Origin of the sequence: Kitasatospora sp. NBC_01246 (assembly GCF_036226505.1) — a bacterium.
GTDB lineage: Bacteria > Actinomycetota > Actinomycetes > Streptomycetales > Streptomycetaceae > Kitasatospora.
On the sequence record NZ_CP108484.1, the window covers coordinates 8,612,145 to 8,669,815 of the forward strand.

Annotated in this window: 42 protein-coding genes, 3 pseudogenes and 4 riboswitches; of the genes and pseudogenes, 17 read left to right on the forward strand and 28 right to left on the reverse strand. The window is 71.4% G+C overall.

Annotated features, from left to right (window positions below):
* Positions 1–471: 471 nt before the first annotated feature.
* Positions 472–1,582, forward strand: a pseudogene (locus OG618_RS38130) (IS630 family transposase).
* Here the strand turns inward: OG618_RS38130 and OG618_RS36225 are convergent.
* From OG618_RS36225 to OG618_RS36245, 6 genes and pseudogenes are all read right to left on the reverse strand, one after another.
* Positions 1,574–1,885, reverse strand: coding sequence for a hypothetical protein (locus OG618_RS36225; RefSeq protein WP_329491868.1), 312 nt, complete (start codon positions 1,883–1,885; stop codon positions 1,574–1,576). The pseudogene OG618_RS38130 and the gene OG618_RS36225 sit on opposite strands and share 9 nt — an antisense overlap.
* Before the next feature lie 374 nt (positions 1,886–2,259).
* A complete protein-coding gene (locus tag OG618_RS36230; RefSeq protein ID WP_442906975.1) occupies positions 2,260–2,604 on the reverse strand; it encodes a PRC-barrel domain-containing protein in 345 nt (114 codons plus the stop codon).
* A gap of 191 nt (positions 2,605–2,795) precedes the next feature.
* Positions 2,796–4,529 (reverse strand): thiamine pyrophosphate-dependent enzyme, encoded by a 1,734-nt coding sequence (locus tag OG618_RS36235; protein WP_329491870.1) that lies wholly within the window; start codon positions 4,527–4,529, stop codon positions 2,796–2,798.
* An 83-nt stretch (positions 4,530–4,612) separates the two neighbouring features.
* Positions 4,613–6,169 carry an FMN-binding glutamate synthase family protein gene (locus OG618_RS36240; protein ID WP_442906976.1) on the reverse strand — a complete coding sequence of 519 codons (1,557 nt, stop codon included), beginning with the start codon at positions 6,167–6,169 and terminating at the stop codon, positions 4,613–4,615.
* Positions 6,170–6,461: 292 nt separating this feature from the next.
* Positions 6,462–6,632 (reverse strand): annotated as a pseudogene (locus tag OG618_RS38135) (IS630 family transposase); the annotation flags it as partial.
* A 105-nt stretch (positions 6,633–6,737) separates the two neighbouring features.
* Complete coding sequence (locus tag OG618_RS36245; RefSeq protein ID WP_329491872.1) at positions 6,738–7,676, reverse strand: hypothetical protein; 939 nt, start codon at positions 7,674–7,676, stop codon at positions 6,738–6,740.
* A 329-nt stretch (positions 7,677–8,005) separates the two neighbouring features.
* On the opposite strand from OG618_RS36245, the gene OG618_RS36250 reads away from it, so the two are divergent.
* Complete coding sequence (locus OG618_RS36250; RefSeq protein ID WP_329491873.1) at positions 8,006–8,491, forward strand: SMI1/KNR4 family protein; 486 nt, start codon at positions 8,006–8,008, stop codon at positions 8,489–8,491.
* Positions 8,492–8,964: 473 nt separating this feature from the next.
* On the opposite strand, the gene OG618_RS36255 is transcribed toward OG618_RS36250, so the two are convergent.
* Entirely contained in the window at positions 8,965–10,383 is a 1,419-nt protein-coding gene (locus tag OG618_RS36255) for a glycosyl hydrolase family 28-related protein (protein WP_329491874.1), read from the reverse strand.
* A gap of 403 nt (positions 10,384–10,786) precedes the next feature.
* On the opposite strand from OG618_RS36255, the gene OG618_RS36260 reads away from it, so the two are divergent.
* From OG618_RS36260 to OG618_RS36270, 3 genes are all read left to right on the forward strand, one after another.
* Positions 10,787–12,511 (forward strand): glycoside hydrolase family 13 protein, encoded by a 1,725-nt coding sequence (locus tag OG618_RS36260; protein WP_329491875.1) that lies wholly within the window; start codon positions 10,787–10,789, stop codon positions 12,509–12,511.
* Positions 12,512–12,852: 341 nt separating this feature from the next.
* On the forward strand, positions 12,853–13,644 hold the full coding sequence (locus OG618_RS36265) for a glycoside hydrolase family 26 protein (protein ID WP_329491876.1): 792 nt from the start codon (positions 12,853–12,855) through the stop codon (positions 13,642–13,644).
* Positions 13,645–13,847: 203 nt separating this feature from the next.
* Positions 13,848–15,302 carry a glycosyltransferase gene (locus OG618_RS36270; protein ID WP_329491877.1) on the forward strand — a complete coding sequence of 485 codons (1,455 nt, stop codon included), beginning with the start codon at positions 13,848–13,850 and terminating at the stop codon, positions 15,300–15,302.
* Positions 15,303–15,666: 364 nt separating this feature from the next.
* Here the strand turns inward: OG618_RS36270 and OG618_RS36280 are convergent, their stop codons facing one another.
* Complete coding sequence (locus OG618_RS36280; protein ID WP_329491878.1) at positions 15,667–16,362, reverse strand: tyrosine-type recombinase/integrase; 696 nt, start codon at positions 16,360–16,362, stop codon at positions 15,667–15,669.
* 186 nt (positions 16,363–16,548) lie between these two features.
* On the opposite strand from OG618_RS36280, the gene OG618_RS36285 reads away from it, so the two are divergent.
* The 3 genes from OG618_RS36285 to OG618_RS36300 all read left to right on the forward strand — a co-directional run bounded on the left by OG618_RS36285 (position 16,549) and on the right by OG618_RS36300 (position 19,661).
* Positions 16,549–17,229: an HD domain-containing protein gene (locus tag OG618_RS36285; RefSeq protein ID WP_329491879.1), complete on the forward strand. Its 681-nt coding sequence runs from the start codon at positions 16,549–16,551 to the stop codon at positions 17,227–17,229.
* A 327-nt stretch (positions 17,230–17,556) separates the two neighbouring features.
* Positions 17,557–18,792 (forward strand): PP2C family protein-serine/threonine phosphatase, encoded by a 1,236-nt coding sequence (locus OG618_RS36295; protein WP_329491880.1) that lies wholly within the window; start codon positions 17,557–17,559, stop codon positions 18,790–18,792.
* Between the two features lie 617 nt (positions 18,793–19,409).
* Entirely contained in the window at positions 19,410–19,661 is a 252-nt protein-coding gene (locus OG618_RS36300; RefSeq protein ID WP_329491881.1) for a hypothetical protein, read from the forward strand.
* 42 nt (positions 19,662–19,703) lie between these two features.
* Here OG618_RS36300 and OG618_RS36305 read toward each other — a convergent pair whose 3' ends face one another.
* From OG618_RS36305 to OG618_RS36335, 7 genes are all read right to left on the reverse strand, one after another.
* Positions 19,704–20,282 (reverse strand): DUF5994 family protein, encoded by a 579-nt coding sequence (locus OG618_RS36305; protein ID WP_329491882.1) that lies wholly within the window; start codon positions 20,280–20,282, stop codon positions 19,704–19,706.
* A 629-nt stretch (positions 20,283–20,911) separates the two neighbouring features.
* Entirely contained in the window at positions 20,912–21,130 is a 219-nt protein-coding gene (locus OG618_RS36310; RefSeq protein ID WP_329491883.1) for a hypothetical protein, read from the reverse strand.
* A 52-nt stretch (positions 21,131–21,182) separates the two neighbouring features.
* Positions 21,183–22,031 carry an ECF transporter S component gene (locus OG618_RS36315; RefSeq protein ID WP_329491884.1) on the reverse strand — a complete coding sequence of 283 codons (849 nt, stop codon included), beginning with the start codon at positions 22,029–22,031 and terminating at the stop codon, positions 21,183–21,185.
* Entirely contained in the window at positions 22,028–23,671 is a 1,644-nt protein-coding gene (locus OG618_RS36320; protein ID WP_329491885.1) for an ABC transporter ATP-binding protein, read from the reverse strand. The genes OG618_RS36315 and OG618_RS36320 overlap by 4 nt, the downstream gene beginning before the upstream one ends.
* The gene (locus OG618_RS36325; RefSeq protein ID WP_329492404.1) at positions 23,668–24,909 is read right to left on the reverse strand and encodes a CbiQ family ECF transporter T component; all 1,242 of its coding nucleotides are present in this window, start codon (positions 24,907–24,909) and stop codon (positions 23,668–23,670) included. Before OG618_RS36325 ends, OG618_RS36320 begins: the two co-directional genes overlap by 4 nt.
* Positions 24,910–24,919: 10 nt before the next feature.
* Complete coding sequence (locus tag OG618_RS38140) at positions 24,920–26,116, reverse strand: hypothetical protein (protein WP_442906912.1); 1,197 nt, start codon at positions 26,114–26,116, stop codon at positions 24,920–24,922.
* Positions 26,113–29,013, reverse strand: a complete 2,901-nt coding sequence (locus tag OG618_RS36335; RefSeq protein WP_329491886.1) for a prenyltransferase/squalene oxidase repeat-containing protein — start codon at positions 29,011–29,013, stop codon at positions 26,113–26,115. Before OG618_RS36335 ends, OG618_RS38140 begins: the two co-directional genes overlap by 4 nt.
* Before the next feature lie 188 nt (positions 29,014–29,201).
* Positions 29,202–29,319, reverse strand: a riboswitch (cobalamin riboswitch).
* Positions 29,320–29,394: 75 nt separating this feature from the next.
* Positions 29,395–29,471: riboswitch (cobalamin riboswitch) on the forward strand.
* A 131-nt stretch (positions 29,472–29,602) separates the two neighbouring features.
* On the opposite strand from OG618_RS36335, the gene OG618_RS36340 reads away from it, so the two are divergent.
* A complete protein-coding gene (locus tag OG618_RS36340; protein ID WP_442906913.1) occupies positions 29,603–31,030 on the forward strand; it encodes a hypothetical protein in 1,428 nt (475 codons plus the stop codon).
* A gap of 237 nt (positions 31,031–31,267) precedes the next feature.
* Here the strand turns inward: OG618_RS36340 and OG618_RS36345 are convergent, their stop codons facing one another.
* The 8 genes from OG618_RS36345 to OG618_RS36380 form a co-directional block, all read right to left on the reverse strand.
* Entirely contained in the window at positions 31,268–31,747 is a 480-nt protein-coding gene (locus OG618_RS36345) for a flagellar hook-length control protein FliK (protein WP_329491887.1), read from the reverse strand.
* A 34-nt stretch (positions 31,748–31,781) separates the two neighbouring features.
* The gene (locus OG618_RS36350; protein WP_329491888.1) at positions 31,782–32,849 is read right to left on the reverse strand and encodes a peptidase; all 1,068 of its coding nucleotides are present in this window, start codon (positions 32,847–32,849) and stop codon (positions 31,782–31,784) included.
* A 100-nt stretch (positions 32,850–32,949) separates the two neighbouring features.
* Positions 32,950–33,098: riboswitch (cobalamin riboswitch) on the reverse strand.
* Between the two features lie 197 nt (positions 33,099–33,295).
* Positions 33,296–34,075: an enoyl-CoA hydratase gene (locus OG618_RS36355; protein WP_329491889.1), complete on the reverse strand. Its 780-nt coding sequence runs from the start codon at positions 34,073–34,075 to the stop codon at positions 33,296–33,298.
* Positions 34,072–34,959: a 3-hydroxyisobutyrate dehydrogenase gene (gene mmsB / locus OG618_RS36360; protein WP_329491890.1), complete on the reverse strand. Its 888-nt coding sequence runs from the start codon at positions 34,957–34,959 to the stop codon at positions 34,072–34,074. Before mmsB ends, OG618_RS36355 begins: the two co-directional genes overlap by 4 nt.
* Complete coding sequence (locus tag OG618_RS36365; protein ID WP_329491891.1) at positions 34,956–36,029, reverse strand: enoyl-CoA hydratase/isomerase family protein; 1,074 nt, start codon at positions 36,027–36,029, stop codon at positions 34,956–34,958. The genes mmsB and OG618_RS36365 overlap by 4 nt, the downstream gene beginning before the upstream one ends.
* Positions 36,029–37,174, reverse strand: a complete 1,146-nt coding sequence (locus tag OG618_RS36370; protein ID WP_442906914.1) for an acyl-CoA dehydrogenase family protein — start codon at positions 37,172–37,174, stop codon at positions 36,029–36,031. The genes OG618_RS36365 and OG618_RS36370 overlap by 1 nt, the downstream gene beginning before the upstream one ends.
* 5 nt (positions 37,175–37,179) lie before the next feature.
* Positions 37,180–38,679, reverse strand: a complete 1,500-nt coding sequence (locus OG618_RS36375; protein ID WP_329491893.1) for a CoA-acylating methylmalonate-semialdehyde dehydrogenase — start codon at positions 38,677–38,679, stop codon at positions 37,180–37,182.
* A gap of 211 nt (positions 38,680–38,890) precedes the next feature.
* Positions 38,891–39,083, reverse strand: a riboswitch (cobalamin riboswitch).
* 81 nt (positions 39,084–39,164) lie between these two features.
* The gene (locus OG618_RS36380; RefSeq protein WP_329491894.1) at positions 39,165–40,433 is read right to left on the reverse strand and encodes an ATP-binding protein; all 1,269 of its coding nucleotides are present in this window, start codon (positions 40,431–40,433) and stop codon (positions 39,165–39,167) included.
* A gap of 991 nt (positions 40,434–41,424) precedes the next feature.
* On the opposite strand from OG618_RS36380, the gene OG618_RS36385 reads away from it, so the two are divergent.
* Positions 41,425–43,674, forward strand: a complete 2,250-nt coding sequence (locus OG618_RS36385; protein ID WP_329491895.1) for an HAD-IIB family hydrolase — start codon at positions 41,425–41,427, stop codon at positions 43,672–43,674.
* Positions 43,675–44,037: 363 nt separating this feature from the next.
* On the opposite strand, the gene OG618_RS36390 is transcribed toward OG618_RS36385, so the two are convergent.
* On the reverse strand, positions 44,038–44,229 hold the full coding sequence (locus tag OG618_RS36390; protein WP_329491896.1) for a hypothetical protein: 192 nt from the start codon (positions 44,227–44,229) through the stop codon (positions 44,038–44,040).
* 1,046 nt (positions 44,230–45,275) lie between these two features.
* On the opposite strand from OG618_RS36390, the gene OG618_RS38145 reads away from it, so the two are divergent.
* The 4 genes from OG618_RS38145 to OG618_RS36410 all read left to right on the forward strand — a co-directional run bounded on the left by OG618_RS38145 (position 45,276) and on the right by OG618_RS36410 (position 48,204).
* Positions 45,276–45,599 (forward strand): hypothetical protein, encoded by a 324-nt coding sequence (locus OG618_RS38145; RefSeq protein WP_442906915.1) that lies wholly within the window; start codon positions 45,276–45,278, stop codon positions 45,597–45,599.
* Positions 45,600–45,858: 259 nt separating this feature from the next.
* Positions 45,859–46,077 carry a hypothetical protein gene (locus tag OG618_RS36400; protein ID WP_329491897.1) on the forward strand — a complete coding sequence of 73 codons (219 nt, stop codon included), beginning with the start codon at positions 45,859–45,861 and terminating at the stop codon, positions 46,075–46,077.
* 308 nt (positions 46,078–46,385) lie between these two features.
* Positions 46,386–47,006 carry a SigE family RNA polymerase sigma factor gene (locus OG618_RS36405; protein WP_329491898.1) on the forward strand — a complete coding sequence of 207 codons (621 nt, stop codon included), beginning with the start codon at positions 46,386–46,388 and terminating at the stop codon, positions 47,004–47,006.
* Complete coding sequence (locus tag OG618_RS36410) at positions 46,996–48,204, forward strand: hypothetical protein (protein ID WP_329491899.1); 1,209 nt, start codon at positions 46,996–46,998, stop codon at positions 48,202–48,204. The genes OG618_RS36405 and OG618_RS36410 overlap by 11 nt, the downstream gene beginning before the upstream one ends.
* Before the next feature lie 146 nt (positions 48,205–48,350).
* Here OG618_RS36410 and OG618_RS36415 read toward each other — a convergent pair whose 3' ends face one another.
* Both OG618_RS36415 and OG618_RS36420 read right to left on the reverse strand, forming a co-directional pair.
* Complete coding sequence (locus OG618_RS36415; RefSeq protein WP_329491900.1) at positions 48,351–49,190, reverse strand: hypothetical protein; 840 nt, start codon at positions 49,188–49,190, stop codon at positions 48,351–48,353.
* Positions 49,191–50,489: 1,299 nt separating this feature from the next.
* A pseudogene (locus tag OG618_RS36420) lies at positions 50,490–51,190 on the reverse strand (alpha/beta fold hydrolase); the annotation flags it as partial.
* A 693-nt stretch (positions 51,191–51,883) separates the two neighbouring features.
* On the opposite strand from OG618_RS36420, the gene OG618_RS36425 reads away from it, so the two are divergent.
* The gene (locus tag OG618_RS36425) at positions 51,884–53,326 is read left to right on the forward strand and encodes an acyl-CoA dehydrogenase family protein (protein WP_329491901.1); all 1,443 of its coding nucleotides are present in this window, start codon (positions 51,884–51,886) and stop codon (positions 53,324–53,326) included.
* A gap of 267 nt (positions 53,327–53,593) precedes the next feature.
* Here the strand turns inward: OG618_RS36425 and OG618_RS36430 are convergent, their stop codons facing one another.
* Positions 53,594–54,451, reverse strand: coding sequence for an LURP-one-related/scramblase family protein (locus OG618_RS36430; protein ID WP_442906977.1), 858 nt, complete (start codon positions 54,449–54,451; stop codon positions 53,594–53,596).
* A 542-nt stretch (positions 54,452–54,993) separates the two neighbouring features.
* Entirely contained in the window at positions 54,994–55,491 is a 498-nt protein-coding gene (locus OG618_RS36435) for a hypothetical protein (RefSeq protein WP_329491903.1), read from the reverse strand.
* Between the two features lie 256 nt (positions 55,492–55,747).
* On the opposite strand from OG618_RS36435, the gene OG618_RS36440 reads away from it, so the two are divergent.
* A complete protein-coding gene (locus OG618_RS36440; RefSeq protein ID WP_329491904.1) occupies positions 55,748–56,095 on the forward strand; it encodes a VOC family protein in 348 nt (115 codons plus the stop codon).
* A gap of 168 nt (positions 56,096–56,263) precedes the next feature.
* Complete coding sequence (locus OG618_RS36445) at positions 56,264–57,376, forward strand: hypothetical protein (protein ID WP_329491905.1); 1,113 nt, start codon at positions 56,264–56,266, stop codon at positions 57,374–57,376.
* The last annotated feature ends 295 nt before the right edge of the window (positions 57,377–57,671 follow it).

Here is a 57,671-nt window from a genome sequence, read left to right on the forward strand (position 1 = left end):
CTCTCGTACACCTTTCCAACTTGCGCGCCCGAGCATGCCTCTATCTGGCAGTGCTAGATTCACCTCGGCTCTGTCAGGGCTGCTCCCGCCCTCCTCGACGTTTCCCGAGTTGGGCTGCCCTCAGCTTCAGAGTCCTGCCACGACAGAACTCAGGTGGTGGTCTTTGCGGCTCGGTGAACCACGAGGGGTGGACGGCGGCGCTCGTGCGAGAGTTCGAGCTCGGCTCGCGTCTTGTCATCAAGGGACACCCGGTGGTGAGGGCGCGCGAAGGCCCAGCAGGTGTCCTCACCACGGCCGAGAACAACCTGAGGCCCTTGCACCCGGCACAGCGTCACAAAGCCAGCACCACGTGAAAGGTCACCGGCGTGCCATGCCGGGAGAGTCCGAAACCTCGGCCTCGACCGACCGGGCGGCCATGGACCGCGGCCCGGCGTCGGTGATCTTCTAGCACTCCGACGGCAAGGAGGCTCGCTGCCCACCGACACCCGATCCGTTCCAGGACACCAGCATGATGCGGATGGCGGCGGGCTGACCGCTGCGGGACGGTTGCGCCGGGAGACGTTGCGGATGCAGGCAGCCGAGCTGCTCGAGCAGAGGATCAAGCCACCGGAAGTGGCACGGCGTCTGCGGGTGAGCCCAAAGTCGGCCTACCGGTGGCACCAGTTGTGGCGTGATGGCGTGTGCGGGCTCTGTCCTCTCGCGGCCCGGGTGGGTCACAGTGCCGTCTGTCGCCGCACTGCCTGGAGAAACTCGCCGCGTACCTGGACCAGGGCCCGGCCGCACACGGCTGGGTGGAGGACCAGGTGTGGACCGCGGCGCGGGTGGCCACGCTGATCGGGCGAAGGTTCCACGTTTCCTACAGCGTGTCCGGGGCGACGAGGCTGATGCACCGGCTCGGCTTCAGTCCGCAGGTACCCGCGCGTCGGGTGGCCGAGCGGGACGAGCGGGCCGTCACCACGTGGAAGGAGGCGACCTGGACGGAGGTAAAAGCGCCCGCGCGGCCTGCGGGGGCTACATCTGCTTCGAGGACGAGGCAGGCTTCACCCGCCGTCCGCCCAGAGGACGCACCTGGGGTCGGCGAGGCCGCACCCCTTTCGTAACGGTCAGCGGCCATCGGTCGGGACGGCTGTCGGTGGCCGGGATGATCGCCATGCGCCCCGGCTCACGCACCCGGCTGTGCCACCGCCTGCGCACCCACCCCGCGGGCAAGGGGAAGCGCCGCAGCATGGGCGAACGTGACTTCATCGCGCTGATCGACGGTGTCCACCACCTCGTCAAGGCGCCGATCGTGCTGGTCTGGGACCGCCTGAACACCCACGTCTCCCACGCCATGCGCGACTTGATCGCCGAGCGGGCCTGGCTGACAGTGTTCCTGCTTCCCGCATACTCGCCCGACCTCAACCCGGTGGAGTGGGTCTGGGCACACGTCAAGCACAGCCTGGCGAACCTCGCCGTCATGGCCCTCGACCGACTCGAGGCCATTGTCCGCAACCGGCTCAAACGCCTGCAGTACCGCCCCGAATCCCTCGACGGCTTCATAGCCGGCACCGGCCTGACCCTCGACACCCCAACGTCACCCTGACAAGCCGAAGTCAGTAATGCCGATGAGAGCGACCAGGGTCAGCGACACGATCCGGGAGAAGTGATTCTGCCGGGTCATGCGGCGCGAGTTGACCGCGTTCAGCGGTATCAACAGCAGGAGTTCCAGGCCCGGCAGGACGAAGCGAGGGAGGAACAGCAGCTGCTCCGGCAGGAGGAGGTAGAGGAGCATGGCCACCTGGGTGGCGAGCACCGCGGGCAGCCGGGCCTCGCCGCGGCGGTCGTGGCGCGGGAAGCGCTGCAGCGCCCTCGCCCGGTTGGCGGGCGTCTTCCTGTCCGAGTCCATGAACCGCCTCCCGTGTGCGGCGCGGCTGTCACCAGCGCATTCCCCGCCGCGAGAGGTCCACTCCCGGCGCCGGCCGGTCACCGGTGCGGCGTGGTCGCCGCGTGCCGGGAGCGGCCTCCCGTCGTCTTCGGACGAGAGGCCCCCGCGCCGTTGCGCAGCGCCCTCGTGGGACGGGTCGGGCACCGGACCTGTGCCCTGCCGGCGCTGTTCGCGAGAACCGGTCCTGGTTCGACTTCTGCGGTGCGCTCGCTCCTCGGGGCTGCTCAGGGGGCGTGGCCCCCGGGCAAGGTCAGGACCGGCCGCCGAGCACGGCAGCGCGCGAGGCGGCCCGCACAGTCGTCCTGTGCGGGCCGCCTCGCGGGGTGTGGCAATGGTCAGTAGTTCGACCGGTTGCCGTTGTAGTAGTTGCCGACCTGCTGGTGGTAGTCGGTGTCGCCGGGGTGCTTGTCCTTGTCGAACTCGGGGGAGTTCTTGATCTCTTCCTTGGTGCGGCTGACGTGGATGGTCTCGTTGGCGGTGTCGATCGAGGTGACGGTGCCGGCGGGGAGCAGCACGTGCTTGCCGAAGATCCACGGGCCGGTGTCCACCACGATGTAGCGGGCGTCCACGTCCCCGGAGTGCTTGTCGACCTTGCCGATGTGGCCGTCGGTGGCCTCGACCTTGTAGCCGGTCAGGTCCGTGCCGGTCTGGTAGCCGGAGTTCTCCTGGTATTCCCACATGATGTTCTCCACGGAATCACCTTTCGTAGCAGCGGACTTGGTCTTCGTCTGACCCGGTTCGGCGGGTTCATGCACGGGGAGTGGGGCCTTTTTGCACCTGTTTGGGCATCCAGCCACCGCTGCACGGTGGCGCGCGGGTGCTCCGGGTCGCGCTTCTGTCGGGTCGGCTCCGGGGGCACCGTGCCGGGGCGTCAGCTCTCCTTGCTCTGCAAGGTCTCTTTGAGCTTGGCGATGGCGAAGCCCCAGCCCTGTTGCGCGGTGGGCTTGCCGGGAACGGCCAGCTCCTGCGGGTTGGTGAGGACGTCGAGCAGGACCGGGCCCGGGGTGCTGAGGGCGCGCCGGACGCTGTCGTGGAGGGTGGCGGGGTCGGTGACGCGGATGCCGGTCAGGCCCAGGGCGTTGGCCACGGCGGCGAAGTCGGGGTTGTCGAGCTCGGTGCCGAACTCGACCAGGCCCGCCTGCTCCTGTTCGAGCTTGACCATGCCGAGGCGCCGGTTGTCGAAGACGACCAGCTTGACCGGCAGCCGGTGCGTCTTGATCGTCATCAGGTCGCCGAGCAGCATGCTCAGGCCGCCGTCGCCGCAGAACGCGATGACTTGCCGCTCGGGCGCCCAGAGCTGGGCACCGAGGGCCTGCGGCATGGCGTTGGCCATCGAGCCGAGATTGTAGGAGCCCAGCAGGCGCCGCTCGCCGTGCATGGTGACGAAGCGGGAGAGCCAGACCGTCGCCATGCCGGTGTCGGAGGTGAAGACCGCGTCCTGGTCCGCCAGTTCGTTCACCGCGGCGGCCAGGGCCTCGGGGCGGATGTCGTGGCCCGGGTTGTCGAGGGCCCGGCGCAGCCGGCCCGTGAGGCGCTTGTCGTGGGACGGGTCGGCCAGCTTGGCCTGGCCGGCCTGCCAGTGGGTGAACTCCTTGCGCGCGGACTCCAGGTGCTCGCGGTCCCGTCCCGCTCCCTCGTTCAGGTGGGGCAGGAGCGCGCGCAGGGTCGCCCCGACGTCGCCGGCCAGACCGGCGTCGAGCGGGATGCGGCGCCCGAGGTTGCGCTCCTGGACGTCGATCTGGACGACCTTGCAGTCGGTCGGGTACCAGTCCCGGTAGGGGAAGTCGGTGCCGAGCATCACCAGCAGGTCGCAGCCGTCCAGCGCCCGGGCGGCGGCGGGGTTGCCGATCAGGCCGGTCTGGCCGACCTGGTACTCGTTGTCCGCTTCGAAGCCCTCCTTCGCCTTCAGGGTGAGGACCATGGGAGCGGCGGTCCGCTCGGCGAGGGTCAGCACCTCCTCACGGGCCTGTCGGGCACCCCTGCCGACCAGCAGGGTGACCTTGTCGGCGGCGTTGATAAGCTCGGCGGCCTCCAGGATGCCCGGCTCGTCCGGGCGGGTGACCGGGCGGGTGCGCGGGAAGCGGGCCGGACGGTCGTCGCCGATCTCCTGTTCGCCGAGGTCGCCGGGCACGGTCAGCACGGCCACGCCGCTTTCGCTGATCGCGGCGCGCACCGCGGACTCCAGCAGCCGGGGCATCTGGTCGGGCGAGGTGACCGTGGCCCGGAAGACCGCGACGTCGCGGAAGAGCAGGTCGTTGTCGACCTCCTGGAAGTAGTCGTTGCCGACCTCGGTGAGGGGCACCTGACCGGCGATGGCCAACACCGGGGTGCGGCTCTTCGCCGCGTCGTACAGGCCGTTCAGCAGGTGCACGGCGCCGGGCCCGACGGTGCCCATGCAGACGCCCAGCGTGCCGGACAGCTGCGACTGGGCACCGGCGGCGAACGCGGCTGCCTCCTCGTGGCGGCAGCCGACCCACTCCACGCCCTCGGTGCTGCGGATGGCGTCGGTCAGCGGGTTCAGCGCGTCGCCGACGACGCCGAACACGTGTCGCACACCGAGGTCCTGCAGGGCGTCGATGATCACATGGGCAACGGTGCGTGCCATGGGGGTGGTCCTCCGGAGGGTGGGAGCGGGCTGATGGGCGCAGGGTGGGAGCGGGCTGATGGGCGCAGGGTGGGAGCGGGCGGTCAGACGGTGAAGCGGTCGGGATCGGCGGCGTGCCAGTCCGCGGCCCAGGCCGCGGGCGGGTCCTGGAGCAGTTCGCCGGGGGTCAGCCAGGAGTGGATGTCGGCGTAGGAGCTCATGGTGTGGGTGTCCACCCGCAGCTGCAGCATGTGCGGGCCCAGCTCGGCCGGGTCCGTCACGCCCATCGAGGCCATGATCTGAAGGGCGCTCTTGACGGTCGCCTCCTGGAACCGCATCACGCGCTGCGACTTGTCGCCGACATCCAGTGCCCGGGCACGACGCGGGTCCTGGGTGGCCACGCCCACCGGGCAGGTGTTGGTGTGGCAGCGCTGGGCCTGGATGCAGCCGACGGCGAACATCATCGCCCGGGCGGCGTTGGTGAAGTCGGCGCCGAGCGCGAGCCGCCTCACCAGGTCGCTGCCGGTGGCGACCTTGCCGCTGGCGCCGATCCTGATCCGCTCGCGCAGGCCGGTGCCCACCAGGGCGTTCTGGACGATCATCAGGCCGTCGGTGAGCGGGAGGCCGATGTTGTCGGCGAACTCCAGTGGTGCGGCGCCGGTGCCGCCCTCCGCGCCGTCCACGATGATGAAGTCCGGGGTGGTGCCTTCCTCCAGCATCGCCTTGCAGACGGCGAGGAACTGGCGGCGCGAGCCGACGCAGAGCTTGAAGCCGGTGGGCTTGCCACCGGACAGCTCGCGCATCCGCGCGACGAAGCGCACCAGCTCGCGTGGAGTGCTGAAGACCCGGTGGTAGGGCGGCGAGTTGACGGTCCGGCCCTGCGGAACACCGCGGACCTCGGCGATCTCCGCATTGACCTTGGCGCCGGGCAGCACACCGCCGATACCGGGCTTGGCCCCCTGGCTGAGCTTCAGCGACACGCACTTGACGTGCGGGTGCGCCGCCTTCTCGACGAACTGGTCCGGGTCGAAGTCTCCGTCCCCGGTACGGCAGCCGAAGTAGCCCGTGCCGATCTCCCACACCAGGTCGCCGCCGGGGCGGAGGTGGTACTCGGAGAGGCCGCCCTCACCGGTGTCGTGCGCGAATCCGCCGAGGGCGGCACCGGTGTTGAGAGCGAGCACGGCGTTGGCCGACAGCGAACCGAAGGACATCGCGGAGACGTTGAGCAGCGCCATGTCGTAGGGCTGGGTGCAGTCCGGGCCGCCGATTCGCACCCGCGGCGCGTCCTTGGGCACGGGACACGGGGCCATCGACGGGACCAGGAACTCCCGGCCCGCCGCGTAGAGGTCGAGCTCGGTGCCGAACGGCTCCTCGGCGTCGGTGCCCTTGGCCCGCTCGTAGACGATGGAGCGGGTGTCCCGGTCGAAGGGCCGCCCGTCGAAGTTGCGCTCCACGAAGTACTGCTGGAGTTCGGGACGGATGCTCTCCATCAGGAACCGCAGGTGGCCCAGGACCGGGTAGTTGCGCAGCACCGAATGGCGGCGTTGGAGCAGGTCCCAGACGCCCAGCAGCGCGACGGCCAGCAAGGGGCCGGCCACCGCCCACCACCACGGCGACCAGAGGCCGGCGGCGAGGACGGCGAGGACGGCGACGCACATCATCAGGACCACGGACAGGATTCTCAGCACCACCGCCGTCTGCCCGGGATCACGGGAATCAAGCCCCCGCACCTGCCGGGGCAGGGCGCCGGCGCCGCAGGTCACGGCAGGCCCCAGCGGTCGGCGCGTGCAGCGCCGGTGGCCTTCCAGACGACGATGCCGACTGTGTCCACGCGGAGGCCGCTGAAGGCGGCGAGAGCGGCCGCCACGGAGTCGGCGAAGCCCTCGGTCCAGGAGCGGCTGGGGGAGCTCGCCCGGTCGGGAGAGTGGGGGATCGCAGCCGTTACTGAGGTGTTCAGGGTGGGGTCGGTGGTCTGAGAGTCAGGCCGGTGGCGGTCAGGCATCCGTCGATCAGGTGGGGTCGGAGTTGGATTCGGCGCAACTCGCGGCGGAGTGTGCGGTCGAGCTCGTAGGGCGTCGAGGAGGCGGTGTTTGCCATCGCTCTGCGCACGAGTGTCCAGGTACTCATCAAAGTGCTCGGCCGAGTACAGGCGAACGGGCTCGGCTCGCCTCATCCGGCCGACCCTTGCGGGGAAGGTCCCTGGAGGATTGGACGCGCTCCTTCTTTCGTTCAGAGGGCGTTGTCCATTGCCGCAGTCAGGACCGTGTGCAGCTGCGCATAGGTGGGGGCGAGTTGCCGCAGCTGCGCTGCTGCGGTGTGGTCGTCGCCGTGCACCAGCGGATACTGGAGGCTGCCCAGGAGCCGGGCCTGGCGCTGCGCGATGGAGGCCGCGTGCGACAGTCCCAGCTCTTCCAGGCAGGTCGCCGCGTCGCTCAGACGGCGTGCTCCCACGCGGACGCCGAACGCGGTGAGCAGTGTGCGGATACCGGGGGGCGTGCCCTGGGCGACCATGTCGGCGAGCGTCTCGACGGCGGCGGCTCCGCCCAGCGAGCCGGGCGGCATGGGCAGGTCGTCACGGACGGCCAGCCAGCGGGCGGCTCCCGGCAGCGACTGCCTGAGTGCGTCGGCAGGAGTGACCTCGTAGTGGCGCACGAAGCCGGCCCGTAGCACGAAGGGGGCGTCGATGTAGCTGATCGCTTTCGCCTCCCAGGCGGAGAGGAAAGCGTGCGTGGGCAGGGTCGCGTATGGGTGGCCGTGGGGGTCGTGGAGTTCGACGCTGTCCTGGTCGGCAGCAAGCACCACGACGTAGTGGTCGCCACCGTCGGCGTTCGGTGTGCCGGGCTGGTACAGCAGCAGGCCCATGTCCACCGGCCCGACCAGGACCGGCCCCCGCGAGCAGGCCTCCCGCAGCCGTTCCAGCGCCTCGGCCGACGTTCCGCCGTCGCTGCGCTCACAGCTCCAGCCCGACAGTGCGATTGCGGCGTCGAGGCCGACCTCGGGGTGCCAGCCGTATGGGTCGAACAACGGCAGGGAACCGGCGATGAGCTGGGCGCCGAACGGCGAACCCGTCAGCGTCTCGATGACTGCGGTCGAGGGAGACTCCCCACCCAGCATCATGGCCAGCGAGTTCGTGTAGCAGTAAGGACCGGAGCCGACGTAGCCGAGCACGAGGAACCCTTCGTGGGGACAGCGGTGATCTCCGCCGGCGGATCACCGGGCAGGTGGGAGCAGTCAACCCCCTCACACCGTGTCATGGTCAACTGCCGGCTCAGCCCTCACGCCCCGGCTGGCTCGGCCTCAGGAGAACGGGCGGCAACCAGAAAGGCCCACCGGCTTTGCTGGCCCGTTGGCGGTCGCGGCACCGCCCCGGGGCAGCTACTCGAGCCCGGGTACGTTCAACGTGCTCAGTCCGTGGACCCGGATCATGTGTCCCCTTGTGAGCAGTGTCAGCGTCATGCGGTTTACTCCTGAGCGTGGACTGCGTTGATGATCACGCCATGGAACCCGCTGAGCCGTCGTGGGCCGAGGAACTGGCCGCTCTGACCGGTTGGAGCGGGGATCGGCGGCCACTCGACTGGGAGGCCGTGGAACGGGAGCTTGGCCTTTGCCTTCCCCGGGACTACAAGCTGCTGGCCGAGACCTTTGGCGCGGGCACCTTCGACGACGATGTCGACCTCTGTGTTCCGAAGGCGCGGCATTTGGCCCTTGATCTCATCGCGGCGGACCGCGCCGATTTCGCCGGATCCGCTCCCTCCAGCGAGCCCACGATCAGGATTCTCCGGTGGGCAAGGACCTCGGCCGGACACTCATTCTGCTGGCATGTTGCTGATCCGGATCCGGAGGAATGGCCGGTCTTCGCCCGCAGCGACAAGTGGGAGCCCTGGGAGCGTTTCGACTCTTCGGCGGCGGAGTTCATCCATCGGATGCTCACGGACCCGAAGCACCCCTACTCCCTCGCGGAGTACTTCGAGGTGGTGAGGTAGTCGGCGAGGGCCTGGTTGGGGCCGGCGTCGAAGCCGCCGTGTTCGCCTCAACAGGAAACGCGTGCGACAGCAATGCGACCACTCTGACGTCCCTGAGGGCTCTGAGCTGCAGCGATCCCTTTATGAGGCGACAAGTGCCCGGGAGGCGCAGGTAGTGATCCCGCGGGTGGAGTGTTGCGCTTGCCGCGATCGTGCACCGGCAGGTCGCGGTGCCGGCTCGTCCCGCGTCCGCGCCGACACCCGGATCACCTCGCCCTCGTCCGCCACACCCTCGACGACCAGGGCTGACAGGCCCGAAAACACCACGCCCACAAGCTCGTTGACGTCTCGCACGCCATGCCGACGACGACCGTCACACTTGGTCACCACCGATTGCGGCACAGGGCCGATTGCGAGACAGAGCCGACGACGGGACGGAGCCGGTCACCGTACAGGCCCACACCGAGATCATGACCCGCTGCAAGGTCGAGCTGTCAGTAGCCTTTGACGAAGTTGATCACGTACCACTTGGCGGTGGTGGCGTTGTAGATCGCGGTGAGGAAGTCCCGCTTGTTCGGCGTTGTGGTGAGTGTGGTCGAGGAGACGGTGGTGCCCAGGGCGAACGCGGAGCTGAGGATGAGCGCGCGGCTGCCGGTTGCGTCCTGGATGAGTTCCCAGGTGATGCGTTGTCCGTCGGTGGGGTTGGTGGGAGTGCCCAGGGTTCGGTTGCCTTTGAGGGTGACGCGGAACAGGCTTCCCAGTGCGGCGTTGGTGGCGATGGTGGCGGCGTCGGTGAGGGTGACGGGGGCGGGGTCGACCTTCGCGTCGACGTAGTCCTTGCGGGTCAGGTGTTCGGCCGAGGTCGGGGAGGCGGTGGTGGAGACGTTGCCTTCGTAGTAGGCGGAGTTCGAGCCGTAGACGAAGCCGCTGGCCACCGTGCCGCCGGCGGTGTCGTTGATGACGTTGGTGTAGCCGGCCAGCGACAGGGGTTTCACGTTGCTGACATCGCCGAGGGTGGCCGAACAGCCGGCGTCGACCTTGACCGAGCTGACCGCCGAGACGGTGGGGGTGTTCTCGGCGAACCCCAGGATGCTGACGGCTCGTGCGGCACCGGTGACCCAGATGCTGATGTTGGGGCTGTCGTAGGTGAAGGAGTTGTACAGGCCCACACCGATCGCGGCGTTGATCTTCCAGCTGTAGCCGTTGTACCCGGTGCCGCGGTTGACCGCGGATTCGGCGCCGCATCCGGTGAAGCTGATGCCCTGGGTGCCGACGCCGGTCACCTCGTAGCCGATGCCGCAGTGGTCCGCCGCGCAGCCGACGAAGGAGCAGTAGGCCATGGTGTCGATGTGGAAGCCCGCGTTGGTGACGGTGTCGGCGTAGCAGGAGGTGAACGAGCAGCTGGTCCCTGCGGCGCCTCCGGAGACCCCGTGGATGTTCCAGCCGTGGTTGCCGTGGTTGGCCGAGGTCACGCCTTCGAACGTGGAGACGATCGGGTTGGAGAGGTCGATTCCGGTGTCGCCGAAGAACTTCACGGTCATCCGCGCGAACGCCAGCGAGACGGTCGCGGGGTTGGCCGACCGCGTGAGCACGATGCCCTTGCCACTGCCGCTGCCCGGCCCTTGGATGGTGAGGTCCTGGATGGTCAACCGGGTGATGTCCGAGCCGGTCAGCCCGTTGGCCGTGGTGCTGCTCTGTGCGATCACCGACGAGCCGTCACTGACGCCCTCGAGGGTCAGGTTGGAGCGGGCCACCAGCACGGAGGAGGTCTTGTAGGTGCCTGCGGGGAAGACGACCGTTCCGCCGGAGGAGGGCACCGCGTTGATCGCGGTCTGGATCGCGGTGGTGTCGTCGGTGACGCCGTTGCCGGTGGCGCCGTAGTCCAGGACGTTGAACCAGTAGCTGGTGGCCATGGTGATCTCCGTTCAAGCTCGCATCGAGTCGATAGGTCGATTCAAAATTGAGGTCCGATGAGGAGTTCGGCCGCGGCAAAGCAGCACTGTCAATCAACACGGAGCGGGTTCGAGCCGGTCAGGAACGGTGGCAGGCTCGTTCATTCAGCGTGCCTCGATGAGGAGACGACTCATATAACTCACTTAGCGTAATTGAATCGGAGCGCTGCGTAAAGGCCTCTGCTGCGTCAACCGCTTCACCCCTCGTTCATGTGCCACACCACCGTCTGCCGCGCGACGGCATCCGCCGAAGAGCGGTCGCCGACCGTCACCGCACCCAACCCTCACCGCTCTCAGCAGAGGCGGTTCGCCTCTTTGGCGCGCCAGAACTACGGTCCGTCCGTGTACGCGGCATTCTGGGCCGATGAGAGCGGAACAACGACGCCGGCGCGCCCTCGGGCGAGCTCTGGCCGCTCCGGGGAACCGGACGTCTGCCGATGTTCGCGACTGGTGGCGCGAGGCCGTCTGCTACCAGGTCTACCTGCGCAGTTTCGCCGATGGGAACGGTGACGGCGTCGGGGACCTCACCGGGCTGTACCAGCGCTTGCCCTACCTGGCGGGGCTAGGTGTGGACGCGCTGTGGATCAATCCCTGGTTCCCCTCGCCGATGGTCGACGGCGGCTACGACGTCTCCGACTACCGGGCGATCGATCCCGCCTTCGGCACCCTGTCCGACGCCCTCGCGATGATCGAGGAGATCCATGCTCTGGGCCTGCGCATCCTGATCGACATCGTGCCCAATCACACCTCCTCCCAGCACCCGTGGTTCCACGAGGCGCTGGCCGGCGGCCCGGACTGCGTCGAGCGCGACCGCTACATCTTCAGGCCGGGCACCGGCCCAAAGGGTGATGCCCCGCCCAACAACTGGCGCAGCGTCTTCGGTGGTTCCGCGTGGACCCGCATCGTCGAACCCGACGGCAGGGCCGGGTCGTGGTACCTCCATCTGTTCGCGCCCGAGCAACCCGACCTCAACTGGGACAGTTGCCTGGTCCGCCGGGAATTCGAGTCGATCCTGCGGTTCTGGTTCGATCTGGGCGTCGACGGGATCCGCATCGATGTCGCGCATGCCATGATCAAAGCCCCGGGTCTACCCGACCTGGGCCCCTCGGACATTGAACTCATCGCCTCGGCGGCTCATCCCGGACACCCCCACTGGGACCGCGAAGGGGTCCACGAGATCTTCCGCGGCTGGCGCGCGGTGGCCGACTCCTACCCCGAGCCTCGCGTGTTCGTCGCGGAGGCGTGCGTCGGCGCGTCCGAACGCCTGGCCCGCTACGTCCGGCCCGGCGAACTGCACACCGCCTTCAACTTCGACTATCTGACGGCCCCGTGGCGGGCGGATACGCTGCGTATCGCGATCGACAGCTCCCTTTCGGCGATGGCGGCCGTCGGTGCCCCGGCGATCTGGGCGCTCTCCAACCACGATGTCCTGCGCCACCTCACCCGCTACGGCAGGCCACAGTCCGACGGTCCGGTACACACCCTCGCCAACCATTCCCCCGACGGCCCGGTCGACCTGGCTCTGGGCACGCGGCGCGCTCAGACCGCAGCTCTGCTCATGCTGGCGCTTCCGGGCTGCGCCTACCTGTACCAGGGCGAGGAGCTGGGCCTGTGGGAGGTGGAGGACCTGCCCGACGAGACCCTGCAGGACCCCACCTGGGAGCGCTCGGGACACACGGACCGCGGCCGCGACGGATGCCGTCTGCCGATGCCCTGGTCCGGCGACGCCCCGCCGTTCGGCTTCAGCCCCGACCACGCCCAGAAAGTCCCGTGGCTGCCTCAGCCTCCGCAGTGGAAGCAGCTCACCGTGCAGGCGCAGACGGGCGACGAGCAGTCGATGCTCGAGCTGTACCGGAGGGCACTGCGGATCCGCCGGGTCCACCCGGCGCTGGGCGATGGGAGTTTGGCCTGGGATACCACCGCCGTACCCGACGTGTTGTCCTTCACGCGTCCCCCGGGTTTCCAATGCGTCGTCAACTTGGGCCAGGGCGCGGCTCGGCTGCCGGACCACCGGGAGGTGCTGCTGAGCAGTGTTCCCCTGGAGGACGGGTTGCTGCCCGGCGACTCGGCAGTCTGGCTGGCGCGGTGACGACGCGTGGGTTCATGGCGCCGGATCTGCGACTGCGTACTGGCGGGCTTTCACTGCGTGATCCTGGGGATCGGCCACCGAAAGGCGAGGATGGACATGTCTGAACCCGTGAGGTGTTCGCTGTCCGGGGTGTCAACGCCGGTTCTCCGGATGGGCCGCGGATGAAGGCCTGGACGTTGCTGATCCTGCTGGCACTGGTTTCCGCCGGCGCTGATCTCCACGCGGCCTCGCCCGAGGGGAGTGCCTCGGCGGTCCGCAGAATCACCACGGGGGCTTATATCCCCGACCCCTATGGGGATCCGGCGGGATGGCACGGTCAGCTGGAGCGGTATGACGCTGCCGTGGGGCGGCGCCCCAGCACGGTGCAGTGGTACGTCGAGTGGGAGGGCCGGCAGCCGTTCCCCGCCTCCGACGCCGCCTACGTCCGCTCGCGCGGGCAGACGCCGTTCATCACATGGGAGTCCTGGGACTGGACCGGCGGCGCGACCCAGCCCGCCTACGCACTGTCGAAGATCCTCGCCGGGAACTTCGACGCGTACATCGCGCAGTGGGCGACCGCCGCGAGAGCCTTCGGCACGACCGTCTACCTGCGATGGGGCGCGGAGATGAACGGAAACTGGAACCCGTGGGATCCAGGAGTCAACGGGAACACCACCGCGCAGTACGTCGCGGCGTGGAAGCACATCCGGACGGTCTTCACCGCGGTTGGCGCCACCAACGTGAAATGGCTGTGGACCCCGATCAACCAGTACACCGACTCGACGCCCCTGTCCGAGGTCTACCCGGGCGACGAGTATGTGGACCTGGTGGGCGTCGACGGCTACAACTGGGGCACCTCCCGCAGCGGTAGTACCTGGCAGAGCTTCGATGAGGTCTTCAACCCCACCATCGCCACCATCCGCACCCTCACCGTGAAGCCGCTCTGGCTCACCGAGGTCGGCTGCACGGAGCGGGGCGGCGACAAGGCCGCCTGGATCACGGCGATGTTCGCCGCCATCGCCCGCGACACGCGGATCAGCGGCCTGATGTGGTTCAACGCCGACAAGGAGACCGACTGGCGCCTCTGGTCCTCCCCCGCGGCCCTGAGCGCCTTCCGCACAGGCATCGCCTCCCCGCTCTACACCTCCGCGTAAGGCAGGGACACCTACACGACCCGAGCGGCACCGCCTGCCGAGTACTCCGACAGACCCACCGCAGCCCCGGCTGGGGGACGACCGTTGCTCTGTTCGGATCAAGTGCCACCCGGGCCGGGGCAATCCCGCGCCAGAATCCTGTACGTGGGGCTTCGAGGCTTCGGCCCGGCCGCTCGGCGCCGTGGGATGTGAAGGAGTCACTGGTGAGCCGGTTCGGACCGACACGGGGACAGACGCGCAAGCAGGCGCGCGGGCCGGCGTTCGTACGCCAGCCCAGGGACCTCACGCGGGAGGGCCGCACCAAGCCCGGGCACATCCCGGACCTGCGCCACGCCGGGCCGGGACGGATCGTCGTGCTGGTACCGGCCCACAACGAGGAAGCGCTCATCGCCGAGACCCTGGAGTCCCTGGCGGCTCAGACCAGACCCCCGGACGAGGTCATCGTGGTCGCCGACCGCTGCACCGACCAGACCGCTCGGATCAGTACCGCCCACGGAGCCAAGGCCGTCGAAACGGTCGGCAACACCCAGGACAAGGCAGGCGCGCTCAACCAGGTCCTGGACCGGCTGCTGCCGCAGCTGGGCGACGACGACGCCGTCATGGTCATGGACTCCGACACCTCGCTGTCCCCCCAGTTCATCGCCGAGGCGGCCCGGCGCCTGCGCCACCAGGAGCCCGACCAGTCGCCCATCGGCGGCGTCGGCGCCATCTTCTTCGGCTACCCCCTGCGCGGCCTGGTCTGCCACCTCCAGAACAACGAGTACGTGCGCTACGCCCGTGAACTCCACCGCCGCCACGGCCGCGCCGACGTCCTGACCGGCACCGCCACCCTCTACCCCGTCCACGCCCTGCGTCACGTCCACGAAGCCCGCGCCCATGGCTCACTGCCCCGAGGTCGCGACGTCTACGACGTGGAGTCACTGACCGAGGACAACGAGCTCACCCTCGCACTCAAACACCTCGGCTACCGCTGCGTGTCACCGTGCGCCTGCATCGTGGGCACCGAACTCATGCCCACCTGGTCGCGGCTGTACTACCAGCGGCTGCGCTGGCAACGCGGCGCCCTGGACAACCTCAAGGCCTACGGCACCACCCGGGTCACCCTGCCCTACATCTGCCGGCAACTGCTCACCTACCTCAGCGTGGCCTTCGTCCCCTTCTTCCTCACCGTCCTGCTCTACTACACCATCACCAAGGGATTCCCCGGGTGGCCGTGGTTCTGGCTCGCGATCACCTCCATCGCCGCCTTCGAACGCGTCTGGGCCACCAAACGCGGCGGATGGAAGGCCCTGCTGCTGGCCGCCATGATCGTGCCCGAGGTCCTCTTCGACCAGTTCCTCAACGTGATCTACACCAAAGCACTCATCGACCTCCTGACCGGCGCGGGCGCCACCTGGGAACGCACCCAAAGCCGCACCCGCCGCCGGCGCGCGGCGATCACGACAGCGGCGGGCTTCACCCTCCTCCTCGCCGCCGTCGTGGGCCTGGCCCTCGCCTGCATCGCCCTCGGCATCGCCTGGACCCTCATCGCGGCCTTCGTGCTGTGCGGTGTCGCCGCGGCCGTCGTCCGCCTCAGCCGCCTCCACCCCCTCGGCCTGCTCCTGTCTCTCCCCAGCGGCGAACAGCCCCGCGGCGAAATCCCGCCCTGGCGTCAGTGAGAAGGCCTCACGTCGAACACGGTGGCCGGCATTGTCGGGCCGATCTCGGCCCGCGCGGTGCCGTACCCGTGCCGTGCCGTGGCGAGCGCAGAATCCAAGCCTTGCCGATGCCCTGTGACGCAACGTGTTGAGCGCGGGGTGCATTCGGTCGCGCCGAATATTGCTCACCGCCGGCAGAAGATTCGGCTGCTCGGGCAGGCGAGGCGGCCAGGCCCGCCAGCCCGATGCCTCGACCAGGGCCAGCTCCTGCGGGCCGGTCGGACGCCAGAGCGTCAGGGTCTTCGCCCGGGACATGGCGTGCTCTCCTTGATCCTCTGGGCGGGCGCTCACCGTAACCGCGTCGGCAGCCCGGCGGCGAATGGTTTCAGTTCCCGGGATTGGACACTCGCGCGGCGCGCCGCGGCCGCACGGGCAAGCCTGCCGGGACGGCAGTGGGGCTCCACCGCACCAGCAGCATCTGCTCGGCCAGGTGGACCTCTGGCCAGTGCAGGCCCAGCAGTTCCCCGCGACGCAACCCAGTGCCCAGCAGCACCTCGAAGGCATCCGCCAGCTGGTCGCCGTAGGCGTCGTGGTTATGCCGCAGGAACGCCGCAGCCTGCGACGGAGTCCAGCAGATCCGCTCGGGCGCGAAGGGGCGGGGCATGACGGCGAAGCACGCCGGATTGTCGGCCGGTCGCCGGGTGCGGACCGCGGTGTTCAGAGCGCTGGAGAGGGTGGCACCGGCACGGTAGACGCTGGTGCGCCCCCGCCCTCGGGCCAGCTCGGCGCCGTTCCAGCCGGTGAGGTGCCGCTCGCGCGGGTCGGACGGCTTGAGTCGGCCGAAGGCCGGGATGAGGTCGTTGTGTACATGGTCGCGGTAGCGGGCGTAAGTGGTGGGCTTGAGGACGTCCTGCTTGGTGCGCAGCCACTCGGTCAGATAGCCGGCGACCGTCAGGTCGTCATCGAGGTTGAGGCCGGTGCGCTCGTAATCGAGGGCGTGTTCCAGCGCTTGGCAGGCTGCCTTGCGGGTCGGGTAGCCGCTGCGGCACTGCTGGCGGCGGCGCCCGTCAGCTGAGGCCATGTCGACGGCGTAGGCCCAAGAACCGTGCCGCGTAGCCAAATGCGACGGCAGGTGACCTGCTGTCTGAGAAGTCATCTCATTTGGCGTTGGTAGCCTGGGATGCGTGTCCATCGCGGAATGCTTGGCGCCCGACGGGTTGCGGGAGCAGAACTGTCACCGGCCGCGCCCGAACAGGCGAGCCGCCTTGTGAACGACGAATACGGCGAGCTGGCCTTCCCGGCAACCGAGCTTGCGCACGACACACTGCGACACGCCCAGGCTCTGGTCCCAGCCGCGATCTTCAATCACAGCCTGCGCACCTACCTCTACGGACGCCTTCTCGGTGAGCGGCGTGGTCTTCAGCCGGACCGCGACTACGATGACGAACTGCTCTTCCTGGGATGCGTCCTGCACGACTGTGGGCTCAGTACCGAGGGCAACGGTGACCAGCGGTTCGAGCTGGACGGTGCCGATCTGGCGGTCAGCTTTCTGACCGAGCAGGGGGTATCACCGGACCGAACGGAGGTCGTGTGGGACGCAATCGCGCTACACGTGGACCGTGAGATTGCCTTGCGGAAGCGGCCGGAGATCGCGCTGGTCGCCCTCGGTGCGGGCTTCGATCTGGGCGGTGGCCCGAGCAGACTCCCGGACGGCTACGCGGAACGCGTCCACCGGGTACTGCCCCGTCTGCACGCGGCGGCAGTCCTTCACGACAGCATTGTCGGCCAGGCGCTGGGCAAGCCGCACAAGGCACCACTCTTCACGATGCCAGGCGAGCTCGTCCGCCAGGTGACTGGCCGCATCTGGCCGACCTGGAGAGAACTTTCCCGATCGTCGGGATGGAACGACTACGACGACTACCGCCCTGATTCGCCGAGCGTGCCCTGAGACGGCTTCTCATTCGCAGAGTGTTCGCAGACGGAGCAGAGTGTTCGTAGACGGATGAGGGCTGCGGCGATGCTGGCGAAGGCGGCGAAGTGGTCGGCCTTGCGTTCGTAGCGGCGGTGGAGTCGGCGGAAGCCACCGGTACGTTCGGTGAGCAGATGGATCTTCGACCCGTGACGGGCTGCAGGGCCGACCTCTCGGTGGCGTTGAGCCAGGGAGGTGAGCGATCGGGGTGGCCAGGGGCGCAACGCGCCGCCGTCGGGCGTAATGGAAGGACAGGCATGGGCGGACGCACTGGCATGTCGAGGCGGACGAGGGCGGGGAGCGGGGATGAGCGTTGAGCGGCGGTCTGCCGCAGCGGGGCCGGACCGGACGGAGGGGTTCGGCGAACGGCTGCTGGGCGGGCTGCTCGATCAGGCCCACGAGCTTCCGCCTCGGCTGATCGCTCCGTCGGTCGCCGACGCGGTGAACGGGTTCGGCGGCCGTGACCCGGCGCTCCTGTTGCAGGACTACGGCCAACTGGTGCTGGTGCCGCTTCCCGGCCGGGGGCTGGCTCCCCGGGAGCCGGTGCCGATCGACGGTTCACCGGCGGGTGCGGCCTTCCTACGCGGTGTCCCCGTCGAGGTGCCGCAGCGCGACGGCGTGCGGCTGTACCTGCCGTTGCTGGACGGCGGCGACGAGGTCGGGGTACTGGCTCTCACGCTGGACAGTGTCGATGACGACGATCGGCGGCTCCTTCGCCGGTTCGCCGCCCTGGTCGCGGATCTGCTGATCACCAAGAGCGGCTACACCGACCGGATCTTCCAGGCCCGGCGCCTGGAACCGATGAGCGTGGCGGCGGAGATCCAGTGGTCTCTGCTGCCACCACTGTCGATGGCGGTGCCGCGGGTAGCCGTGGCGGGCATCCTCGAACCCGCCTACCAGGTGGCCGGCGACAGCTTCGACTACGCGCTCAACGACGACTTCCTGCACGTGGCCACGATCGACGCGATGGGTCATGGCCTGGACGCCGCCACCATGGCGACCGTCGCGATCGGTGCGTACCGGCACGCCCGGCGGGCCGACATCGGACTGGCCGAGATCTACGCGTTCATGGACCGGGCGATCGCCCAGCAGTTCGGACCCGACCACTTCGTCACCGCGCAGATGATGCGCCTGGACACCGTGACCGGCCGGCTCGAGTGGGTCAACGCCGGCCATCCCGCGCCGCTGCTGATCCGCGACCACGTCGTCGTCGAGCGGCTGGAGGGCGCGACCACGCTGCCGGTCGGGTTCGGCGGCGAGGAACCGGTGGTCAGCGAGCGGGTGCTGCGGCACGGTGACCGGGTCCTGTGCTTCACCGACGGTCTGGTCGAGGAGCGCGAGGCCGGCGGAGAGCAGTTCGGGGAGGAACAGCTCATCGACTGGGTCGACCGCGTCGAGCGCTCGCAGGACGGGGTGCGGGCCGTGGTGCGGGCGCTCTCCCACATCCTGAAGGAGAAGCGGGGCGGGCACACGAGTGACGACGCCACCCTGTTCCTGATCGAGTGGCGCGGAGACCACGGCACCCCGCCGCCGCGCTCCTGACCGGCCGGATCGGCCCGGTGGGAGCGGAGTAGCGTGGGGGTATGGGGCGGCCCGAGCCGCCACTCCCAGGGACCGCTTCCGTCGTCAGGCGGGCCTGGCCGGTGCCGGTGGACAGGTGGCGAGCCGTGTCGGACGGACCCTTCGCACCACGGGCGGCTGCCGGACCGGACCGGTACGAGCGGGCGGCGAAACCGGAAACGCTGCTGTTGCGCCTGGGAACCAACCGGTCATGCGCGGGCGAGCCCGAAGGCGTGCCTCCTGGGCGCGTTTCCTGGACCTGGGTGCCGAGCGCTCGGCGTGGCCGCCGCACTGGCCGAACGCAGGGTCTCCGTGGTGAGCGTCGGAGAGGACGCGAACACCCGGGACGACGTCCCGGACCGGCTGGTCGTCGGCGGCGAGCCGGTGCACATCGCCCAGCACCCGGTCGGCGACGACACGTATCGCCGTACTGATCGTCGCGCTGGTCCTGTCCGCCGTCGGTGCGCGGTCGGTGCTGGCAGCCGGTGTGCGACTCGCGCCACCGGGCCACAGCGCGGGCGGAATCCACCGGTCGCGGTTGACCCGCCCCGCCCATACTGTCGTTCCCGGGGCCCGGATCGTCGGCATGGGAGGCCAGGATGGGGTACTACCGCTGGGTTCTGGAGACCCAGGACGACGACGGCCAGTGGTCCCGGCAGGACGGCGCGCCCACGCAGAATCCGCTGGAGTACGACGGGCCGCCCCAGCGAGCGGCCAACCACCTGCGGGACGTGTTCGTGCGCACGCTCTCCCAGCCTGCTCCCGGCCCCCAGGCGATCAGAATTCGCCTCTGGGAAGGAGCCGACGCTGTCGGCGAGCCTCAGGCGGAGACCGAGTGGTCACGCGAGTGACCAGCCCGGCCCTCGGCCCTGGTCGAACGGGGCGCCTCTCGGCTACGCGGGAACCGGCCAGGAGGCGGCCCGGCTCCGGGCGAGCTCCGCTCGCCTGCCGGCCTCACCCACGCCGTCGGCGGGTGTGACGGCCGACGGCAGGAAGTCGGAACGGGCCTTCGGCTGCGCCGCACCGCCGCCCGTCCCGGCGGCGAGCAGGGCGCTCGCGGTCCTGGTGTTCCCGGGGTCGGCCGCCTCGGTCATCAGCCGGGCGGCATCGACGGCATCCGTCTGCGGCGGGACGACCAGCAGGTTCAGGCGGCGCGGGGAGTACGAGCAGACCGTGACCACGTGCTCGTCCTGTTCGAGGGTGAACCAGCCCGCGTGGACGGTGTGGCCCGCGACCGGGATCCGCCGGGGGATGACCGGCCACTGTGCGGGATTCACGGTGATCCGGGTGACCCGGCCCCACCGCTTGTCGATCTCGGCGGCCAGAGAGGGAAGTTCGAGAAGAAGGTCACGCGACCGGGGCCACCAGGCCCCGTCCAGCCGACCGGCCTGCGCGCCGCCGGGTGCCAGGGAGAGCCGCAGGGTGGATTCGGGAGTGGTCGGCGTCGGCGCACGGTCGAGGATCACAGTCATGATCAATGGGCCTGTCTCCGAACCCGAGCGGGGCCCGGGTCCGGCATAGCCGTTCGCCGGAGACGACGCCAGTGTCCGGTGCCGGCATACGAAGTGCCTTCGGTGATACCCAGGCTACTCCCCGTATCGTCCGAACCTCGCATGATCGATGGACACCGCGTCCCGTGGCACGGTCGATGGTGTCGACGTGGCAGTTGAGGGCGATGGACCGGATGACCCGGTCCGGGTCGGAGACGAATACGTCGGGCAGAGTACGAAGCGCGCTCTGGGCGAGCACCGACGCGTACAGCTCGTTTCGCTCCCTCTCGGGCCGCGGCACCGGATCGGACCCCGCGGACGAGGAAGGGCAGCGACGCGCTTCTCCTCAACGATGAGCAGGGGTCCCGCTGGTGGGCGCCTGCCCGGGCGTCCGGGGTGACGGGGCCGCCGAACGTGACGGTCGGCTCTGCGCCAATCGGCGCCAGGGAGTACCTTGCGGGTGGCCGGCTGGATCGTGCGGGTAGGCGCAGGCGGGCGACGCCGAACGGGAGTTCGGCACGGACTGCTCCGTGCCGGCCCGACGACATCCACGAGGCCTTCCTCGGCCTCGCCACCTGCCTGATCACCCACCGCCACGTCCAACGCCTCTGTTAGTACTCCAGTGCGACTTCGTGATCTATCCGGTTGAGCGGCCAGCGGGTAGTCGGCGATAGTGGCTGCGGCAGCGGCGTGCTCAGCAGCTCTCGGATCCGGCGGAGGTCCAGCTTCATCCGGGAAACCTGGGCCCGTTGTCCGCCCAGCTGGCGGCGGGCGGACTCCAGGCCCGCGTGCTGTTGCGGTGTCAGGACGACGATCTCCGCACCGTCCATCGCCATCGTCCTGGGTTTGTCGGCCTTGGGCACGGTGGTGGACCTTTCGGAATCAGGAGGGCGCCGATCCGGCCGGCCGTGCGGGATGTTCTTGAGCGGGTGGGGCGTCGGAGTGGTCCGCAGCCTCGAAACGCACCGTGGGCTCGAAGTTGGCGCGCCGGGCCGCGCGGCGGAAAACGGTCAGCACGGCCGGTCCGACGACGAGCACGGCGGTGAAGGTGGTGACGGCGCGGCCGGTGTCCCAGCCGAGCGAGGTGGCGAGGTCGAAGAGCAGGTAGCGGTGCCACTGTTCGGTGAAGGGCAGGCCGGGGAGGTAGGCGATGGAGCTGTTCGGGTCGGTCGAGAACGGCCAGAAGGAGAGGTTGAGCAGGAAGCCGAACAGGTAGCCGGACAAAGCCCCGTAGGCGGCCAGCATCGGCACCTCCCAGCGGCGCCGGGCCGGTGGGAGCAGCCCGGCGAGCATGCCGACGAAGGCGCAGCCGAACATCTGGTAGGGCATCCAGGGGCCGACGCCTCCGGTGAGCAGGGCGGAGGCGAACAGCGAGGTGCAGCCGAGGGTGAAGCCGAAGCCGGGGCCGAAGACGCGGCCGGCGAGGACGAGGATGAAGAAGACGGTCTCCACCCCGGCGGTGCCGGCGCCGAGGGGTCGGAGTCCTGCGTTGACGGCCGAGAGGACGCCGAGCATGGCGAGGGCCTTGGCGTCGATGCCGCCGGCCGAGATCTCGGCGATGACGATGGCGAGGACCAGGACGAGCAGGGCGCCGAAGATCAGGGGTGGGGCGTAGTTGGAGCCGAACGTCCCGGGGGCGACGACGAACGGCCAGGTGAAGGCGGTCAGGCCGATGAAGGCGGCCAGGGCGACGACGATGCGGGCCCGGCCGGGGATGCGGACGGCGGTCATCGGGCGGCCTCCGCCACCGCGAGGGCCTCGGTCACCTGCCGGGTGGTCAGGTAGTCCAGCGGGGCGAGGATCTTGGCGGTCTGCGGGGCGAAGGTGGGTGAGGCGACGATGACCTCGGCGGTGGGGCCGTCGGCGACGATCTCGCCCTCGGCCATCACGACCACGCGGTCGGCGGCGGAGGCGACGAACTCGACGTCGTGGGTGGAGACGACGACCGTACGGCCTTCGGCGGCGAGGGCGTCCACGATGCCGGTGAGTGCTTCCTTCGCGTGGTAGTCGAGCCCCCGGGTGGGTTCGTCCAGCAGCACGACCCTTGGTGCGGCAGCCAGTTGGATCGCCAGGACGAGCGCCAGCTTCTGCCCCTCGGAGAGGTCCCGGGGGTGGGTGTCGTCGGGGATCCCGGGGGCGAGGCGGTCGAGGATCTGCCGTGCGGTCGGCCCGGCGGCCTGGCGGGCCTCCAGGTCGCTCTGGGTGAGCTCCTGGGCGACCGTCTCCAGGTACAGGAGGTCGGTGGGGGTCTGCGGGACGAGTCCGACCAGGTGCCGGGCCTGAGCCGCGGGGAGGCGCTTGGGGTCCTTGGCCGGACCGCTCTCGACGCCGGTGACCTTCACGCTGCCGCCCTGGCGGGGTCCGGAGCCCTGGAGGGCCCACAGCAGCGAGGACTTGCCGGAGCCGTTACGGCCCATCAGCGCGGTGACCTCGCCCGCCCGCAGTTCCAGCCCGACCTCCCGGACGGCGGCCACCGGCCCGTAGCGCACCACGACCCGCTCGGCGGACAGTACGGTCTCCCCGGCCGCCGGTGCGCGACGCGGTGCCGGTGCCGGGCGTGCGGCCAGGCGTTCCCGCAGCGGTGCGGCGGCTCGGCGGGCGTCGCGGACGGACAGCGGCAGGGGCTCCCAGCCGGCCAGGCGGCCGAGGTCGACGACGGGCGGCGCGATCGCGGTGGTCCGGAAGACCTCGGCGGGCGGCCCGTGCACGACGGTGCCGTCGCCGGGCAGGTAGGCGACCCGGTCGGCGTACTGGACGACGCGTTCCAGGCGGTGTTCGGCCAGCAGGACGGTGACGCCGAGGTCGTGGACGAGCCGGGTGATCGCGGCGAGTACCTCCTCGGCGGCGGTCGGGTCGAGTGCGGAGGTCGGTTCGTCCAGGACCAGGACGCGGGGGTGCGCGGTGAGCACCGAGCCGATGGCGACGCGCTGCTGCTGGCCGCCGGAGAGCTCGTACAGGGCGCGGTGGCGCAGGTCGGCCAGGCCGAGCAGGTCGAGGGTCTCCTCGACGCGCTTGCGCATGACCTCCGGTGGGATCGCCAACTGCTCCATGACGTAGGCCAGTTCCTCCTCCACCGTGTCGGTGGTGAAGCCGGCCAGCGGGTCCTGGCCCACCACGCCGACCACGTCGGCGAGTTCGCGCGGCGGGTGGTGGGCGGTGTCGCGGCCGTCCACGGTGACCCGGCCGCGCAGGGTGCCGCCGGTGAAGTGCGGCACCAGGCCGTTGACGGCGCCGAGCAGGGTGGACTTGCCGGCGCCGGTGCGGCCGACCACCAGGCAGAGCTCGCCCTCCGGGATGTGCAGGTCGACGTCGCGCAGGACGGGCGTGGTCTCGCCGTCGTACACCACGCTGACCCGGTCGAATCGGATCACGTGCTCACCTCGGAGGTCGTGCGGTCGGTGCTGACGCCGACGCTGACGCTGACGCCGTTGCTGCTTCGGCGGGCACCTGTGGCGGTGTCGGTGGGCCGTTCGGGGGTACGGCCGGGTGGCGGGGAGACGATCCCGGCGGCGCCCGCCAGCAGCAGGGCGAGCACCGGGACGAGCGGCAGCGCCGGCCAGGTCAGCGGGTAGAGGGAGGGGTTGAGTTCGGTGGCGTCGTAGCCGACCGTGGCGAACAGCAGGACGGCGGCGGTCACCCCGCAGCCGGCGACCGCCCACTCGGCGGCCCGCCAGCGGTGCGGCCGGTAGGTGGTGCGCCGCACCCGCCGCCCGCCGAGGACGAGGCCCGCCACGCAGAGGACGGCACCCGCGAGGAAGGCGGGCAGGCCGAGCGCGGCGGGGGCCGTGCCGTCCAGCAAGCCGTACACCCCGGCGCACAGGCCGCACATGCCGAGCAGCATCAGGGTTCCGGTGAGCCGGCGGGAGCGCCGCGAGGCGGTGCCGGAACGCCCGTAGCCGCGCGAGTCCATCGCGGCGGCCAGGCTGAGCGAGCGTTCCAGCGCGTCCTCCAGGACCGGCACCACGATGCCGCGCAACGCACGTACGCCCTTGCGCTGTCCGGCGCGCAACCGCCGGGCCCGGGCCACGCGTTGGACGCTCTGCACCAGCTGCGGCGCGACGCTCAGCGACACCGTGACGGCCACGCCGAGCTCGTACAGAGCCCCGGGCAGCACCCGCAGGGCACGCTTGGGGTTGGCCAGGGTGTTCGCCGCGCCGATGCAGCAGATCAGGCACGCCAGCCGCAGCCCGTCGAAGGCCGCGGAGAGCGTGGCCTCCAGCGAGACCGGTCCGCCGATCCGGATGCCCGCGTACCAGGCCGGGGTGGGGATGTGCGGCAGGGAGAAGAGCAGGTGGTCATGCGGGGTGATGCCGGTGGCGAAGACGCACCGGAAGACCACCCGGATCGCCACCACGGTCAGGGCCACCCACAGGTAGTAGGTGAACCCGCGCGCCCACGGGGCTTCGCTGCGGCGGGCGGTGACCACGTAGCCGAGCACGGCGAGGACGAGCAGGAGCAGCAGCGGGTTGGTGGTGCGGCTGGCCGCCGTCGCCAGGGCCAATGCCCACGTCCACCAGGCCAGCGGGTGCAGGTTCCGCGGGGCGCGTCGGCCCGCCGCGCCCAGGCCGGGGACGCGCTGCGGGGAGGCCGTGTCGCGCTTGTCGAGCATGGTCACCGGATCACTCCGCCCGTCGGCGGCGCGCGGCGACCAGGGTGGCCACCCCGAGCACCACGACGAGGATGGTTCCGAGTACGGCGGGGAGCATCGAGCCGGAGTCGTGCGGTGCGTCCGCCACCGGGTCGGCGTTCACCACTGCTCCCGGTACGGCGGGGGTGGCCGTCGGCGCGGCCGCGGCCTCCGCCGTCTGTGGGGTCGGCTGATCGGTCGGGGTGTCCGTCGGCGGCGCGGTGGGCGGGTCGACCGGCACCGGTGTGGCGGGCACCGGTGTGGGCTCGGGCGCCCCCGAAGGGGTGATGCCGGCCTCGGGGGTGCCGGCGGTGCCGGCCCCCGGCGGTGTGCCGGGCGCCGGCGGCCGGGCACCGCCCGCCGGGGGTTTGGCGGGCACCGGGGCCCGGCCGGTTCCGGCGCCACCGCTCGTGCCGGCGGCACCCGTCGAGCTGCCGTTCGAGCCGCTGCCGCCGGTCGTGCCGGTGGCACCCGTCGAACTGCCGCTGGAGCCGCCAGAGCCTCCCGAGGCACCGCCGGAGCCGCCAGAGCCTCCCGAGGCACCGCCGGAGCCGCCAGCGCCTCCCGAGGCACCGCCGGAGCCGCCCGTGGTGCCCTGGCCGCCGGGGTCGGTCGACTGCCCGCCGGGGCTGGAGTTGTGCGCCCGGACGCTGTCCGGCGAGAAGGCCGGGCGTCCCTCGGTGCCCTCGATGTTCGTACCGCCGAAGATCCACAGGTCCACGCTGCCGGGCTTCGGCTGGTACAGCATCGCGCCGAGCTGGCTGTACGACCACGTGTTCTGGCCCGGATCGGCGTGCCAGTACGACCAGTAGGCCGTGGCCGGGGGTGTCAGGACGCATTTCTCCTGGTCCGGCGTCGGGTACTGCTTGCCGCCCTGGAAGCCGCTGTAGCCGATCCGGCAGATGAACGCCGGACCGTCGTGCCCGGTGCCGGTGGTCTTCCAGCCGCCCTGGTTGAGCAGGGCGTAGCCGGTGGTCGGGGTGGTCCCGCAGGAGCGCAGCAGCGGGCCGCCCCACTTCCCGAAGTCCACCGCGAGTACGACCCCGGAGGTCGTGGTGCACTGATCCGTCGGCAACGGCGCCGCAGCAGCCGGGGCCGTGCCCACGGCGATGCCGCCGAAGGCGAGCGCGAAGGCCGGCGCCGCCGCCCCGAGCAGCCGGGCGAGCCGGTCACCGAGTCCGCGGCTCACCGGTGACGCCCCGGGGCGGCCGCGTTGCGGCGACGGGCGAGGATGACGGCCGCGGCGCCGAGGGCGGTCAGCAGACCGGCACCCGTGGTCAGGGCCAGCGCCGGGGTGCCGGTGCTGGCCAGGTTGCCGGAACCGGTCCGCGCCGCCACGTCCGCGGCGGGGGCACCGCCGTCTCCGGCCGGGGCATCGATGCCGTCGGCCGGCCAGGTGGTCGGGCCGCCGCTGGTCGCGGGAGCGGAGGTGGGCGAAGTGGACCCGGTGGGGGTGGGCGTGCCGGTCGGGCTCGGCGTGCCGGTCGGCGTGCCGGTCGGCGTGCCGGTGGGCGTGCCGGTCGGAGTCCCCGTCGGCGTGCCGGTGGGGGTGCCCGTCGGAGTCCCCGTCGGCGTGCCGGTCGGAGTGGGCGTCGGAGTGGGCGTGCCTCCGAGGTTCCTGGACAGCGTGCCGAAGGAGATCCCCGTGGCACCGCCGATCGCCTGGGTGGACGCGCGGACGTCCGAGCCCCGCTGCCCGGCGGACGCGACGTTGAACCCGCCGTCGCCGTTCTGCTGGCCGGCGAGGAAGTCGAGCGCCTTCGCGATCTGCCCGCCGTAGGCGGCCTTGCGCAGCGTCATGCCCTGGACGGCGAGGGCAGCCGAGTTGGTGGAGTCGCCGGCCGCGCCGGGGAAGCCGCCGTCGGGCAGCTGCTGGGCGGCGAGCCAGGTGAGCCCCTTGTCGACGGCTTGGGCCGCCTCGTCGCCGGGGACGAGGGCGAGGGCCATGACGGCCATCGCGGTGCTGTCCACGTCGGAGTCGCCGGTGGCGGGGATCAGGCTCGGCCAGGAGCCGTCCGGGTGCTGGAGGCTCCTGAGGTAGGCGATCGCGGGAGCGGCATTGGTGGAGTCCCCGGCACGGAGCTGGGCGATGATGCCCAGCGACTGGGAGAACACCGAGGTCGCGTAGGTGTAGTTGCCGGGTGCCGCGCAACCGGTGTTCTGGTCGTCCCTGGCGCAGACGGCCTGGTCCAGGGCGGCGATCAGGTCGTGGCCGCCGAAGGCACGCGGGTCGCGGCCGACGATCTCGGCGAGCAGCGCCTCCTTGCCGATCGAGCCGCCGCCCGCGTACTCGGTGCCGACGGCGGTCCAGTCGTTGACGGTCCGCTCGTTGGGGTCCTTGCCCTGCTGGTCCAAGAAGTCGACGATCTTGCGCAGCGCGGCGTCATCGGTACCGGTCGCCGCGAGGGCGTAGGCCCCGTCGATGGTGAGGCCGAAGTCGGCGAAGGCCGGGAAGGCCTCGTAGTAGTGACCGTCGATCAGCCGGGCCGGATCGGTCAGGTAGGTGCTGCCCTTGCCCGGGTCGGGGGTGCGCCCGGCGGGCGGGGTCGGTGTCGTGGTGGCGCCGTCGGGGTCGTGTCGGACGGTGGTGAGGTCGGTCCCGGTCAGGGCCAGGATCGCCTGTTCGGTGGCGGCCGCGTCCGGGTCGGGGGTGGACGCGTCGGGCCCGAAGCCGCCGTCCTTGCCCTGCCGGGTGGCGAGCCAGGCCTTGGCGGTGGCCTGCCGGGCGCCCTGGCCGGTGGCCCGGAACGCCTGGGCGGCACTCGCGGTGCTGACCGTGTCGCCGGGGGCACCGAGGTACGGGACGAAGGAGCCGTCGGCCTGCTGGCTCGCCGCGAGCTGGTCCGCGGCCTTCTTGGCCGTCGTCTCGTACCCGGGGGCCGTACGCAGGGCGAGGACGGTGACGGCGGTGTTGAGCGGATCGGATTCGCAGGTGCCGCCGGCCACGATCATCGACCCGGCGATTCCACCGTCGGCGCACTGGAGGGCCGTGAAGCGGGCGAGGGCCGACGTGGGCGGCGCGGCACCGGCACGCTGCAGGGCGATGACACCCAGCGCCTGGACCCAGGGCGAGGCCGCGCCGAGGAAGTCCCCGGCGGCAGTGCAGTTCCCGTTCTCCCCGGCCGCCGTGCAGACGTGGTCGGTCAGCGTGGCGATCAGGTCACGGCCGCCGAAGGAGCGGGGATCGCCACCGGTGCTCTCGGCGACGAGCGCCAGCAGCGCGGCGGCCCGCGCATCGGGCTTGCCGGTCGGGCCGTCGGGCAGGAGGAAGCCGTCGGTGTGGGTGGAGAGGAAGCCGACCACCTTGCGCAGCGCCGGATCCTGGGTGCCGGCGGCGGCGAGCGCGATGGCGGTGAGGGCGGTCCGCGGGTAGTCCGGCCCCGGGGCGGCCCAGTTCTCCATGTGGTCGCCGCCGACGAGCTGCCCGACGAGCCAGGCGGCGGCAGTCGCCGGGTCACCGGTGGCGGGCGGCGGGCCGGTCGGCGACGGGGTCGGGGTCGGGGTGACTGTGGGCGAGGGCGAGGGCGAGCTGGAAGACGTGGGCGAGTTCGAAGGCGAGGGCGAGGAACTGCCGTTCTTGGCCCGGACCGAGTCCGGGGTGAAGGTCGGTGCTCCGCTCGTGCCGCCGATGTCGGTGCCGCCGTACACCCAGGCCTCGACCTCGCCGGGCTTGGGCTTCTGCGTGCCGGCGCCGAACTGGCTGTAGGACCAGCTCTCTTGACCGGGTGCGGCGATCCAGTACGACCAGTACGCGGTGGCCTGCGGGGTGTTGACGCACGGCTCCTCGGCCGGCGTCGGGTACTGGACGCCGCCGTTGAAGGTTCCGGTGCCCAGCCGACAGATGAAGGCCGGGCCGTCGTGCTCGGTTCCGGTGGTGGTGAACCCCGCGGTGTGCAGCAGGTTCATCCCCGTCGTGGGGTGGGCGTCGCAGCCCCGGACGACACCGCCGCCCCAGTGGCCGAAGTCGACCGCGACGATCGCGCCCGTCGTCGCGGTGCACTGCTCGATCGGGTCGGCGGCAGCGGTACCGGGGTGTCCGAGCAGGACCGTTCCGCAGGCGGCGGCCGCGACGGTTCCGGCGACCATCAGGGACGCGAGGTCCCGGTTTCTGTGACGTGTGCGACTGCTGCTGACCCTCACGACGACTCCCTCGTCGGTCGACGCAGGAGACCACGGCGCAGCCGACGGCCCTCCGGAGTCGTGGGGCCGTCAAGAGCTGCGTCGTAGTCCGCGACGACGCAAGTGCTGTGTGAACTGACCCCCGGTCCAGGCATTCCGGCTCACCCACCGAGGTGGGTCTACGGTTGCGGGTCAGCGCCGGAGTCGGACCGGCTTCCCCTGAATGCCGAGGGTGAAAAACCGGTTCATCAGACCACGCCGGTCAATGGGGAGTCAACGGTTCGTCAGGTAGGTCACACCACCTCGTCGACCGGTCCGCCGTGCGGTAGCGTCCGCGGTGGCCGAGTGGGGGAACCCGGTGCGAACCCGGGGCTGACGCGCAGCGGTGTGGGGTGGCGGTCGAGCCGTCCCGAGCCCGAATGCCCGCCCGACCGTGCACCACGGCGAAAGCCGGCCCACGCGATCCGGGCGGCGGCCGCTCCGGCAGGCGCGCTTCCGAACGGACGCCCGGACTCCGGGGCAGGGTCGACGCCCGCCACCCCAAGGAGCCCGTCCCGTGTCCTTCCCGGCCCCCTCGCGGACCACCGCGACCCGCACCGCCACCGCCGTCACCGTCGCGCTGACGGCCGGAGCCCTGCTGCTCTCAGCCGTTCCCGCCCACGCGACGGCCAGTCCCACCCAGATAGCCACCTCCAAGAGCACCGGCGTCACCTACCTGAGGTCCCTTCAGGCCGCCGACGGCAGCTACGTCACCGGCGGCGGACTCTCCAACGAGTGGGCCTTCAGCGCACTGGCGGCCGCCGGCACGGCCGCCGCGGACGTCACCCCCGGCGGCGACCCCACCAAGAACGCCCGCTTGGTCTACCGAAACCAGCTCGCCGCCCCCGGCTGGCCGAGCGCCTCGCCGGTCGTCACCGACTACGAGCGCGGCATCCTCAACGCCTACGCCGCCGGCATCGACCCCGCCCGGGTCGGCCCGGGCCGCAACCTCCTCGCCGACCTTGCCGCCTACTGGCAGGCCGCCGAACCCGGCTACTACGGCCCGTCCGCCAACTTCAACGGCACCGTCTTCGGTCTGCTCGCCCTGGCGGGCGCCAAGACCCAGGCGGGCACCCGGCGCGCCCCGCAGGCACTGCTGAACGCCTCCGGCGCCGTGGTGCGCGCCAACCAGCACAACGACGGCGGCTGGAACTACAGCAAGGCCGCCGGCGACCCGACCGCGCTCGCGCAGGGCAGCGACATCGACATGACCGGCGCCGCCATGGCCTCGCTGTGCACCGCCGGCGTGCCCGACACCGATCCCGCGATCGTCGCCGCCAAGAACTTCCTCAAGGGCAAGCTCGCCTCCTCCGGCGCCTTCAACGCCATGTTCGGTGTGAACACCGACTCCAACGGCTGGGCCGTGTCCGGCCTCAACGCCTGCGGCATCAACCCCCAGGGAACCGATTTCACCAGCGGCACCGGCAAGACCCCGGTCGACTTCCTCATCGCCCAGCAGTTCAAGCCCGGCGGCGGCTTCAAGTACCTGCCCACCGACACCACTCCGTCCCCGTACGCCTCCGTCGACGGTCTGCGCGCCGTCGCCGGCGCCGGGTTCACCGCCGCCCCGCCCGCCCCGACCGTCGCCGGCGAGCCGACGTGGGCCGCCGCCACCGGCTTCACCGCCGGCACCGCGGCGAAGCTCACCCTGGTCGTCGACGACGGTACCGGCGCCCTCAAGGTCTGTGCCGTCACCCTCGCTCCGACCGCGACCACCGCGACCCTCGGTGACGTCCTCGACGCGGCGGCCACCGCTGTCCCCAGCGGCTGCGTCACCGCCGTCACCCCGTCCTCCGGCGGCGGAGCCGTCACCGCGCTCAACGGCACCGCCAACAGCGGCTCCTCCACCTGGAAGGTCAGCCTGGACGGCACCACCGCCACCGCCGCGACCCGGGCCACCACCGTCCACCTCGGCGACGCCGTGTCGCTGAGCTACGGCAGCTGAGCTACGGCAGCTGACCGCACGGGCCCGGCCGACCGCCGGTCGTTCCGCTTCGGTACCGGACGAATCACTGCGGCCCGGGGCTCCGCGCCCGGGCCGCACAACAGGGGCTGCTGAACGGAATCGGTGGGCTGTTCGCCCGTCACCTCCTCCGACGACGGCAAGCGTCCCACGACGGATGAGCCCTGGGCGCCGGCGCCCGTCCTCCCTCGCGGAGGACGGGCGCCGGCCTGCTCACGTTCAGGGCGCCGTGATGCCCGGCTGGGTGCCGGCGCCGAAGGACCAGCCCTCGACGTCGCCAGGGGCCGGGTTGTAGCTGCCGGCGCCCAGGCTGCTGTAGGACCAGGGGCCGCCGTGCTGGGCGTGCCAGTACGACCAGTAGGCGCTGCCGGTCGGGTTGGTGCAGGTGGCGGGAAGTGCGTTGATCTTGCAGACGAAGCCCGGGAAGCGGGGGTGGAAGGCGTACGAGAACCCGGCGCCGGTGAGCGCGGCGAGCCCGCTGGCGGGGTCGCCGGGGGCGCAGCCGGTCTCGATGCCGCCGCCGACGGCGGTGAAGTCGACCACGACGGTGACGCCGGTGGTTCCGCTGCAGGCCGCCGCCTGGGCCTGCGGGGCCTGGCCGGCGGAGACGCCGAGCAGGCCGGCGGTGAGGGCCGCCGCGGCGGCGATCGACCCGAGCATCCGGCGGACGGGGCGGGACGGGGTGAGGGTGTCGGTCATCGGAACTCTCCTCGTGGGATCAGGGTTCGGCGTCTCAGCGGGTGGCCGGGGCCGGGCAGGCGAGGGTGGGGGCGCTGGGGCGGGACCCGGCGGCGGAGAGGGTGGCCAGCGGGGTGCCCGCCAGGCCGAGAACGGCCTGCGCGGTGGCCCGGGCGCCGTTGCCGGCGTTGAAGCCCGACGCGTCGTAGGCGACCGCGCCGCGCACCGCCGGGTCGGCGGAGCAGCCCTGCTGGAACTTCACCAGCCGGCTCCAGCCCTTGAGGCCGGCACCGAGGCGCCCACCGGAGAGCAGTGCCTGGGTGGCCAGGCCGGTGGTGTTGGCGTTGGAGGCGGTCGCGCCGGCGGCCGCGAAGCCGCCGTCGGCGTTCTGGTGCGTGGTCAGCCAGCCGAGGCCCGCGTTCGCCTCGGCGTTGCGGCCGTTGACGGCGAGCGCCTGGACGGCGAGGGCGGTGGCGTCGGCGTCACTGGTGCAGGTGGGCTGGCCGAAGGCGACCGGGTAACCGCCGTCCGCGCACTGGCTGTTCGCCAGGAAGTCGACGGCCGCGGCGGGAGCGTCGCCGGGGGTGCGGTGCAGGGCGATCAGGGCGAGGGACTGGCCGAAGGCGTTGCTGTAGTCGCCCCACTGCGAGCGGTCGGAGAACCGTCCTTCGGCGGTCTGCAGCGAGCGCAGCCGGGCTGGCAGGTCGACGCCCCCGAAGGATGCCGGGTTCCCACCGCGCACCTCGACGGCGAGCAGCAGCTTCGCGGTGGCGCCCGCGTAGGCCTCGGTGGCGCCGTCGCCGAGGTAGCCGGAGATGATCTCGGGCTTCGCCAGCCAGGCGGTGGCCTTCGCGGCGGCCTCGTCGGAGCTGTGCGAGGCGGCGAAGGCCAGCACGGCATCGACGGTCAGACCCTGGTCGGGGTAGGCGGTGCCGTTGAAGACGGACTCGAAGTGGTCGCCGTCCACGAGCTGGCGGGCCAGCCAGCCGCCAGCGGCGGCGTCGGGACGAACGGTCCGGGAGGACGTCGTTTCGGCGTGGGCGGCGGTGGCCACCGGGAGCGCGGTGGCGAGCGCCAGGGCGGGTATCGCGAGCAGACCGAGGGTGCGGCGGAGCGTGGGCATGAGTGCCTTTCCGGGCCTGGACGCAGGGGCCCGGAGGACGCCGGGCAGCACGCCGGGCAGCCCTCGGAGCTCCGGCCCGCAGACCACGACGGGAGGAGGGGACGACACATCCCCGCCGACGGGTACTCGGGCTCGCCGCCGACATGCCGTCGGCGGCCTACCGTTGCGGGTCAGCGCCGGATTCGGACCGGACTTCCCCCGTCGACGGAGTCACAACGTGACGGCTCATCATGGCGAAATGGAAAAGATCGGGTCAAGGGATCGTGCGTCACATCACGCAGGCACCACCGGGTTCCGCCGGCACACTCCGCCTGCCCGACGGGACCGCAGCGGACCGGGCCCGCGAGCGCAAAGGGCTGGATCACGGACACCTACCTGCTCCGGCGGTCCGAGAGCTGACGGGCGGTGCGCCGCCCCGGACGAGGGGCGGCGCACGGCGGGCGCCGTCAGCGGTTGCGGAACTCCGGCGGGCGCTTCTCCGAGAAAGCCGCCATGCCCTCCTTCTGATCAGCCGTCGCGAAGACGGCGTGGAAGAGGCGGCGTTCGAAGCGGACGCCCTCGGCGAGGGTCGTCTCGTACGACCGGTTGACGGCCTCCTTGAGCATGATCGCCGCCGGGGTGGACATCGCCGCGACGGTCTCGGCGGTGGCCAGGGCCTCGGCCAGCAGCTGGTCGGCGGGGACGATGCGGGAGACCAGTCCGGCCCGCTCCGCCTCCTCGGCGCCCATCGTCCGGCCGGTCAGACAGAGTTCCATGGCCTTCGCCTTGCCGACGGCCCGGGTCAGCCGCTGCGAGCCGCCGATGCCCGGGATGACGCCGAGCTTGATCTCCGGCTGCCCGAACTTCGCGGTGTCCGCCGCCAGCAGGACGTCGCACATCATCGCCAACTCGCAGCCCCCGCCCAGCGCGTAGCCGGCGACGGCCGCCACCACCGGCTTGCGCAGGGTGGCGAAGCGGTCCCAGGCGGCGAACCAGTTGCCGAGGTAGGCGTCGACGAAGTCGAGCGACTGCATCTCCTTGATGTCGGCGCCGGCCGCGAAGGCCTTCTCCGAGCCGGTGACCACCAGGCAGCCGATGTCCGGGTCCCGGTCGAACTCCGTCGCCGCGGAGACGACTTCGCTCATCAGGAGCGTGTTGAGCGCGTTGAGCGCCTTCGGCCGGTCGAGCGTGATCAGCCCCACCCGGCCCCTGCGCTCGACCAGGATCGTCTCGTGGGTCTCGGTCACTTGCCGCCCTCCCTCAAAGTGGTGATGATCGCCGAGAAGTCCAGGCCCGCACCCTCGTCCGCCGCGAAGTCCGCGTACAACTGCGCCGCTCTGCGACCGAGCTCGGTCGGCAGGCCCGCTGCGTCGGCGGCCCCGGCGGCCAGTCCGAGGTCCTTGGCCATCAGCGCGGAGGCGAACCCGGCCGCGTACTCGCGGTTCGCCGGACTGGCCGGCACCGGCCCGGGGACCGGACAGTTACTGGTGAGCGCCCAGCACTGGCCGGAGGCCGTCGAGGCGACGTCGAACAGCGCCTGGTGGCTGAGCCCCAGACTCTCCCCGAGCACGAACGCCTCGCTGACCGCGATCATCGAGATGCCGAGGATCATGTTGTTGCAGATCTTCGCCGCCTGCCCCGCACCGGGCGCGCCGCAGTGCACCACCTTGCGGCCCATCGCCTCCAGAACCGGGCGGGCGCTCTCGAAGTGCTCCTTCTCCGCGCCGACCATGAAGGTGAGGCTCGCGGCCGTCGCGCCGACCACCCCGCCGGAGACCGGCGCGTCCACCACGCGGTGCCCGGCGTCCACCGCGAGATCGTGCACCGCCCTGGCATCCGCGACGTCGATCGTCGAGCAGTCGACGAAGAGCGTTCCCGGGCGGGCGGCGGGCAGCAGCTCCGCGTAGGCGGCCAGGACGTGGCGGCCGGCCGGCAGCATGCTGATGACGACGTCGGCCTCGCGCACGGCCTCGGCCGCGGACCGCGCAGGGCGGACGCCCACCTCCTCGGCGTGCCGCAAGGCCTCCGGCACCAGGTCGTAGCCGGTCACCCGGTGCCCGGCCTTGACCAGGTTGGCGGCCATCGGGCCGCCCATGTTGCCCAGTCCGATGAATCCGATGCTGTGGGTCACCAGCGCTCCAGGGGTGTGGTGGCGGCGAGGCCGAGCTCGTGCTCGCCGAGCGGGGCGAAGTAGCGGGCCACGGCGGCGGGTTCGACGGCGCTCAGCGTGTCCGGGCTCCACTGCGGCGAACGGTCCTTGTCGATCACCTGGGCCCGGATGCCCTCCGCGAGGTCCCGCGTGGCGAGCGCCGCGCAGGAGGTGCGGTACTCCTGGTCCAGCACCGCCTCCAGCGGGCCCAGCGCCCGGGCCCGGCGCAGCGCCGCCAGCGTGGCCTTCACGGCGGTGGGCGAGTTGGCGGTGATCCGGTCCACGGCCTTCTTCGCCTCGGGTTCGCCGCTGTCCCGCAGCCGGTCGAGGATCTCCTCGACGGTCCCGGCCGCGTAGCAGCCGTCGATCCACGCACGCTGCCCCTCCAGCCGGCCCGGCGGTGCGGGTTCGACGTGCCGTTCGAGGGCGTCGTGCACGGGCAGCTCGGCCAGGTCGTCGAGCAGGGACGGGAGGCGCTCGGCCGGCACGAAGTGGTCGGCGAGCCCGCAGAGCAGCGCGTCCGCGGCGCCGACGGAACCCGCGGTCAGGGCGAGGTGGGTACCCAGCTCGCCCGGGGCGAGGGCGAGCAGGTAGGTGCCGCCCACATCGGGCACGAAGCCGATCCCCGCCTCCGGCATCGCCACCCGGGTGGTCTCGGTGACGATCCGGACACTGCCGTGAGCGGAAACCCCGACCCCGCCGCCCATCACGATGCCACTCATGACGGCGACGTAGGGCTTGGAGTACCGGGCGATCCGGGCGTTGAGGCGGTACTCGTCGCGCCAGAACTCCTCGACGGCGCCCGGGTCCCCGCCGGTGGCGGCACGGTGGATGGCGACGATGTCGCCACCGGCGCAGAAGGCCCGGTCGCCGGCGCCGGTGACGACGACGGTGTCGACCCGCTCGTCCTGCTCCCACGCGTCCAGGGCCTCCGAGATCGTCCGCACCATGCCGTGGGTGAGGGCGTTCAGGGCGGCGGGCCGGTTGAGGACGATCAGCCCGGCCCGGCCCTCCCACTGGACGAGGACCTCCTCGGTGTCGTTCCCGGTCATCAGGCGGCTCCGGTCAGGCCGCGGGCGACGATGACGCGCATGATCTCGTTGGTCCCTTCCAGGATCTGGTGCACCCGCAGGTCGCGGACGATCTTCTCGATGCCGTACTCGGCGAGGTAGCCGTAGCCACCGTGCAGTTGGAGCGCCTGGTTGGCGACGTCGAAGCCGGTGTCGGTGGCGTGCCGCTTGGCCATCGCGCACAGCTGAGGTGCCCGCCGGTCGCCCCGGTCCAGGGCGGCCGCCGCGCGCCACACGAGCGCCCTCGCCGCCTCCAACTCCGTCGCCATGTCGGCGAGTCGGAACTGCAGCGCCTGGGCGTGCAGCAGGCGGGCCCCGAACGCCTCACGGTCGGCGAGATAGGCCACCGCACGTTCCAACGCACTCTGGGCGCCGCCCAGTGAACAGGCCGCAATGCCGAGCCGCCCGCCGTTGAGGCCGCCCATGGCGATGCGGAAACCCTCGCCCTCCGCCCCGAGCAGGCGGTCGGCGGGCAGCCGGACGCCGTCCAGCAGCACCTGCCGGGTCGGCTGGGCGTTCCAGCCCATCTTGTGCTCGTTCGGACCGAAGGACAGCCCACGGTCGTCGCGGTCCAGGAGGAACGCGGAGACGCCGTCCGGCCCCGGGCCGCCGGTCCGCGCCATCACCACGTACACCTGGGATGTGCCCGCGCCGGAGATGAACTGCTTGACGCCGTCCAGTACCCACTGGTCGCCGTCGCGCACGGCCCGGGTGGTGAGCGCGGCGGCGTCGGAGCCGGCGCCGGGCTCGGTGAGGCAGTAACTGCCCAACTGTTCGGCCGTGCAGAGTGCCGGCAGCCAGCGGGCACGCTGCGCCTCGGTTCCGTAGCGGTCCACCATCCAGCCGACCATGTTGTGAATGGACAGGTAGCCGGCGATCGACGGGCAGCCGGTCGCGAGTGCTTCGAAGGCGACCACCCCGTCCAGTCGGGAGAGCTCCGATCCGCCGACGTCCTCGCGCGCGTACACACCGGCCAGGCCCACGTCCGCCGCCTTGCGCAGCACCTCGACCGGGAAGTGCTTGTCCCGGTCCCATGCCACCGCGTGCGGGGCGAGGTACTCGTCGGCGAAGGCCCGGGTCGCCTTCGCGATGGCGCGCTGGTCGTCCGTCAGGTCACCTGCGTGCACCGTACTCATCCCATCGTCGGCATGGTGAAGCTCGCGCCCTCCTTGACCCCGGAGGGCCAGCGCGAGGTGACGGTGCGGGTGCGGGTGTAGAAGCGGATCGAGTCGGGGCCGTGCTGGTTGAGGTCGCCGAAGCCGGATCGCTTCCAGCCGCCGAAGGTGTGGTAAGCGATCGGCACCGGGATCGGCACGTTGACCCCGACCATGCCGGTGTTCACCCGGCGGGCGAAGTCCCGGGCGGTGTCGCCGTCCCGGGTGTAGATGGCCACGCCGTTGCCGAACTCGTGCTCACTCGGCAGCCGCAGCGCCTCCTCGTAGTCAGCGGCGCGGACCACGGCCAGGACCGGGCCGAAGATCTCCTCCCGGTAGATCCGCATGCCGGGAGTGACCCGGTCGAACAGCGAGGCACCGAGGAAGTAGCCGTCCTCGTGGCCGGACAGGCGGAAGTCCCTTCCGTCCAAGACGAGTTCGGCTCCCTCCTGGACCCCGAGGTCCAGGTAGTCGCGGACGCGCTCCAGGGCGTCGCGGCCGACCAGCGGACCGAAGTCGGCCGCCGGGTCGTCCGAGCGGCCGACCTTCAACGCGGCGATCCGCTCGACCAGCTTCGCCACCAGGGCGTCCGCCGTCTCGTCCCCGACCGGGACGGCGACCGAGATCGCCATGCAGCGTTCACCGGCCGAGCCGTAGCCGGCGCCGACGAGGGCGTCGGCGGCCTGGTCGAGATCGGCATCCGGCATCACGATCATGTGGTTCTTCGCTCCGCCGAAGCACTGGGCGCGCTTGCCGTGCGCTGCCGCGGTGGCGTAGACGTACTGGGCGATCGGGGTCGAGCCGACGAAGCCGAGCGCCTCGACCCGGGGGTCCTCCAGCAGCGTGTCCACGGCCTCCTTGTCGCCGTTGACGACGTTGAGCACGCCCGGGGGAAGCCCCGCTTCGAGGAAGAGCTCGGCCAGGCGCAGCGGCACCGAGGGGTCGCGCTCGGAGGGCTTGAGGACGAAGGCGTTGCCGCAGGCCAGCGCGGGCGCGGCCTTCCAGAGCGGGATCATCGCCGGAAAGTTGAACGGCGTGATGCCCGCGACCACGCCGAGCGGCTGGCGCATCGAGTAGACGTCGATTCCGGTGCCGGCGTTGTCGCTGAACTCGCCTTTCAGCAGGTGCGGGATCCCGGCGGCGAACTCCACGACCTCCAGGCCGCGCTGGATGTCGCCGTGGGCGTCGGCCACGGTCTTGCCGTGCTCGGCGGACAGCAGCCGGGCCAGCTCCTCCTTCTCCTGCTCGACCAGCTGCAGGAAGCGCAGCAGCACCCGCGCCCGCCGCTGCGGGTTCCAGGCGGCCCACTCGGGCTGGGCCTGCGCGGCGTCGGCGATCACCGCCTCGACCTCGGCCCGGTCGGCCAGCGGCACCCGGGCCTGTACCCGGCCGGTGTTGGGGTCGTACACGTCGGCGAAGCGCCCGGACGTCCCGGCGATGCGCTTGCCGCCGACGAAATGGGTCAGTTCACGAACCATCGGTTCCTTCTCTCATCGTGGATGGGGAGAGGAGGAATGGAGAGACCACCGCCGCCGTCCGGGCACACGGTCGTGCGCGCCTACGGCGGTCCGGCGGTTGACGTCACCGTCGGGGGCGGAGTTGTACCCCGACGGTCAGCACGGCAGGGCAAGGGGCAGCGAAACGGGAAAGGCGGCCCGGAGTCATGCGTGTCGTCTCCATCCTCGTGGAAAGCACGGACCACCCGCGGCCGGTATCCTGACTCCCGGATCCACGCCCGCCCCCAGGCCTTCCCGGCTGGCTGCCAGTGGCCGTCATCCACGAGGACGAACTCCCCGGTCACAGTGGCGGGACCGTGCCGGACTCACACCGGCTTCCCTGACACCGCGGACCTGGCATCGACCATATAGTTGGACGTCCTAGTAAGTCCAGAGGCCCGGGCGCCGCGGCGCGCCCTGGGAATCCCCGCCACTGCGACCGAGGGCGACCGCCGACCCGGGCCGCCTCAGGTGCGCCCGTAGCGGACCGCCTGGTCGGCGAACTCCCGGGCCATCTCCTCGGTCACGGTCGGCCGGGTGCGCCGGATGGCGTCCAGGTAGTCCTCGGTGCCGGGTTCGGTGCGTTCCCCCGTGTCGAGGGTGTGCTCGAAGACGGCCTGGGCGACCGCCATGGCGACCTGCCGGATGTCGGCGGGGGTGAAGCCGCTGCTGGCGCCGGCCAGCACAGCCGTGTCGGCCGCCGTGCCCGTCCTGGCGGTGTAGCCGGCCCAGAGGGCGTTGCGGGCCTCGTGGTCCGGCGGCCCCACCGGCAGGACGTAGTCGAACCGGCCGTGGCGCAGGAACGCCGGGTCCAGGGCGGCCACCGAGTTGGTGGCGCAGACGAGCAGTCGGCCCTCCCGGTCGCGGAACCGCACGATCGACTTGAGGAGCTCGTTGACCACGCCTACCGACGCGGGATCGGCGAGGCTGCGGGTGCCGGCGACCTCCTCGACTTCGTCGATGAAGACCAGCACGTGGTCCAGCTGCGCCATCTCCTCGAAGCGGCGGCCGAGCCCCGTGGCGAGCCCGTCCTCCGAAGCGATCCGCGAGGGGAAGAACTCTACGAACGGCCAGCCGAGCCGGCCGGCCACGGCCTTGGCGAAGGTGCTCTTGCCCGTGCCCGGCGGGCCGAACAGCACGACCGCGCGCGGCGGTTCCACCCCGTGGGCGTCCGCGAGTTCGGGATTGGCCAGCGGCAGCACCAGTCGCCGTTCGATGAGCCGCTTCTCGTCGGCCATCCCCGTGAGCTGCCCCCAGAGGCGGGCCTCGGGCACCACCGCGCCCAGCGAGGCCAGCACCGTCGTGCCCTGGCCGGTCACCGCCTGCGGTTTCTCGAAGTAGGTGAGCCCCCGGTGAGGACGGAACCCGGAGTTGCCCAGCGCCGCGGCGCCGGTCTCCTCCTCGGGCAGCAGGGCCGCGACGACTCGCGCCCCGGCATCCTGCAGTCGGTGCTCCAGCGCGGACAGCAGCGCCGTCCCCAGCCCGAGGTTCCGCCAGGCGGGGTGCAGCGCGATCCGCAGCACCCAGGCCCGGTCCCCGTCCACCCGGCCCACCGCCGTGCCCACCAGACGCCCGTCGGCCACCGCGACGACGCTCGGATTCTGCGCCTGCAGCGCGGCGACGAGCTCGGAGAGCCGGAAGACGGCGGGTCGGTCCGTGGTGGCGCTCTCACCGTCGAGCCGCACCACCGCTTCGAGATCGTCGGGAGTGAATTCCCGAACGTGCCACACCGCCATACCGAGCCTCGAACGCCACGATTCCGGGGCTTCCATCATCGTCCCTCCACCGCCCACCCGCTCGCCCGGAGGGCGGAGCCGCGGGTGCGATCCGTCGGCCAAGGGGCCCTGGCGCCCCTCGGTCCCCTCGGTCGTTCCAGGCCGCTCAGGATCACGTCCAGCGCGAACTCGAACATTCCGGGAGTCGGGGGCGCTTGCGCCGCTCGACCGCTACCAGGCTCTGGAAGGTCAGCGACGGCAACGGCACCGTGTACACGTTCGACTCGCCCACCACGGCGGGTCTCGCCGCCAGTACCGACTTGGGCGCCCTCAAAGCGTCGAATTCCTTGCCTCGCGGTCAGGAGGCTCTGCCAGGAGGCGCAGGCGGCCTCCAGGCGGCCGCCTTTCGGGTTCCGTGCCGCCTGCGCGGCGGCGTCGACCGCCGTCGGGGCGTGGGCCCCAGCAACCCGCCCGCCGCCACCACGACCGCCGTCGCGTGTCCGCTGGGCACGGAGGCCGTCACCTTCGCCCCAGGGCTGAAACTGGCCGTCCCGCCTCCGGTACCCCTCAACCCGTCCGTCCCCCTCGGCGCGAGCGGCGCACTCGCCGCCTGCGTGTCGCTCGACCTGCACCACACCTCGGGAACGATCACGTTCACCGGCAGCGGGCCGCTCACCTGCCCGGGCGGCAACTCCACCGGAAGCGGGCGGGTCACGTGGTCTGATCCCGGCACCACCCCCTCCGACTTCACCTTAACCGGCGGGGGCGGTACGCCCCGACGGCGTGACCGTCCTGCCCCTGTCCGGCAGTGTGGCGGCCGGCCGTCAGGCGCCCGGCGCACAGATCGGCGCCTGGCGCACCACCGAGCCCCACGCCGTGCGTCACCACCGTTCCACGCCCGATTCACTCGGTGCTCGGCTCGTGTTAGCGTCCGATGATCCTGATCCGAGCTGCGCCCAGGCCCGTCGGCCGGAGCGCAGCTCCATGGGGCGATCGGCGAGGGGGCACCACCATGGCAGCACCGGAGACGAATCGGCGGACGGCGGAGCAGCGGACCGGGTGGGCTGCCGGGCGGACGACCACCGCACCACCCCGAGCAGGACGTTCGGCGAGGGTCCTGGTCACCGATCTGGACGGCACGCTGCTCGGCGGCGACCGGGCCGACCGCCGCCGGCTGCACGACGCCCTGGCCCGGCACCCGGAGGTGACCGTGGTCTTCGCGACCGGCCGGGGGCTCTCCTCAGTACGCGAGGTGCTGCAGGAGCCGCTGGTGCCCAGACCGCGCTGGATCATCGCCGATGTCGGGGCGAGCGTCATCGACGGCACCGACCAGAGCCCGGTCGCGGACCTGCAGCACCGACTGCGCAGCGGCTGGCCCGGGGCCGAACGCGTACGGGCCGCGCTGCGGCGCTTCCCGGCGCTGGTCTACCAGCACGGCGTGGCTCAGGACGGCCGCTGCTCGTTCCACCTGCGCCCGGACCAGCTGACCCCGGAACTCACCGAGACCGTCCGGGCGCTGGGCTGCAGCTGGCTCTACTCGGCGGACCGCTACTTCGACGTGCTCCCGCCCGGTGCGAGCAAGGGCGGCGCGCTGGCGGCGCTGGCCGCCCAGCAGAACTGGCCGATGAGTTCCGTCCTGGTCGCCGGTGACTCCCTCAACGACCTGTCGCTGTACGGGCTCGGCGCGCACGGTGTGATCGTCGGCAATGCCGAACCCGCCCTGCTCGCCGCCGTCCCCGACGACCGAGCCGTCCACCGGCCCGACCGGCCCGGCGCCGCCGGCATCCTGGCTGCCCTGCAAGAGCTCGGCTGGATCGAGCGCGACTATCCACTCGTGGTCGGCTACCACCGCCCGCCCGTCCGCCTGACACCCGGCGGCTGGCGCCCGCCGGCGAGCCCGAACGGCATCCTGCCCACCCTGCGCAGCCTGTTCGCCGCCAACCCCCAGGCGATCTGGGCCACCGCCGCCGTTCTCGGACCGCACGCCCGTGCCGGCCGCCTGGACGGGCACGACACCGGTCTGCCGCTCTCCTTCGTCCCGCTGACTCCCGCCGAGTGGGCCGCCTACTTCCACCGAGCGTGCAAGGAGACGCTCTGGCCGGTGCTGATGTCGCAGCCCCGGCGGCTGCGCTTCGACCCGGAGACCTGGACCGGTTACCGCGAGGTGAACGCCCGCTTCGCCGACCACATCGCCGCCCGCGCGGCACCGGGCGCCACCGTGTGGCTGCACGACTACAACCTGTGGCTCGTTCCCGGGCTGCTCCGCCCGGTCCGCCCCGACCTGCGGATCGGCCTGTTCCACCACACCCCGTTTCCCGCGCCCGAGGTCTTCGCGGTCCTGCCCACCGCCGCCGAGATCCGCGCCTCGCTGAGTCACCTGGACTGGGCCGGCTTCCACACCGAGACCTTCGCCGAACACTTCCGCCGGACCCTCGTCGCAAGCCCGGGCGCGGCCCGCGTCGACGTTCCGCGGATCGGTGTCCACCCGCTCGGCATCGACCGCGAGGCCATCGCCTCGGCGGCCCGGGCCAGCGTCCGTACCCGTTCCCCGGCCCGCACGGAGGCCCCTACCGACCGTCCCCGTCCCGGCTCGGCCGACGGGCCGCTCGTGCTCTCCGTCGAACGGCTCGACTACGCCAAGGCCCCCGTGCAGAAGGTCGATGCCGTCGCGGCCCTGCTCGCCCGGCGTCCCGAGCTGCGGGGACGACTGCGGTTCCGGCTGGTCTGCCCGCCTCCCGAGCCCGGAATCACCTCGTACGACGTGACCCGGCAAGTGCTGGAGAGCCGCATTGCTGAGGTCAACCAAGCCTGGGGCAAGAGGAGTTGGAAGCCCATCGAGTATCTTCCGCGCAGCCTGCCCTTCACCGAGGTGATCGACCACTACCTCGATGCCGACGTGCTCTGGGTGACCTCCCTGCAGGACGGGATGAACCTGACCGCGAAGGAGTTCATCGCGGCCCAGCGGGCTGTCGGCCGCTCCGGGGTGCTGGTGCTCTCCCGCCACGCGGGAGCAGCCGCCCAACTCGGAGCCGCGGCGCTGCTCACCGACCCCCACTCACCCGAGGACCTGGCGGACACCCTGCACCGGGCGCTGACCCTCGGGTCCGACGAGCGCCGTCGGCGATTGGAACGCCTCGCCGACCTGCTCGGCGACGACCATCCCGCCGTCTGGGCCGCCGGTATCACCGCCGCCATCCGCGGCGACGACTCCCCGGATGCCTCCCGGGAGGGCTCCGACGCCATGTCGGTCGCCGAGCGGTGACGGTGCGCGGAGCCCGCCGTCGGCGCTCGTGCGCCGGAACCGGCGGCGCAGGCTGCTGGAGGGGCCCCACCGGTGTGACGTCGCCACGTCCCGCCCGCATGCGTGTGCGGTGTTCTGACCGGCGACGGGCCGCCCCCGGGTAGGACACCATTCGTTCCGTGCCGTCACGCCGACACGGCTCCCTGCCTCGTCGGCAGCCGAGCGGATTGTCGGGGGGTAATCACCATGCATGCCGCCGCGAGATCTTGACGGACGGGCAGGACGCCGGAGACCTCTCCTCATGGCGACGGATCGCGGTTCGGAGTGTCCCGTGTCGCCCGGGTCCCGTGTCGCCCGGCCGGCCGTCGCCCCCGGCGGGCGGTACTACGCGAAGGACGGCCTCCGGCCGAAGGGGCGGCGCCGCGGGCGGGCGGCGGTCGTGGCGTCGTCACGCTTCGCCATCCCGGCCAGCCGGTCCGCCTGGTGGTCGGTCAGCCGGGGCGGCGGGCCCGAGCCGTTGTCGGCGCGGCTGAGGAGTGGGATCAGGGCGGTGACGAGTGTCAAATAGTCGCTCATTCCAAGGTTCCTTTCGGTCTTCATCCTCTGACCTCAAGGGTGACGTATCGTCATGACGACAGTTTTGCAGGCGTGTCTCGTGTTGGTGGCCGTGAGGTGGACGTCAGGCCCTGGACGTTACCGGGGGCCGCGCGAGTGTTACGGCATGCGTGATGCGGGAGTCTGGAACGTCGACGAATCAGGCAGGCGGCACGGCGTACGGATCCCCACGGCCGTGACCCGGCGGGACGACCCGCGGGCCTTGGTCGGGCCGGCCGGGGGAGTGGAACGCGACGACGCGGCCGCCGACGAGCAGTTCCGACATGCAGCCCCGCTCCACCAACCTCGCCGGAGGGCTGCGGCCACCTTCCCCGCCCGTAGCCGGACACCACCCCTGCCCCGTCCGGCGCCGTATCGCCGACGTCACCGCCGGCCCGGTGGCACCGTCGGTTCTTTCGGGTCAGTGGCCTGCGGCTTGATGCGGGGCATGTGACTTGATGCGGGGTATGTGACATGAGCGGCCCCGTATCCAGCCGACAGGCGCGAGCGCCACGGTCTGGCGACAGCGCCCCGCCAAAGCCACAGAGCCGGCCCGGGCGCTGGGGCGCGGTGACGCGGTTCGTGGTCGTGGAGCAAAAAGGCCGCCCCCGCATTTCTGCGGAAACGGCCCACGCCCTGCATGGAAGCTGAGCTGATCAGCAGGATTTGTACCTGCACCCCCGACGCCCAAGCGATCCCGCTATCCCTCGACCGAAGGGCCGGGTCGAGATTTCGCGATCACGAGCCACAGAATCAGGGCTCCTGCTTCTCTGATCTGCATCTGCACCTCCTCGTGATCGTCCTGCCGGTAAGTCCTCCGGCGCTGTCCAGGTTACTCCGGGAAGGCACGAATTGGGGCAATTCAGCTGCACCGGCGGTGGACCGCAACGCGGGCCGCAGCCGCAGCCGATGCTTACAGGATCGATCTGGTTCGGGTGTCGCGGGGTGACAGCCGGGGCGAGGCTCAGACGACAGGACGCCGGTGTGGCGCTCGCGCGGCCGCGTCGGACAAGGCAGGAGCGCCGGCCATGAAGGGGGCCGCCGTAGGGATGGAGGTGCCCGTGGCGGAATCGGCACAGGAGAACCGCAGGGCCGCGGTGGACCGGTCGGAGGGCTTCGGCGGGCGGCTGCCGGGCCAGTTGTTCGACCGGGTTCACGAGATGGCGCCGCAGCTCGTCGCCCCGCTGGTGGAGGAGGAGGTGCGTGCCTGCTCTGAGATCGCGCCCCGGGAAATGCCCCCGCCATCGGCGCGCACCCTGCGCGGACCGTGGCAGCAGCTCTCGGGGTGGCCTGGCCCCCTGGGGTGTCGGTCGCCGGTCTGGTTCGTGGCGGAGTCCACCGGTCGCGGTTGATGGACGTTCCCCGGCTTCTTGTGGCGGGACGTGGCCATCGGCATCAGCGGGCTGGCCCTGGCCTCGCCGAGGCGGGTAGGGGACTGGCCTGTCCGCGCAGCCGACCGGCGGCTGCGGCAGCCAGACTGTTCGTCCCGGTGTGCTTCGGCGCTTCCGTGGTCGTCATCTCGGCATCTCGGCGCGGGAGCGGCGCCGTTGAGGACGAGGTTGGTGATCTGCCGGCTGGCTTGTTCCGTGTTGAGCCGGTTGGTGTCGCCCGATGCCATGCGGGCGAGCACGGGGAGACGAGGACGTCGGCAAGAAGGTCGAGGTCGATGTCGGGACGGATCATGGTGACCGGGCCCAGAGCAGGCCACCCGGCCCGCTGCGCCTGCACCCATCGGCCGAGCGGCTCACCCTCGAACACCGGTCCAACGGCAAGGTGGTCCAGTCGACCAAGCCGTCGGAGGCCAGCCACCACAGCCGGGCGCTGGCATAGGCACGCTGCCGGTCGGCCGGCCCGATGTACCGGGTCCGGCGGGGAGTTCGCCGTACTCCGGGGTGTCCGCGCTTGTACGGTGTGGGTGCGGTCGCCGTGTGGTCGAGCCGCCCAAGCGCCTATGGGACCCGACCGAGGCAACCGTGGAACGGCCCGTTCCCCAGCCTGACTGGATGCCTCCCAAACCCGAAGTCAGCTCGCGGCGCGGCACCGTCGTGCGTGCCACCGTCCGGACGCGGGTGCGAGTCCGTGGAAAGATCCCCCGCCTCCACTGCCACATGACGGCGGGTCGACGACGTTAGAAAGACATGGACCACTCAACGAGCGCGGAACAGCCGGCCGAGCCGGTGCCGCCCGACTTCCCGGCCTTCGCGGTGTCGCGGGGCCGACACCTGTTGCGCACCGCCTTCCTGCTCACCGGCGGCGACGCCCACCTGGCCGAGGACCTCCTTCAGGAGGCACTCGGGCGCATCTTCGTGAAGTGGCGCCGGATATCCCGCCTGGACAACCCGAGCGGGTACGCCCAGACCGTGCTGGTGAACACCTTCCTGTCGTACCGGCGGCGGCGCAGCAGCTCGGAGCGGGTGACCGACACCCTCCCGGACATCGCGGTGGACGGCCCGGACCCGACGCTGCGGCTGACCCTGCTGCGCGCCCTCGGCGAGCTCCCGGCGCAGGACCGGGCGGTGCTCGTGCTGCGGTTCTGGGAGGACCGCAGTGTCGAGGAGACCGCCGCGGCGCTACGGCTGAGCAGCACGGCGGTGCGCTCGCGCAGCAGCCGGGCACTGGCCCGAATGCGCGCCACGCTCGGCGAGAGCCTCGGCGCCGACGGGCAGGCCGCCGGCGGCGGCAGTACCGGCGGCGACACCGGTGGCCGCACCACAACGGATCCCACTGGCAGGAAGGCGGCGCTCGGTCGTGTCCTTTGAGGATGAATTCGCCCAGGCCCTGCGCGGCGCCGTGGCGCTCGCGCCCGAACCGGGGCTGCACACCCTAGCGGCCGCCGCGCAACGTCGCGGCCGGCGGCGGCGCAACCAGCGGCGGGCCCTGGCGGTCAGCGGGCTGGCAGCCGTGCTCGTGGTCGCCGTGAGCCTCACCGCCGTCGTCGGTGGCGGCTCGCACGCGGCCCGCCCGGCCACCGAGCCGGTGCGGCCGATGACCGCCGAGGAGTCGGTCGGCCTGTTCACCTCGCTGCTGCCACCGGGGAAGTCCCGCGTGCTGTTCGCCGCGACGCCGGCCGAGGCGGGCCCGAACGGCGACCGGTACCAGACCGGGGGCACGGTGCTGTTCGACGACGGCAAGGGGGAGAGCATGATCTCCTACACCGTCAGCCGCACCGAACTCACCCCGGAGGCGGGCGCCGTCTGCATGGACGGCTTCAGTGAACCCCAGGAGGCCTGTGAGCGCGCCGTCGACACCGACGGCTCCGCGCTGGTGGTCGACAAGCTCAAGGACCGGAACTCCGACAGCCACCGCGAGTGGCGCGCCACCTGGGCGGCGCCGGACGGCCGACGGGTGACGATCATCGAGCACAACGGGCAGCCGGCCACCCCCAACCGGGAGAACCCGCCGCTCGACGCCGAGCAGCTGCGCGCCCTGGTGACCGCGCCGGCCTGGGCGCGGCTCTTCGACGCCCTGCCGGCGCGGGACACCGCGCCCAAGCCACCGACGCCCGAGCCCGGTCCGAAGGCGGAGGATCTTCTGGCGGCGCTCGTCCCGCTGCTCCCGCCGGGTGCCGTGCCCTCCGGGCAGGACGGCCGGAACGGGCCGCACCTCACGGTGACGTACGAGGGGCGCACCAGCATGCTCTCGGTCAGTGTCACCGAGCCGGGCGAGCGGGGCGTCAAGGACAAGGAGTACGCCGAGGCGGAGGGATCGGCGGGCCCGCTGGCGGTCCGGGAGCGCCGGCCGGACGGCAGCACCGTCGTCACCAACATGTTCGGCAACGGCAAGACGGCGGTCGACCCGGTCCTGCACTGGGCGGCGGCGGTCCACTACGCCGACGGCCGGGCCATCGAGATCAACGAGTGGAACGGGGAGAACGGCTACACCTTCCGCCCGGGAAACCCGGCACTCGGCGTCGACCAGCTCAAGGCGATCGTCACCGCCCCGGTCTGGCTCCGCTGACCCGGGGGCCTCCCACCGCCGCCCGGGGAGCAGCGGTGCGAGGCCCCGGCCGCCACCGCTCCACCGGCCCCGGCCGCCCCCCGACCCGCGAAGCCCCCGGGCCCGAGGCCGCGCTGGCCGCAACCGCCCGTACCCGACGCGTCCGGCTAGGGTCGTTCGAAGTACTGCAGGACGCCGCCGACCGAGAAGCACACCGCGCCGGCGAAGGTTCCCCAGTTCGCGATGTCGGCGTTGAGCGGACTGCCGGTTTCCGGGCGGGTGAAGGCGGCCAGCGCCGACGCCATGAAGAGCACGGACCCGACCTGGTCGACCACCACGATCCACCAGCCGAGGTTGCGCGCGTGCAGGCACGGGGGGCCGTGACAGGCCTCGACCAGGGCGAGATGTCCGGAGATCAGGAACAGCGCGCACCCCACCATGTCGGGGGCCCAGACCAACCGGTTGACCTGCTGGGCCGAAAGCCCTTGAAGGAACGAGTCCAGCAGGTTCACGCCGAAAACGAGGGTGCCCACGAACAGGACGAAGGTGCTCAGCCAGTCGATCCGCGTGGGCTCGTAGCTCCACCACCGCCAGCCACCCGTCACCAGCGAGTCCGTGTCACCCGAGCGGCGCGGGGCGTTGACCGCCTGGAGCAGCGAGGTGTAACCGCCGGTGTTGAAGAACAGGCCTCCCGCGAAGTAGATCGAAGCGGCCGCGGTCGCGCCGGCCGAGCCGATCTCGGTGACGGCTGCCCCCAGGGCGAAGAGGGCACCGCCGAGCGTGAACGCGACGGCCGCGACGGTGTTGAGGATGCGCAGCCGATGAAGTGCCGTGTCGTCCGCGGTGCGCGGCGGACCCTCCGTCCCTTCCTCGGCGCGGATCCTGAGCGTCCCGCGCTTGCGAGCCAGGCGCGACTCCCAGACGGCCGAGCCTCCCTCGGCCGGCCGCCAGGTGAGCCGGGTGGTGAACGGTCCGGCGCCTTCGGCGCGCTCGTCGGGGTGATCCACGGTCCGAGCCTAGTCCCACGTGCTGCCCCAGCCCGGGACCGAGGGCATGTCATCGTCGGGTGGGCGCGGGAGGCGGCGTGGTCAGGCCACTGGTCGTAGTCGCGAGCGAGGCGTCGGTGGAGCACAAGGGTGGCGGTGGCGGTCGGACCGCCTCGACCGTCGCCGCGACCTCCCCACGTCACCGAGCCGCGCCTGCGCCTCGGAACCGGTCTCGCACCGACCCTCAGCTGATGGTCCGCCAGGTGTCGGGGAGGGGCTGGAGACAGACCTCGCGGTGTGCTCGGGGTTGTCCCCGCCGAACGCCTCCCGGTCCGGCCGGCGGCGCTCTGCTCGACCGGCAGCAGTCGGCGCCCACCGGGCCGAGGGGGCACGTAAGCGTCGACGGCGGACTCGGAGAAGCCCAGGGAGAGCCTGCGGCGGCCCGTCATGATCGCCAGTCTCGCAGACGCGGCCGCGGAGGTCGGACTGCGATCACCGGCGGTGCCCTGGCCTGGCTGGAGGGTCAACGGTGAGGGCCCGGGCGGCGGCCCCGGGTCCTCGCGGAGAGGTCGTGTGATCAGGCCTGGCAGGCCTGGCGTCCGGTGTCGCCACCTGGTCCGGCGCAGAGGGAGGGCGTTGTCCTTGCCGCCGGCCTTGGGGTGAGACGGGGTAGTACACGGTGTCGTCGAACGGGCGCCGCAGCCTCGGGACGAGGTGTCAGAAGAACGTCCGGAAAGCATCGCCCACCAGCGTTCTGAGTCCTGGCAACCTGATATCCCCGCCAAACGCAGAGGAGCAGCTGCTCGAGAGGGCTGCATCGCCGCTTCGGTACCTCTGGGCCAAGGATGGATTCACGGAGGAACTATGAGGTCAACGGCCGGACGCCGTGCTGCGGTACTCGCAACGATTGCAGCACTGACCGTCGGCGTGCTCGCCACGACAGCGGGAAGTGCTTCAGCCGACGACTATGTTCCGATCAACGTCGGGCATTGGGTTGGCCTCTACGACGCTCCCAACACTCAGTCCAAGGACCCCGACGGGTGGGCCGACGTTCCTCCGGGTGGTGCGATCATCGCCCAGTGCTGGACTGTCGGCGAGAGCGTCGGGAACTACGGCAACACGTGGTACCGCACGAACCGGATCTACTGGAACGACGGGCATGGATGGACCAACATATCGCCCTCCGTCTATGTCTTCGCCGGGTATGCGGACGGCAACGCGCGCTCGGTGAACCGGGATCCCAACATTCCCCGGTGCTGACGGCACCCGCCGTTCGGCCGGCCTCTGGGACGGCCTGTCGCCGGGGGCAGTGCCCTCCTTCCACACCAGCCGGCACAGGTCGTGCCGGTACTGCTTGGTCTCCATGGCGACGCGGCCCCGGTCGGTGGCGAAGTAGTACTGGTACCACCAGGTGTGCTCGGTCTTCGTCGGCAGCGGGTTCTGCTGCGAAGGGAGGTTGACGATGAGGTAACCGCTCGCCGCCACCAGGGCCTTGACCCGTTCGGGCCACAGCGTCGAGATGGTGCCGGCGGCGCGAGAGCCCCGGTCGAATCCGGCCGGCACGGCCTTGTGGATCTTCAGGGCGCCCATCAGGGCGATGACGTCGAGGGCGATCGCGGACTGCTGCCCGGTGCGGACGGTCGTGGGGAGACAGGAAGTGCGTGGTGCCGTGGCCTCGCAGGTACGGCACGATCACCCGGTAGCCGGCGTCCGCCAGCAGTGGCGCCACGTCGAGGAAGCCGTGGATGTCGTAGGGCCGGCCGTGCAGGCAGATGACCACGGGTTCGTGCTTCGGCCCGGCCTCGGCGTAGCCGATGTCGAGCACGCCGGCCCGGACCCGCTTCAGCTCGGTGCACGTGGTGTGCGTGCCCGGGGTGATAGTCGGGACGACCGGGGCCGGGCGGCCGGGCCGGTCGGAACCGGCGGCGAAGGCGGCGGGGGCGGTTGATGCCGCGCGGATCGACACGGCCGTGGCCCCACGCCGAGACCGACCGCCTTGTGAAGGTACGCCTGTTGATCATGTCTGATCCTTCCCGAAGACTCGTTGATGCCTCCACTGTTCTTCGGCCATCGGCCCGACGCAGCAGTCACATGACGTCCAGACGCGCGAAGGCGCTCGCGGACGCAGGAAGGACCTGCCGGGCCGCCATGTTCAGTCATTCGACTGTTTCCGCCGAGCGGCCGCTCGGTGATCTTCGAAGGAGCGCCGCGATGCCGGCGGAGCGTCGTGTGTGCAACCGGAGTCTGGTCCTGAAGCAAACCCCGTCATCCTCATCCACGGTGCGTGGTTCCACAGATCCTCATGGGGGGGGCTGGGCTGGGCCGAACGGTTCACCCCGCACGGTCACGCGGTGTGCGTCCCGAGCTGGCCCGGTGAGGCCCCCACCGTCGAGCAGGTCCGCCGCGATCCCGGCCCGCTGCGCGACCTCGGACTCACCGCGCTCACCGCCCACTACGAGACGATCGCCGCGCTCGTCCCGGGCGGCAGCGCGCCCGACACGGCGGGCGGGGTCGGCACCGTGACCGACTGGCGACCGAGGTGGAGTTCCTGCTGCCGGGCGGCCGGCGCAAGGTACGCCCGACCGGTGAAGCTCCGGTACCGCCAATCAGTAGGATTGCTGCGGCCGACCTCCGCGCGGCCGGGTCGAGGACCGCAGCGAGCCGTCAGGAACGGCCTCCAGCGCGCGAGTCGGGTATCTGGAACGGATGTGGACATGGCTGGTCCGGTGGGTGCCGTCGTGCTCTTGTCGAGCGAGGAGTTCATCGCGGGTGTCGAGGAGGTCGCCTCGCGTTTCGACGCGGCGACCTACCCGCAGCGGGAACTCCCCGCCGACGACTGGGCCGTTCTGACAGCGGCGGGTGTGCTGCTGCCGGTGCTGCCGGCCGAGTACGGGGGCCGTGACAGCCATGTGGAGATGTGTCGCGTCGTCGAGGTCCTGGCCGAGCAGAACCTGGCCGTCGCCGTCTACACGGCGATCGTCACCGGGCTGGCGCTGCGGCCGGTGGTGCGCTGGGCGGGGGAGGAGGCCAGGCGCGAGATCCTGCCCCGGTTCGCCGGTGTACGGGCACCTGCGGCGGGTTTCGCCTCCACCGAGCCGGGGTGCGGCTCGGCGATGTCGGGCCTGACCACCGTGTTCGAGGAGGTTCAGGGCGGTTACCGGATCCGCGGCCGGAAGCACTGGCAGGCGCTGAGCGCCACCGCGTCGTGGTGGGTGGTCGTCGCCAAGCGGGAGGGTGACGGCGGTCGCGAGTACGCCTGCTTCCTCATGGAGCGCGGCGACGGGTTCCGTACCGCGCAGCGCTACGAGGCGCTGGGCCTGAAGGTGATCGACTACGGGATCAACGACATCGACGCCTTCGTCCCCGCACACCGGCGCCTCGACGCCGGGGCGGGGAACCTGAGCTCGATGGTGGACATCTACCTCGCGGGGCGCGCACTGATCGGGGCGTTGGCCTTCGGCTTCCTGAACCGCATCGCCCGCGAGGCACGCGCCTACGCCGACGCCCGCGTCATCGGGAGGGCCCCGCTGTCGGCGATCGGCTTCGTCCGCCACCGGCTCGGAGCGATCGACAGCGCCCGCACGGTCTGCGCGGCGCTCAACCACTACGTCCGGACGGCGCTGGACCTCAGGACCGACCTCACCCCGGCTTTCCCCGCCATCCAGGCCGTCAAGACCGTGGCCACCGAGTTGATGGTCAGCTGCGCGAACCACTACCAGCAACTTGCCGGCGGTGAGGGCTACCGGTCCGACTCGCCGACGAACATCGCCGCCCAGGCGTTCTTGGACTCCCGGGTCTTCACCGTCTTCGACGGCACCAACGACCTGCTGAGCCAGCAGCTCGCCCAGTACTGCGTGGACAGCTCGGACGGCCTCGTCCTCAGTGCCTTCCTGGCCGTCTGGGCACCGACCGCGCCCGCCGTCTCGGCGCACGGCTACGACCTGAGGTTCCTGGACCGCGAACTCCGCCAGGAGCACTCGGTCCTGGCCGGGCGGGTGATCGCCTACGTCTTCGCCGCGGCCCGCGTCCTGGAATGGGCCGCCGAGACGGGTGCCGACGCCAACCGCGCCCGCACGGCAGCCGAGTTCCTCACGGCCGACATCGACCGCGTCCGCGTGGAGTTCGACCTCCTGGACCGCCTCACGGCCAACGGCTGAACCGCGGCCCACCCGGCCCCGCCCCCCGCACGGACGGCAGCGGAGGCCGCGTCTGCGGATGCCTTGTCCGGTCCTCGTCCGGTCCTTGCCCCGACAGAGGCCCTCCCCCCAGCGGGGGAGGGCCTCCGGGCGTTCCCCGGGCACCCGGGCGGTGGCAGTGGCCGCAGCCCGCACCCCGGTCAATCGGCCCGGGTGCGGGCCTGCCCGCTGTCGCTGCCGTGCCGGGCCGACGGTCGGGGCGGGGATCGGACCGCTGCCCGGCCGCGGTCAGCCGAGGCCGCGGGCGTCCTGCTTCAGCGCGGTGTCCACCGTCAGCGCGGTCGCCACCACGAGGCTGAGCAGCGGGTCGGCGAGCGGGCGGTGGATCTGGAGAACGTAGTTGTCGGCCGTGGTGAACATCGTCTTCGCCAGGCCTTCCCAGGTCTTGGTGATCCGGGCGATCTCGGTGTCCGTCTCGTCGACGATGGAGAAGTTCCAGGCCCGCCAGTTCTCGGCCTTGACGGCGCCGACCTTCTGCCCGCCGACCTCCATCGCGAAGTTGATCTTCCCGATGGCATTCTGCTGGACGATCTGGCCGACCTCCTGACCGTCCGGACGCTGCACGATCACCCGCGACTTGATGAGCTTCGCCGGGCGGGTCAGCAGTAGCACCGGGCTGCCCTGCGCGTCACGGATCTCCAGCTTGTGGGTCAGGTACTGGTCGAGCGAGGAGAGCAGCCGGACGACCTTGCGCAGGGCGCTCTGGCCGACCTGAACCACCGACCCCAGGGCGGCCCCATGCTGGTCGAAGACCGCGTACTCGTTGGTCAGCTCGATCAGCTTGGCCTTCTGGTTCACCACAAGGACCGGCTCGGAGAAGAGGGTGCCGCCGCCACCGGAGACCGGCCCGACGCCAGCCTGCCGCTGCACCTGGCGCTGCACCTTGGCGGAGTCGTCGACCGGAGCGGCCGACTGCCCGGGGAAGCCGGGGGTGTTCGTGTTCTGGGACATGGCGGGCAGGCTAGGCTCAACCCTCGCCCGGTAGCCAGGTCGTTTCGGCTCGACCCGGTCCGCCGCGGACTGCTGATCGGGCCCGCGACCTGCAAATTCGGCTGCCGCGAGCGCAGTTGGCCGACCATCCGACAGTAATGATGTGTCCGATGTCACACCCGGGGAGCGCGCTGCGCGGCGCCCCGCCGCCCATGGCCGCTGGCCCTGGACCTGGCACGGCACCAGCTCTTCGGCTGTGCCTGCCGACCGACGGGGCGACAGCTCGCCGACCTCGAAGCGCGCTCCGAGCACCCGGCAAGCCCGACGAGTGCGATCCGAGCTGCTCCATCGGCCGGTCACCTGGAGCGGCACCCCGATCCCTGTCGTGGCTTTCGGGTCGCCCCACGAGCCCGGACGGTCGGCCGCGGCGCACAGTCGGGGGATCGGAGGTTCCCCGGGCCACCGGCCTACTGCAACGGTGCTTACCGTGATGAGGCTTCAGCTCTTGGGCTGTGGCCTCGTCTCTTGTAGTGGCCGGTCCGGGCCTGGTGTCGGCGTCGGCGGCGCCATCGGGACCAGTGCAGGACGTGGTGATAGGGCTCTTTGAATCTCCCCACCCTGCGCTCGGTTATTGGCCAGACCTGCTCACTCGACCTCCCCACCTTCGAGGGAGGTCGAGTCGGTTCTTTGGCCGGTGGTCAGAGCTGTCCCGTGATCTGGTGACTGAGTTGTTCGAGGAACTCCTTCAGGCTGGCTGAGACGACCTCGAAATCGGCCAACCAGGAAGCCGAGGTTGATCTCAAGACCCGTCCGTCGCCTCCGACCGCGAACAGGTGCCCCCCGCCGTCGCTGGCGAAGACTGGTGCGATCCATTCGCCCTCGATCGCAGGAGGGCCGTACTCGCGGAAGTGCTCGGCGACCGTGGTGGGTGGGTGGATGAAGTAGCCGTTGTCGACATCGGGCAGCGAAGCTTCGCTGATCTCTTCGTAGAGCGTGGTCAGATCGGACGGGATGGGTGTCAGGTCTACGAGTGCGGCCAATGCCTCGTGGCTTTCGGCTGTAGCTGGCGTCACGGTGTTTTCGCCGGGTGGGAAGCCATGTGTCGTCAGGAACGACTGCGTCAGCTTCGCGAGCGCCGCGTCGGCATCCTCCGCCCAGGCTCGGACCCAGTCTGCGTCAAGCCGTTCACCTGGCACGTTTCCCCCTTCAAGGCCCACGAGACCCGGCGCTTGCGGGTCCGGAAGAACATATCGGAAGCGTCCATAAGCGGAGCGGTCTGAGGCGGGCTCTTCCGATCCTCCGCTCCGACGTTGGCCAAACCTGCTCGGGTGATCTCCCCACCCATCGTGTGATCTCTCCCGGCGTGTCCGGTTGGTTCGCATCCGGCGCGGTGGCCGGCGTTTCGTAGTACTCCTGGGAGAACCAGAGGTCCACTCGCGTTTGGAGCCGTCGATGACCGTTCGCCGTGTCGTTCCCAACATCCGGTCGGAGGCCGCGGAGGAGAGTCGGCAGTTCTACGGCCTGCTGGGCTTCGAGGAGGTCATGAACCACGGCTGGATCATGACGCTCGCCTCCCCGGCCAGCCCGGCGGCGCAGATCAGCGTCATGACCGAGGACAGGACCGCGCCGGTCACACCCGACATGAGCGTCGAGGTGGACGACGTGGACGCGGCCTACGCGCTCATGCGGGAGAGCGGTGCCGAGATCGTTCACCCCTTGCAGGACGAGGAGTGGGGCGTGCGACGGTTCTTCGTCCGCGACCCCAGCGGGCGGGTGGTCAACGTGCTGGGCCACCGCTGACCGTGCGTCCCGCGCGGCGACCGGGCCGGTCCCGCCAGGCGTCGCGCGGCACCGCTCGGGCGTGTCCGGCACCGCCCGGGATCCGCCGAGCGCGTAGACAGGGTGACGGTGTGTCACTAGTGTCCCACCGCAGGGGAGTGGAGTCGCTCGAAGCGGATGGGGGCAGCGGTGTTCACGGTTGCTGGGCAGCACTACACGGCACGGGAACTTCTCGCCAGGATCGCGGGGTTGGCGGCGGAGAAGGGCACCGATGTGCTCTGGCACGACGGTTACGTCGCCGCACTGCCGGAGCTGGCTGAGGCCGGCCGGACGGAGTTCGCCTCGCTGGACGCCGTCCTGGTGGGCCTGGGCGGCTGCCTCGTCGGCGGTGACGGCTACGCCTACGCCTACCGGGGGCAGGTGGACCTCACCGCGCGCAGCATCCTCGCCGGAAGGCCCGTGTTCGAGAACAGCGGTCGGGACAAGACGTTCAACCGGCTGAACTGGGTGCAACAGGGGCACGGGGACGACGCCTTCCTTCGGCTGCGCACCGGCAGTTCGCCGTACAGCGCGGTGCGCGACCTGGTGGACCACTCCGCCGCCTGGACGCTGGACTGCGCCACGTTCGTGCAAGCCGTCCAACTCGGCGCGTGGGCCGCGGCGGTCGGGAGCGAGGCGTTCGACCGGCGGGTCGCGCGGCCGTTCGACCTCAAGGAGCACGGATCCACCGGGCTGACTCACCGCAAGCTCTGGTTCAGGGACTCGCAGGGCGCCGAGTTCCGGTTGCGCACCCCCGCTTCCGACCGCCTCCGAACTCTTGAGCCCGTCGACGACACGGACGAGCCGCGGTTGCTGCGCCTGGCTCCTCCGGGGAGCCGGGTGGCGTTCGTCAACGCCGACCCGAAGGCCGAAGGCAGCGACTTCGAGCGGGAGAACACCGTCAAGCTGCCCGACGGGACCTACGCCTCGCACCCGTTCGGCATCCTCTCGGCCGCGGCGACGAAGCGGGCGCTCGCACAGCAGACCGTGCTGCGTTACGGCGACGAGATCGACGCCGCGCTGGCCCGCGCGGTGGCCGGCGAGCACGACTCGATCGGTCCGGACGAGGCCCGCTCCGCACAGGAGGAGCTGGACCGGCTGCTCGCCGCCGACGACCGGAAGGCCCTGGTCACATGGATCATGGACCACCGGACCTGGACGGAGAACCTGCTGTACGACGACTTCGACGAGTACGTCCACGACCTGCTCTACCTCGGCGAGGTGGAGATCTACACGATCACCCCGGAGAGCACCGCCCGGTAGCGGCCGCCGGGCGGCGGTACGGATGACGGCTCAGCGGCCACCCCGCGGGCGTCGGATCTGTGACTCCCGCGGCCCCATGGCGTTGGAGCGCAACGAGGTCGGTGGTGGTCTTCTGCCCGGACTGGCCGGTGACCGCCGCACTCGGCGCCGCCGGCGATGCCGAGGTGCGGCGGGTGGCGGTGGTGGAAGGCGGCCGGGTGCTGGCGGCCTCCCAGGCCGCCCGGGCCGCGGGCGTGCGCCGGGGGGTGACGGTCCGCTCCGCGCAGGCCCTGATCGACGGGCTGGAGATTCACGA

Bases quoted from the DNA above. Each gene is read 5' to 3' on its own strand.
- OG618_RS36225 (WP_329491868.1), bottom strand. From the start codon at position 1,885: ATGGACTCGGACAGGAAGACGCCCGCCAACCGGGCGAGGGCGCTGCAG.
- OG618_RS36230 (WP_442906975.1), bottom strand. From the start codon at position 2,604: ATGTGGGAATACCAGGAGAACTCCGGCTACCAGACCGGCACGGACCTG.
- OG618_RS36235 (WP_329491870.1), bottom strand. From the start codon at position 4,529: ATGGCACGCACCGTTGCCCATGTGATCATCGACGCCCTGCAGGACCTC.
- OG618_RS36240 (WP_442906976.1), bottom strand. From the start codon at position 6,169: ATGATGTGCGTCGCCGTCCTCGCCGTCCTCGCCGCCGGCCTCTGGTCG.
- OG618_RS36250 (WP_329491873.1), top strand. From the start codon at position 8,006: ATGGAACCCGCTGAGCCGTCGTGGGCCGAGGAACTGGCCGCTCTGACC.
- OG618_RS36255 (WP_329491874.1), bottom strand. From the start codon at position 10,383: ATGGCCACCAGCTACTGGTTCAACGTCCTGGACTACGGCGCCACCGGC.
- OG618_RS36260 (WP_329491875.1), top strand. From the start codon at position 10,787: ATGAGAGCGGAACAACGACGCCGGCGCGCCCTCGGGCGAGCTCTGGCC.
- OG618_RS36280 (WP_329491878.1), bottom strand. From the start codon at position 16,362: ATGGCCTCAGCTGACGGGCGCCGCCGCCAGCAGTGCCGCAGCGGCTAC.
- OG618_RS36295 (WP_329491880.1), top strand. From the start codon at position 17,557: ATGAGCGTTGAGCGGCGGTCTGCCGCAGCGGGGCCGGACCGGACGGAG.
- OG618_RS36300 (WP_329491881.1), top strand. From the start codon at position 19,410: ATGGGGTACTACCGCTGGGTTCTGGAGACCCAGGACGACGACGGCCAG.
- OG618_RS36305 (WP_329491882.1), bottom strand. From the start codon at position 20,282: ATGACTGTGATCCTCGACCGTGCGCCGACGCCGACCACTCCCGAATCC.
- OG618_RS36310 (WP_329491883.1), bottom strand. From the start codon at position 21,130: ATGGACGGTGCGGAGATCGTCGTCCTGACACCGCAACAGCACGCGGGC.
- OG618_RS36315 (WP_329491884.1), bottom strand. From the start codon at position 22,031: ATGACCGCCGTCCGCATCCCCGGCCGGGCCCGCATCGTCGTCGCCCTG.
- OG618_RS36325 (WP_329492404.1), bottom strand. From the start codon at position 24,909: ATGCTCGACAAGCGCGACACGGCCTCCCCGCAGCGCGTCCCCGGCCTG.
- OG618_RS36335 (WP_329491886.1), bottom strand. From the start codon at position 29,013: ATGGTCGCCGGAACCGTCGCGGCCGCCGCCTGCGGAACGGTCCTGCTC.
- OG618_RS36345 (WP_329491887.1), bottom strand. From the start codon at position 31,747: ATGACCGACACCCTCACCCCGTCCCGCCCCGTCCGCCGGATGCTCGGG.
- OG618_RS36350 (WP_329491888.1), bottom strand. From the start codon at position 32,849: ATGCCCACGCTCCGCCGCACCCTCGGTCTGCTCGCGATACCCGCCCTG.
- OG618_RS36365 (WP_329491891.1), bottom strand. From the start codon at position 36,029: ATGACCGGGAACGACACCGAGGAGGTCCTCGTCCAGTGGGAGGGCCGG.
- OG618_RS36375 (WP_329491893.1), bottom strand. From the start codon at position 38,679: ATGGTTCGTGAACTGACCCATTTCGTCGGCGGCAAGCGCATCGCCGGG.
- OG618_RS36380 (WP_329491894.1), bottom strand. From the start codon at position 40,433: ATGGCGGTGTGGCACGTTCGGGAATTCACTCCCGACGATCTCGAAGCG.
- OG618_RS36385 (WP_329491895.1), top strand. From the start codon at position 41,425: ATGGCAGCACCGGAGACGAATCGGCGGACGGCGGAGCAGCGGACCGGG.
- OG618_RS36390 (WP_329491896.1), bottom strand. From the start codon at position 44,229: ATGAGCGACTATTTGACACTCGTCACCGCCCTGATCCCACTCCTCAGC.
- OG618_RS38145 (WP_442906915.1), top strand. From the start codon at position 45,276: ATGAAGGGGGCCGCCGTAGGGATGGAGGTGCCCGTGGCGGAATCGGCA.
- OG618_RS36400 (WP_329491897.1), top strand. From the start codon at position 45,859: ATGCCATGCGGGCGAGCACGGGGAGACGAGGACGTCGGCAAGAAGGTC.
- OG618_RS36405 (WP_329491898.1), top strand. From the start codon at position 46,386: ATGGACCACTCAACGAGCGCGGAACAGCCGGCCGAGCCGGTGCCGCCC.
- OG618_RS36425 (WP_329491901.1), top strand. From the start codon at position 51,884: ATGGCTGGTCCGGTGGGTGCCGTCGTGCTCTTGTCGAGCGAGGAGTTC.
- OG618_RS36440 (WP_329491904.1), top strand. From the start codon at position 55,748: ATGACCGTTCGCCGTGTCGTTCCCAACATCCGGTCGGAGGCCGCGGAG.